The following is a 57,671-nucleotide window of genomic DNA, read 5'->3' as shown; positions in this document are numbered from 1 at the left end:
GCGCGAGAAGCCCTCACCGGCCGGCACCCGACCAAGCACCCCGAAGGGAACCGTAGGCTTCGGGGCGTGAGCGAAGACATCAGTTTCGGGCCCGCCACGGGCGTGGGGTCCATGCCCGGCGGGGACGCCCGAGAAGCCGCCAAGACCGTCACCGGCACCTTCGAGTGGCCGGAGACAGGCATGGCACACCTCCCCGAACTCCCCGCCCGGGGCCCCGGCGCCGACATGATCGGCAGAACCGCGGGGATGCTGGTCGAGCTGTACGCGCGCGTGGAACCCAGCGGCTGGCGACTCGGCGACCGCCCGGGCCGCGACACCCGGCGGGCCCGCTCGTGGCTGGGCGAGGACCTGGACGCCCTGGAGGAGTTCACCCAGGAGTACACCGGCCCGCTGAAGGTCCAGGCCGTCGGCCCCTGGACCCTCGCCGCCGCCCTGGAACTGAGGAACGGCGAGGTGGCCCTCTCCGACCCCGGCGCCTGCCGCGACCTCGCCGGCTCCCTCGCCGAGGGCCTGCGCCAGCACCTCGCCGAGCTGCGGCGACGCGCTCCGGGAGCCCAACTCGTCCTCCAGCTCGACGAACCCTCCCTGATCGCCGTCCTGCGCGGCCAGGTCAGGAGCGCCAGCGGCTACCGCACCCACCGTGCCGTCGACCGTCAACTCGTCGAGGCCACCCTGCGGAACGTCGTCGACGCCGCACAGGGCGCGGTGATCGTGCACTCGTGCGCCCCCGACGTCCCGTTCGCGCTCCTGCGCCGCGTGGGCGCCGCCGGGATCTCCTTCGACTTCACGCTGCTCACCGAGCGTGACGACGATGCGATCGGTGAAGCGGTCGAGGGCGGAACCAAGCTGCTGGCCGGTGTCGTGCCGACCACGGAGGGGGCATTGTCGGACCCTGCCGGTAGCGTCATGGGTGTCAGGACGCTGTGGCGCAGGCTGGGGCTGCATCCGGGGCTTCTCGCGGACGCGGTCACGCTCACTCCGACGTGCGGGCTCGCGGGGGTCTCCCCGGCGTACGCGCGCGCGGCGCTCGCGCAGTGCGTCAAGGCGGCGAGATCCCTCGCGGACAACCCAGAGTAACGGGAGGACGACACGGTGGCCGGCGACAAGGACGCACAGCCCACATCGGTGCCCGCCGAGGCGGCGGTGCCCGCCGAGGCACGCGAGAAGCACGCGCGGCTCGCCGAACAGATCGAGGAGCACCGCTTCCGGTACTACGTGAAGGACGCCCCCGTCGTCAGCGACGCGGAGTTCGACGAACTCCTGCGCACCCTGGAGGCGTTGGAGGACGAGTACGGCGAGCTGCGCACCCCGGACTCGCCGACGCAGAAGGTCGCCGTCGAGTACGAGACGGACCTCGCCGAGGTGGAGCACCGCGAGCGCATGCTCTCCCTCGACAACGTCTTCGACGACGAAGGGCTCGCGGCCTGGGCCGAGCGCGTCGCCAAGGACGTCGGCACCACCGACTACCACCTGTTGTGCGAGCTGAAGATCGACGGGCTCGCGGTGAACCTGACCTACGAGGACGGCAGGCTCACCCGGGCCGCCACCCGCGGCACCGGCCGGACCGGCGAGGACATCACGCCCAACGTCAGGACGATCGCGGAGATCCCGCACCGGCTGAAGGGCGACCGCGTCCCGCGGCTCGTCGAGATCCGCGGCGAGGTCTACTTCCCGATGGAGGCGTTCCAGGGTCTCAACGAACGCCGGGTGGCGGCGGGCGAGAAGCCGTACGCCAACCCCCGCAACTCCGCCTCGGGTTCGCTGCGCCAGAAGGACCCCAAGGTCACGGCCACTCTGCCGCTGCACATGGTGGTCCACGGCATCGGCGCCCTGGAGGGCTTCGACGGCGGCTTCACCCGCCTCTCCGAGGCCTACGACCTCCTCAGGTCCTGGGGCCTGCCCACCGCCGAGCACAACCGGGTCGTCGACGACCTCGACGGCGTACGGGAGTTCATCGCCTATTACGGCGAGAACCGTCACTCCGTGGCGCACGAGATCGACGGCGCGGTCGTCAAGCTGGACGAGATCCGGCTGCAGGGCCGGCTCGGCTCGACGGCGCGCGCTCCCCGCTGGGCCATCGCGTACAAGTACGCGCCGGAAGAGGTCAACACCAAGCTCATCGACATCAAGGTGGGCGTCGGCCGCACCGGCCGGGTCACGCCGTACGCCCAGGTCGAGCCGGTCACCGTGGCCGGCTCGGAGGTCGAGTTCGCCACCCTCCACAACCAGGAGGTCGTCAAGGCCAAGAACGTGCTCATCGGGGACACGGTCGTCATCCGCAAGGCCGGTGACGTCATCCCCGAGATCCTCGGCCCGGTCGTGGACCTGCGCGACGAGAACGAGACGCGCCCGTTCGTGATGCCGACAGAGTGTCCCGAGTGCGGGACGCCGCTGCGCCCGATGAAGGAGGGCGACATCGATCTGCGGTGCCCCAACGCCCGCAGCTGCCCCGCCCAGTTGAGAGAGCGCGTCTCGTATCTGGCGGGCCGGGAGTGCCTGGACATCGAGCACTTCGGCGGGGTGGCCGCCGCGGCCCTCACCCGGCCGCTGGAGCCCGCCGACCCGCCCCTGGTCGACGAGGGCGACCTCTTCGACCTCACGGTGGAGAAACTGCTCCCCATCAAGGCGTACGTCCTGGACGCGGACAGCGGTCTGCCCAAGCACGACCCGAAGACGGGCGAGCCGAAGGTCGTCACGGTCTTCGCCAACCAGAAGGGCGAGCCCAAGAAGAACACCCTCGCACTGCTGCAGAAGATCGAGGAGGCCAAGAGCCGTCCCCTCGCCCGCTTCCTCAACGGGCTCTCCATCCGTCACGTCGGACCGGTCGCCGCCCAGGCCCTGGCCCGCGAGTTCCGCTCGATCGACCGGATCGAGCAGGCCACGCAGGAGGAGCTCACGGCGGTCGACGGCGTGGGCGCCATCGTCGCGAAGGCCCTGGAGGAGTGGTTCGCCGAGGAATGGCACCGCGAGATCATCCGTAAGTGGAAGGCGGCCGGTGTCCCCCTGGAGGACAGGGGAGCCGGCGAGGACGAGGGACCCAGGCCCCTCGAAGGGCTGACGGTCGTGGTGACCGGCACACTCGAACACCACACACGCGACGGGGCCAAGGAGGCGCTGCAGAACCGGGGCGCCAAGGTGACCGGCTCGGTGTCGAAGAAGACCTCGTTCGTCGTGGTGGGCGAGAACCCGGGCTCCAAGCACGACAAGGCGATGCAGCTCAAGGTGCCCGTCCTGAACGAGGACGGCTTCGCCGTGCTGCTCGAACAGGGCCCGGACGCGGCGGCGGAAGTCGCGCTCCCGATCGAGGAGTAGGGGTTGAAGGCCACCCGTTCGGCGCATACCAGATGCATACGGGTGCCCGGTCGCATTCGGGCAACCGACGCCGACCGCTGCCCGTGAAAGCCTTGTGCGGCCTACTGTTGACGTGTGCGCCTGCCGTGCCCGGACGCGTGGCGGGTTTGTGGACGCGGTGCCGTTGAGGTCGTCGGGAGCAACGGGCCGCGTGGCGTGGGCACCGCCGGCTGTGAGAGGGACGGGTATGGAACCGACCGAGAGCGTCGCCCCGGACTCACGGCTGCGCCTGCGCCGGGTGTCCGGGGCCTGGCGACGGGGGCGCTTCCTGCTCACGGGGGGACGCCCGTCCGGGGGAAGCCGGGAGGACGCCTCCGGACGGACGGTGGTGGGGTCCGGGACCCGCACGGCATGGCCGCCGGGGCGTGCGGGCGCGAACGCACCCGGCTCCCTCGTCCCCGGTCCGGCCCAGCTCACCTCCGGCACCACCGCCGGCCCGGGCGGGGCACCCGTCGTCACCGGCGCGCTCGCCGGGGGCCGCGGACACGGACTGCCGGGCCACGACGCCGACCGGCACCTGACGTGGCCCGCGCTGCCCGCCGTGATCGTGGGCCTCGCCGGCGCCGTTCTCGGCGCCGGTTTCTACCGGGCGTTCGCCGGGCCGCACGCCCTCTTCCCGGCCGGCACGGTCGGCTGGTCCCTCGCCCTCCTGACCGGCATCATCGTCGGCCACCTCGTCGCCATGGGCCGCGCCCGCTGGTGGGGCGGCACCGGCTCCGGCGCCGCACTCACCCTCGCCGTCCTGCTGCTGTACGGCTGGGTGGCCGCCGGGATGGTCAGCCTCACCGTCGTCGTCCTCGTCGGCATCGCCCGCCGGGGCCGCTGGCGCCAGGGCGTCCTGCACGGCGCGGTCGACATCCTGGGCATCGGCGCCGGCGCGCTCGTCCTGCGGGTCTTCGGCCGCGTCCCGTCGGTGGAGCGGCCCTGGGACCCGGACAGCTGGAACCTCTACTCGGCGCCCCAGGTGGCCCTGGTCGCCGTCGCCTATCTCGTGGTCAGCCGTGTGCTGCTCTGGCACCTGGCCGCACCGCGCGGCGGACTGCCCACCGTCGCGCGGACGGCCCTGGTCAGACAGGGGCTCGTCGCCGTCGCGCTGCTGGGCATCGCGCCCCTCGTCTGTGTCGTCGCCCTGGCCAAGCCGCTGCTGCTGCCGCTCTTCGCCATTCCCCTCATCGCGCTCGACTCCACCCTGTGGATAGCGCGCGCCCGCGCCGAGGAACAGCTGCGCGACCCGCTCACCGGCCTGCCGAACCGGCAGTGGCTGCTGGAGCGGACCTGGACCGCGCTGGACGACGCCGAACGCATCGGGGCGCGGTCGGCGCTGATGCTGATCGACCTCGACCGCTTCCGGTCCGTCAACGACACGCTCGGGCATCTCGCGGGCGACCGGCTGCTGTTGCAGATAGCGGACCGGCTCCGGGCCGCCCTGCCCCGCGGAGCGGAGGCCGCGCGGCTCGGCGGCGACGAGTTCGCCGTCCTGCTGCCCGTCGCCGACTCCACGACGTCCGCGTCGCGGGTCGCCCGCAACCTCGTCGCCGCGCTCGGCTCACCGCTCGACCTCGACGGGCTCACCCTCGTCCTGGAGGCCAGTGCCGGGCTCGCCGTCTTCCCCGACCACGCGCTCGACGCGGAGGGGCTGCTGAGGCGGGCGGACGTGGCGATGTACCAGGCGAAGCGGGACCGTACGGGCGTCGAGGTCTACGAGTCCAAGCGGGACTCGAACACCCCGGACCGGCTCGGTCTGCTGGGCGACCTGCGACGCGCGCTCGACGCGCGCGAGGTCGAGCTGCACTACCAGCCGAAGGTCCGCTTCGACGGACAGGTCGCCGGCCTGGAGGCGCTGGTGCGGTGGGTGCATCCCGAGCGCGGCAAGGTGCCGCCGGACGAGTTCATAGCGATCGCCGAGTCCTCCGGGCTGATGCCGCATCTGACGGAGTACGTGCTGGAGACCGCGCTGGGGCAGGTGGCACGGTGGCGGGCGCAGGGGCTGCACGTACCGGTGGCGGTGAACGTGTCCCCGCGCGACGTCCACACCCCCGGCTTCGCCGGCGCGGTGGCCGCGCGGCTCGCCCGGCACGGGGTGCCCGCCGGGGCGTTGCAGCTGGAGATAACGGAACACGTGCTGCTGGAGGACCCCCAGCGTGCCGCGGACACCCTCGCCGGGCTGACCGGGCACGGGGTGAAGATGTCGCTGGACGACTTCGGCACCGGGTACTCGTCCCTGGTGCATCTGCGGCGGCTGCCGGTGAGCGAACTGAAGATCGACCGGTCGTTCGTGGCCCGGCTGGCGATCGACAACGAGGACGCGGAGATCGTGCGCTGCACGGTCGATCTGGCGCATTCGCTGGGGCTGCTCGTCGTCGCGGAGGGCGTCGAGGACGACGAGACGTGGGAGCGGCTGCGGGATCTCGGGTGCGACGCGGTCCAGGGGTGGCTGGTCGCCGCCGCGATGCCTCCGGAGGAGGCCACGGCCTGGCTGCGGGCGCGGGGGTCCCGGGGGTGGCAGCGGCCGGCCGCGGCGTTGCCTGCGGCAGCGGATGACGGCGCCTGACGGCTCGGGGGTGCGGGTGCGTGGGCGGCTGCCGGCCCGGTGGGGCTTCCCGCGCAGTTCCCCGCGCCCCTGAAAAGCCGGGGCTGCGCCCCGAGCTTTTCAGGCCCGCGGCCCCGTCGCCTCTCAGGCCCGCAGGGCCTGGTCTTCCAGGGGCGCGGGGAACTGCGCGAGAAGCCCCATGCACCCGCACTCGCCGACGCACGAGTACCCCCGAGCCACGAGGCGCCCGGCCCAGCGGCGCGGCAAGCGCCCCGCGCCCCCTAGGATTGGCGCCAAACCACACACACTCACCCCAGAGGATCGCTGCATGCCTGGCATTACGCGCGAGGAGGTCGCCCACCTCGCCCGGCTGGCGCGTCTGGAGCTGAAGCCCGAAGAGCTCGAACACTTCGCGGGTCAGCTGGACGACATCATCGGCGCGGTCGCCCGCGTCAGTGAGGTCGCCGACCAAGATGTACCACCGACCTCGCACCCGCTGCCGCTGACGAACGTCATGCGCGCGGACGAGGTCCGTCCGTCGCTCACCCCCGAGCAGGCGCTCGCCGCCGCCCCGGCCCAGGAGCAGCAGCGTTTCAAGGTGCCGCAGATCCTGGGGGAGGACTGATCACGTCATGACCGACAGCATCATCAAGCTCACCGCGGCGGAGATCGCCGCGAAGATCGCCGCCGGTGAACTCACCGCCGTGCAGGTCACCGAGGCCCACCTGGCCCGGATCGAGGCCGTCGACGAGAAGGTGCACGCCTTCCTGCACGTCGACCGCGAGGGCGCCCTCGCCCAGGCCCGCGCCGTCGACGAGAAGAAGGCCAGGGGCGAGAAGCTCGGCCCGCTCGCCGGTGTCCCGCTCGCGCTCAAGGACATCTTCACCACGGTCGGCATCCCGACCACCGTGGGCTCGAAGATCCTGGAGGGCTGGATCCCGCCGTACGACGCCACGCTCACCAAGCGGCTCAAGGACGCCGACGTCGTGATCCTCGGCAAGACCAACATGGACGAGTTCGCCATGGGGTCGTCGACGGAGAACAGCGCCTACGGCCCGACCGGCAACCCCTGGGACCTCACCCGCATCCCCGGCGGCTCCGGCGGCGGTTCCTCCGCCTCCCTCGCCTCCTACCAGGCACCCCTCGCCATCGGCACCGACACCGGCGGCTCCATCCGTCAGCCGGCCGCCGTCACCGGCACGGTCGGCGTCAAGCCGACGTACGGCGCGGTCTCCCGCTACGGCATGGTCGCCTTCTCCTCCTCCCTCGACCAGGGCGGACCCTGCGCCCGTACGGTCCTGGACGCGGCGCTGCTGCACGAGGTCATCGCCGGTCACGACCCGCTCGACTCCACGTCCATCGACGCCCCGGTCCCGCCGGTCGTCGAGGCCGCCCGCAACGGCAGTGTCGCCGGGATGCGCGTGGGTGTCGTCAAGCAGTTCCGCGGCGAGGGCTACCAGGCCGGTGTGGTGCAGCGGTTCGACGAGTCCGTCGAACTGCTGAAGGAGCTGGGCGCCGAGATCGTCGAGCTGGACTGCCCGTCGTTCGACCTGGCGCTGGCCGCGTACTACCTGATCGCGCCGAGCGAGTGTTCGAGCAACCTCGCCCGCTTCGACGGGCTGCGCTACGGCCTGCGGACCGGCGACGACGGCTCGAACTCCGCCGAGACGGTCACCTCCCTCACCCGCGAGGCGGGCTTCGGCCCCGAGGTCAAGCGCCGCATCATGCTCGGCACGTACGCGCTCAGCTCCGGCTACTACGACGCGTACTACGGCAGCGCCCAGAAGGTCCGTACGCTCATCACGCGGGACTTCGAGAAGTCGTTCGAGCAGGTCGACGTCATCGTCTCGCCGACCACGCCCACCACCGCCTTCCCGATCGGCGAGCGCGCCGACGACCCGATGGCGATGTACCTGGCCGACCTCTGCACCATCCCGACCAACCTCGCGGGCAACGCCGCGATGTCCCTGCCCTGCGGCCTCGCGCCGGAGGACGGGCTCCCGGTCGGGCTGCAGATCATCGCTCCGGCGCTGAAGGACGACCGTCTTTACAAGGTCGGCGCCGCCGTCGAGGCCGCCTTCGTGGAAAAGTGGGGGCACCCGCTTCTCGAGGAGGCTCCGTCGCTGTGAGCAAGACACTGTCCAAGGCCAAGGACTTCCAGAAGTCCAAGTCCGGTACGTACGTGTCCATCGCCACCACCGCCTTCGGCGCGTGGGGCATCGCCAAGCGGATCAGGAAGGCTCGCGCCGAGCAGGACACGCTGCGGCTGATCGACGCGTCCGTGGCCGCCATCGGCATCGTCACCGGCCTCGCCGTCCTCTACCGCGAACTGAAGCGGCTGGGCGACGACGACGTCCTGCTGGGCTGAGAGGGAAGTAAGACCGTGACCACCACGACCGACCTGGTGTCGTACGAGGACGCGCTGGCGTCGTACGACCCCGTCATGGGCCTCGAGGTCCATGTCGAACTCGGCACCAAGACGAAGATGTTCTGCGGCTGTTCGACCGAACTCGGTCAGGACGCCAACACGCAGACCTGCCCCACCTGCCTCGGCCTGCCCGGCGCGCTCCCGGTCGTCAACGCGATCGGCGTCGAGTCGGCGATCAAGATTGGTCTCGCGCTGAACTGCGAGATCGCCGAGTGGTGCCGTTTCGCCCGGAAGAACTACTTCTATCCGGACATGCCGAAGAACTTCCAGACCTCCCAGTACGACGAGCCGATCGCCTTCAACGGCTACCTCGACGTCCAGCTGGAGGACGGGGAGACCTTCCGTGTGGAGATCGAGCGCGCCCACATGGAGGAGGACACCGGCAAGTCGACGCACGTCGGCGGTGCTACGGGCCGTATCCACGGCGCCTCGCACTCGCTGCTCGACTACAACCGCGCCGGCATCCCGCTCATCGAGATCGTCACCAAGCCGATCGAGGGTGCGGGGGTGCGGGCTCCCGAGGTCGCCAAGGCGTACGTCCGTGAGCTGCGCGAGGTCATCAAGGCGCTCGGCGTCTCGGAGGCCCGCATGGAGATGGGCCAGATGCGCTGCGACGTGAACCTGTCGCTGCGCCCGCACGGCCGAGAGAAGTTCGGCACGCGTTCCGAGACGAAGAACGTGAACTCGCTGCGGTCCGTCGAGCGTGCCGCGCGCTTCGAGATCCAGCGGCACGCGGCCGTCCTGAACGACGGCGGGACGATCATCCAGGAGACCCGGCACTTCCACGAGGACACGGGGTCCACGACCTCGGGCCGCGTGAAGGAGGAGGCCGAGGACTACCGGTACTTCCCCGAGCCGGACCTCGTTCCGGTGGCCCCCTCGCGCGCGTGGGTCGAGGAGATCCGGGCCGGGCTGCCCGAGCTGCCGCTGGTCCGCCGCAGCCGGCTCCTCGCGGAGTGGGGCATCTCCGGCACCGAGATGCAGGCGATCCTCAACGCCGGCGCCCTGGACCTCATCGTCGCCACCATCGAGGCCGGGGCCGATGCCGCCTCCGCCCGCAAGTGGTGGATGGGCGAGCTGGCCCGCAGCGCCAACGAGTCCGGCAGCGCGCTGGACGAGCTGGCCATCACGCCGGAGCAGGTCGCCCGGGTCACCGAGCTGGTCACCAAGGGCGACCTGAACGACAAGCTGGCCCGGCAGGTCATCGAGGGCGTCCTCGCGGGCGAAGGCACCCCGGACGAGGTCGTCGACCAGCGCGGTCTGAAGGTCGTCTCCGACGAGGGCGCCCTGGGTGCCGCCGTCGACGAGGCCATCGCCGGCAACCCGGGCATCGCCGACAAGATCCGCTCCGGCAAGGTCGCCGCGGCCGGTGCCCTGGTGGGCGCGGTCATGAAGGCCACCCGCGGCCAGGCCGACGCGGCCCGCGTCAAGGAGCTGATCCTGGAGAAGCTGGGCGTCACCGAGGGCTGAACGCACGGCGGGTCCACCGCGTATCCCCGAGGGCGGCACATCACGGCGATGGGCCGCCCTCGGGCATGCGCACGACAGTGGCACGGGGTGACAGAGTGGCGCCGTCTGTCCTGTGAGGTGGCTCCCATCCGGTGTGAGGAGACCCTCAAAGGGGCCAAACGATCACATTGTGGTGCAACAGTTGCCGGGAATCGCTCATGCCTCCCCCTTCAGGAGCACGATCCGTGGCAGCCCTTGCGCGCTGGTGTGTCCGGCACCGTCTTGTCGCCGTCCTTCTGTGGCTTCTCGCCTTCGCGGGCACGGCCGCCGGAGCCGCCGTGGCGGGAGCCGCGTACTCCAACGACTACGGGACCCCCGGAACCGAGTCCAGCCGCGCCACCGACCTGCTGAACGAGGGCTTCCCCGGCGTCAGCGGCGACAGCGCCACCGTCGTCTGGCACACGGACAAGGGGTCCGTATGGGCCGCCGCCGTCGAGCAGACGATGACCCGGACCCTCGACCACATCGCCGTCCTGCCAGGCGTCGCCGCCGTCACCGACCCGTACGACGGCGCCGACGGCGGCCGGATCAGCGCGGACGGCCGTACGGCGTACGCCACCGTCACCTTCGACCGGCCGGCCGAGGACGTGGACAAGGCGCAGGCCGAGGCCGTCGTCGACGCCGCGAAGGCCGTGGACGGCGACGGGCTCCAGGTGGAGCTGGGCGGCACCTCGATCGGACTCACCGAGACCTCCGGCGGGCATCTCGCCGAGATCGTCGGGGTCCTCGTCGCCGCCGTGGTCCTCTTCCTGGCGTTCGGCTCGCCCGCCGCCAGCCTGCTGCCGATCGCGACCGCCCTGGTCAGCGTGGGCACCGCCTACGCGGGGATCACGCTGCTCGGGCACGCCATGACGGTCGCCGACTTCGCGCCCATGCTGGGCACCCTGATCGGCCTCGGCGTGGGCATCGACTACGCGCTGTTCATCGTGACCCGGCACCGCCGCGGTCTGAAACGGGGTCTGCCCGTCGAGGAGGCCGCGCGGAACGCGGTCGCGACCACCGGGCGGGCCGTCGTCTTCGCCGGTGCCACGGTCTGCATAGCCCTGCTGGGCATGCTCATCCTGCGGCTCGGCTTCCTCAACGGCGTGGCGATAGCCGCCTCGCTCACCGTGGTCCTCACCGTCGCCGCCTCCGTGACGCTGCTGCCGGCCCTGCTGTCGTTCATCGGCATGCGCGCGCTCAGCCGCCGCGAGCGCCGCCGCCTCGCCGAGCACGGCCCCGAGCCCGAACTGCCCACCGGCTTCGCCGCCCGCTGGTCCGCCTTCGTCGAACGGCACCCCAAGAAGCTCGGCGCGATCGCCCTGGTCGTCATGACCCTGCTCGCCCTGCCCACCCTCGGCCTGCGCCTCGGCACCTCCGACCAGGGCAACGACCCCGCCACGACGACCACCCGCCAGGCCTACGACCTCCTCGCCGAGGGCTTCGGCCCGGGCGTCAACGGCCCGCTCACCCTCGTCACCAAGGTCGACGGCGCCGCCGACAAGCTCGCGCTCGACAACCTCGACACCACGCTCCGGGCCACCGAGGGCGTCTCGGCCGTCACCCCGGTGACGTACAACACCGGCGGCGACACCGCGTACCTCACCGTCGTCCCCGACTCCTCCCCGCAGTCCGCGAAGACCAGTGCGCTGGTCGAACGGCTGCGCGACGAGGTACTGCCACGCGCCGAGACCGGCACCACGCTCGATCTGCACGTCGGCGGGGTGACCGCCGGGTACGACGACTTCGCGGACGTCATCGTCGGCAAGCTGCCGCTGTTCGTGGGCGTCGTCATCGGCCTCGGCTGTCTGCTGCTCCTGCTCGCCTTCCGGTCCATCGGGATACCGCTCAAGGCCGCCGCGATGAACGTGGCCGCCGTCGCCTCGGCGTTCGGCGTCGTCGTCGCGATCTTCCAGTGGGGCTGGGGCAGCGAACTGCTGGGCCTCGGCCGCGCCGGGCCGATCGAGCCCTTCCTCCCCGTGATCATGGTGTCGGTCCTCTTCGGGCTCTCCATGGACTACCAGGTCTTCCTGGTCAGCCGGATGTACGAGGAATGGCTGGAGACCGGCGACAACCGCCGCGCCGTCCGGGTGGGCCTCGCCGAGACCAGCCGGGTGATCAACTCCGCGGCGGTCATCATGATCTCCGTCTTCCTCGCCTTCGTCCTCAGCGGCGACCGGGTGATCGCGATGTTCGGCATCGCGCTGGCCGCCGCCGTCGCCCTGGACGCCTTCGTCCTGCGCACCCTCCTCGTCCCCGCCCTCATGCACCTGCTCGGCGGCGCCAACTGGTGGCTGCCCCGCTGGCTCGACCGGCGCATGCCCCGGATCAGCATCGAACCGCCCGAATCCCGTGCCGCCCATGAGAGGCTCGCGGACGTCGTGGTGGAAGAGCTGGAACGGGAACAGGAGCGGCCGAAGGATGTACGCGATATCCCTGGGTGACGACGGGGCCGCACTGCGGCCGCTGGAACCCTGGCACGCCGAGGAGTTCCTCACGCACCTGGAGCGGGGGCGGGACTTCATCAACACCTACGTCCCCTTCGGCCAGAGCGCCACGGACACCGACGGCGCGCGTGCCGTCCTCCAGCGGTACGCCGACATGCGCGCCGCCGACACCGGCTCCCTGCACGGCATCTGGCTCGACGGCACGCTCGTCGGCGGGGTCCTCTTCCTCAACTTCGACGCGGAGAACGCCAACTGCGAGGTCGGCTGCTGGCTGGAGCCCGCCGGCACCGGACGCGGGCTCGTCACCCGCGCGATGCGCGTCCTCATCGACTGGGCCGTCGACGTCCGCGCGATCCACCGCGTCGAGTGGATCGCCGCGTCGGGCAACACGCCGAGCCTGAACGTGGCACGGCGGCTCGGCATGGTCAGGGACGGTGTGCAGCGGGAGAGGTATCCCCATCGGGGGGTCCGGCACGACGTGGAGATATGGTCCGTCCTGGCGCCCGAATGGCGCGCGGCACGTGATCGCGAGGCTCACAGCGATCATTAAGAAAGCTCTCAGACAACATTCGTACGGTGCGAGGTATGGGAACCACAACAGTTGACGAGACCGGTGCCGGCACGGGCGCCGAGGCCACGAACGACGACGCGCCGGTGAAGACCGCCGACGTCACCGAGGACGACGCGGCGAAGGAGCAGGACCGCACGGCCGCGACGGACGCCGGCGACACGGTCGAGGCCGACGGCTCCGACGAGGCCGGAGAGTTCGACGACGCGTTCCCGCCGGCCGCCGCCAGGGCGACGCCGGGTGTGGGGCAGGGTGCCGCCGGCATCGTGTCCGTGGTGCTGGGCCTGGTGTCGCTGACCGGCGGCTGGGTCGGCACGGTCGCCTCCGCGCGCGAGGAGATCACCGGCCAGCTGGAGATGCAGGCCGCGTCGAACGCCACCGTCGCCACACAGCTCCAGGCGGTCTACGGAGACGCCTGGCACGCTTCCGCCCTGTGGGGCGGCGTGTTCGCGCTGGTCGCCTTGATCGTCGGCGTCGCCGTGCTGGTGCGTCCCGCGTTCGGGGACCCCGACCAGGTGCAGGCGCCGTGGATCAAGTCGGTGGCCTGGGCCGGTGTCTCGGTCGGCTTCATCGGGCTGGTGCTCGCCGCCCTGAAGTACTCCGACCTGCTGCTGGCGCTGCCGAGCACCTGACGCCCGCCGCGGCGGAACGGTTTCTGAGGGGCCTTAGGCCCGTCGTAGGCATCCCTATGACGGACCTAAGGCCCCTCGCGCGTCCAAGATGCGGAACTCTCCCGATGTGGCCGCCCCGCCTGGGAGACGAAGGTGGAGTCATCGCAGAAAGCGAGCCGAGACCGACTCTTCACCAGGGGTACGAGATGTTCGACTACGAACTCCAGCAGATCCGATCCGCCGAGCTGATCCGTGCGGCGGAGCACCACCGTCAGGTACGCGAGGCCCTCCGCGCCCGCCGCGAGGCCGCACACGACTCCAGGACGGCGGCGAGGCCCGCCGACGGGGAAGGGGACAAGGACGCCGAACGGTCGGACCTGGGAGAACGGGTACGCCGACTCCGCTTCCTCCGCACCGCGTGAGCGGGGGGCGGGGCCACGAGGGCGCCCACGCCGCCGACGAGGGCGCCGAAGCGGGGTACGCCGAAGGCGGCCGCGGGGAGGCCCGGCGTGGCGAGGCGGCGGCCGGGCGTGCGGAGGGCGAGCCGCCGCCGGCCGGCCGGGGCCTGCGGATAATCGGTGCCGGAGCGGTCGGCGGTCGTGCGATGCTCGGCGATGTGGAGACCAGGTCCGTCAGTCCCGTGTTCGTCGGTCGCGCCGCAGAACTGGAGGTGTTGCGCGAGGCATTGACCCGCGCAGGGGAACGCACCGCGCGCACGGCGGGAGGCGGCACGGACGGGGGCGGGCCGCAAGCGCTCCTCCTCGGCGGTGAGGCCGGGGTGGGCAAGACCCGTCTGGTCGAGGAATTCGCCGCCGAGGCCGCACGCGGAGGCGCGGTCGTCGCACCCGGCGGCTGCGTCGAGATCGGCGCCGACGGGCTGCCCTTCGCCCCCTTCTCCACCGCGCTGCGCGCCCTGCGCCGAGGGCTGCCCGGCGAACTCGCCGCCGCGGCCGCCGGGCAGGAACAGGAACTGGCCCGGCTCCTGCCCGAGTTGGGCGAGACCGCGCACACCCGGCACGACGAGGAGGGCACCGCCCGCCTCTTCGAACTCACCGCCCGCCTCCTGGAACGCCTCGCCGCCGACCGCACGATCGTCCTCGTCCTGGAGGACCTGCACTGGGCCGACGCCTCCACCCGCCACCTCCTCTCCTATCTCCTGCGGACCCTGCGCACCGGCCGCCTCGTCGTCCTCGCCACCTACCGCTCCGACGACATCCACCGCCGCCACCCGCTGCGCCCCCTCCTCGCCGAACTCGACCGCCTCCGCACGGTCCGCCGCGTCGAACTCCCCCGCTTCAACCGCGCCGAGGTCGGCCATCAGCTCGCCGGCATCCTCGCCGCCGAACCCGACCCTGACCGCGCCGACGAGATCTTCGAACGCTCCGACGGCAACGCCTTCTTCGTCGAGGAACTCGCCGTCGCCGCCCACGACGGCGGCTGCCCCGGCCTCACCGACACCCTGCGCGACCTGCTCCTCGTCCGCGTCGAACGTCTCTCGGAGGACGCCCAGCGGGTCGTCCGCATCGTCGCCGAGGGCGGCTCCACCGTGGAGTACGCCCTGCTCGCCGCCGTCGCCCGGCTCCCCGAGGACGAACTCATCGAGGCCCTGCGGGCCGCCGTCGGCGCCAACATCCTCATCGCCGCCCCCGGCGACGACGGCTACCGCTTCCGGCACTCCCTGGTCCGCGAGGCCGTCAGCGACGACCTGCTGCCGGGCGAACGCTCCCGCCTCAACCGCCACTACGCCGAGGCCCTGGAAGCCGACCCCTCCCTGGTCCCCGCCGCCGGCCGCGCCACCCGCCTGGCCAGCTACTGGTACCACGCCCACGACGCGGCCAAGGCCCTGCCCGCCGTCCTCGACGCCGCCGCCGAGGCCCGTTCCCGGCACGCCCACTCCGAGCAACTGCGCCTGCTGGAGCGGGCGATGGAGCTGTGGGACGCCGCCCCCGACGCCGTACGGGCCGCGCTGCGCCCCGTCGACTACACCGAGGTGTACCCGCCCTGCGGCTGCGCCCCGGGCACCCACCCCCTGCGCTACCTCGACCTGATGGCCGAGGCCGCCGTCGCCGGACGGCTGTGCGGAGAGCGCGAGCGGGCCCTGAGGATCACCCGGCGGGCCCTCGACCGGCTGGCGGACGGCAGCAGCCCCCTGCGTGCCGCCTGGTTCTGGGTGCAGCGCTCCGTGCTGACCGAGGGCCTGGCCCGGGGCGACGGCTGGAAGGAACTCGCCACCGCCCAGGAGCTGGTCCGCGGCCAGCCCCCGTCCGAGGTGCACGCCGAGGTCCTCTCCCGCGTCGCGTGCTGGTCCATGCTCCACGCGCCCGGACCCGACGCGCTCTCCGACGCCCAGCGCGCCGTCGAGTACGCGCGCATGGTCGGCGCCGAGGACATCGAACTCAACGCCCGCCTCACCCTCGGCGGCCTGATGGCCGACGCCGGCCACATCGAGACCGGCCTCGACGAGATGAAGGCCGTCCTCCGGCGCTCGCTCGAACGCGGTCCCGCCGCCGTCGTGGGCCGCGCCCATGTGAACCTCCCTTCCTGTCTGGAGGGCGTCGGCCGCTCACAGGAGGCGGCGCGACTGCTGCGCACCGGCCTCGACGTCACCCGGCGCATGGGCCTGCGCGACTCCGAGGCCTGGATCTGGGGCAACCTCTCCGAATCCCTCTTCTCCCTCGGCCACTGGGACGAGGCCACGGAAGCCGCCGTGCAGGCCGGGTGCGCCGGGAGCAGCACCAAGAGCCGCGGCGGCAGCTCCCTCTCCCTCGCCGCCCTCGCCCTCGCCCGAGGCGACACCGCCGAGGCCCGGCGCCAACTGGCCGTCGCCCACGGCTACTTCGGCACCCACAACCCCATGCCCCAGAACAACCTGCCGCTGTCCTGCCTCACCCTCGGCATCGCCGTGGCCGAGGGCCGCCTCCCCGACGCACGCGCCGAACTGACCCGCGTCCTCGACACCGGCTTCCCCGTCGGCACCCAGCGCTACGCCTGGCCCCTGCTGCTCACCGCCGCCACCGCCGAGGCCGACGCCCGCGCCCTGCCCACCGCCGGGGCGGGCCGCGCCGAGACACTCGACCGGATCGCCACCGTGGCCAGGAAGCTCACCACCGGGGCACCGGTCTGGCTCGCCCACGAACTCTGGGTCCGCGCCGAACTCCGGCGGGCCGAGGGCCTGTCGGACCCGGACACCTGGTCCGACGTCGTCACCGCCTTCGAGCCCCTGGAGCGGCCCTACGACCTCGCCCGCGTCCGGCACCGCCTCGCCGAGGCACTGCTGGCCCGGGGCACGGACGACGAGGCCCGCGACCGCGCGACGGAACTGCTGAGGCTCGCCGCCGCCGTCGCCGACCACCTCGGCGCCCGCCCGCTCGCCGACGCGGTCGCCCTCCTCGCCCGCCGGGCCCGCCTCACCCTGAGCCGCGCCCCCGAACCGGCCCTCGCACCGGCCGACCCCGTTGCCGCGCTCGGCCTCACCGGCCGCGAACACGACGTCCTGCGTCTGGTGGCCGTCGGCCGCACCAACCGCCAGATAGCCGAGGAACTCTTCATCTCCCCGAAGACCGCCAGCGTCCACGTCTCCAACATCCTCGCCAAGCTGGGCGTGTCCGGCCGCGGCGAGGCGGCGGCGGTGGCCCATCGGGTGGGGCTGTCCCCGGCGGAAGCGGGGGAGCGGCTGGCAGCGGGATGATGGAAGGGAGAGCGCCTCGGCTCCGCCGACCGTCACCGGGACCGAACCGCCCGCCGTCTCGCGGCCCTGGGGAGGGAGAACCGTGTTCAACGCCTTCGAAGAACTGTTCGCACCTGGCCGTAAGCACACGCAGGACGAGCAGAAGCGGCTGGAACTGACCCGGGAGGACGTCGGCGACAGCGATCCGGGACGCGGACCGATAGACCTGGAGTCCGGCAAGGTCGTCGTCCGGCCGCCCGCGCAGCCGGAGGACGAGGAGCAGGAGGCGGGCGGGCCGAGCGAGGAGTAGCAGGCTGTCTACGTCACCCGCAGCTCCAGGATCCGGTCGTCGGCGCCCTGCGGGGAGCCCCGGCCGTCCGTCTCGCTGGTCACCAGCCACAGCCTGTCGCCACCGGCGGAGACAACCGTGCGGAGCCGGCCGTAGTCACCCTCCAGGAAGGCCTGGGGGTCGGCGGCCGCCTTGGTGCCGTCGAGGGGGACGCGCCACAGACGCTGCCCCTTCAGCCCCGCCATCCAGACCGAGCCCTCCGCTATGGCGATGCCGCTCGGAGACGCCTCGTCCGTACGCCACACGGCCACCGGGTCGACATAACCGGACCTGTCGCTCTTGCCCTCCACCTCCGGCCAGCCGTAGTTCCCGCCGGGGCGGATCTGGTTCAGCTCGTCCCAGGTGTCCTGGCCGAACTCCGAGGCCCACAGGCGCTGTTTGCCGTCCCACGCCAGGCCCTGGACGTTGCGGTGGCCGTACGAGTACACGACGGAGTCGAAGGGGTTGCCCGGGGCCGGCTCGCCGTCCGGGGTCATGCGGAGGATCTTGCCGCCGAGGGAGTCCTTGTCCTGGGCCAGTGGACCCTCGTACCGCTCGCCCGTGCTCGCGTACAGCATCTGGTCGGGGCCGAAGGCGAGACGGCCTCCGTTGTGGTTCGTGCCCTTGGGGATGCCGCGGAGGATGGTGTCGGGGGCGCCGAGCTGCTCGCCCGCCGGCTTCTCGGGGTCGTAGAGCATCCGCACGATCCTGTTGTCGGACTCCGAGGTGAAGTACGCGTAGATCATGTGGTCCGAGGCGTACTCCGGGGAGATCGCGATGCCCAGGAGGCCGCCCTCCCCGGCCGCGGCCACGCCGGGGACCTCCCCGAGCACGGTCCTTCTGCCGGACTCCTCGTCGATCCTGCTGATCGTGGCCTCGTCGCGGGAGGACACGAGGAGCCCGCCCTCGGGCAGCGGCGCGAGACCCCAGGGGGTGTCGAGGTCCTCGGCGACGGTGCGGACCACCTTCACCGACCCCTTGGCGGGGGCCGCCGTGTCCGCCGCCCGCTCGGGTGGGGGCGACCCTGCACCGCTGCTGCTCGGGGGTGAGCTGCCGGTCGCGCCCTTCTCTCCGTCGTCGGAGGAGCAGCCGGCTGTCACCAGGAGCACGGCTGCGGCCAACACGGCCGTCACCACTCGACGTTGCACCATCACGATCCCTTCGGCGTGGAGCTTCTACCTGTCATACACCGCGAGTGCCCCACAGGTTCCGCCTCCGCCCGATCAAGCGGACTTTTCGCGTGCCACGCCCCACCACGCCCATGCCGCACCACCGGCGCCGCGCATCACGGGCACCACGCACCGCCCGGCCCCACAGACCACCGCCCCCACGCGCCGCGGACACCGACGCGCCCGCTCAGTCCCAGGACCCCCGGGCGGGAGGCAGGGCCGCCACTTCCGCCAGATCCGCGGCCGTGAGCCGCAGGGCGTGGGCGGCCGCGTTCTCGGCCGCCCACCGTGCCTGCTTGGTGCCCGGCACCGGCACCACGTGCGGGCCGAGGGACAGGATCCAGGCGAGGGCGACCTGGGCCGGGGTCACGTCCGCCCCGTGGCGGGCCGCGACGCGGCGCAGGCCGACGACCAGCTGCTGGTTGGCGGCCATCATGTCCGCGGTGAAACGGGGGTGCCGGGCCCGGAGGTCGTCCCGCTCGAAGCCCCCACCGGGTGTGAGGGTGCCGGTGAGGAAACCGTTCCCCAGCGGCATCGCGGCGAGGAAGCCGATGCCGCGGGCCACGCACCAGGGAAGAAGGGAGTGCAGCGCCTCCCGCGACCAGACCGACAGCTCCGCCTGCACCGCGCTCACCGGGAAGACCTGCTGGACCCGCCGGAGCTGGCGGATCGTGGCGTCGTGCACCCCGGCGCCCGGCCCGCGCCCCGCCCGCGCGCCCACCGCGCACAGGCCCAGCGCCCTGACCTTCCCGGCCTGCACCAGTTCCGCCATCGCGCCCCAGGTCTCCTCCACGGGGACCTCGGGGTCCGGCCGGTGGAGCTGGTAGAGGTCGATGACGTCGGTCTGCAGCCGGCGCAGCGAGGCGTCGCAGGCCCGCCGCACATAGCCGGGGCGGCCGTTGGCCACGATGTGCTGCTCACCCACCAGCAGGCCCACCTTGGTGGAGACGAAGGCCTCCGCGCGGCGCTCCTTCAGTACCCGGCCCACCAGCAGTTCGTTGGTGAAGGGGCCGTACATGTCGGCCGTGTCCAGCAGCGAGATGCCGAGATCGAGCGCCCGGTGCACCGTCCGCATCGACTCGTCGCCCCGTTGCCGCGACCCGGTGTACGCCCAGCTCATCGGCATGCACCCGAGTCCTACGGCCCCCACCTCGAGCGTCGCCGCGCCGATCGTCCTGCGCTCCACCTGGTCGTGACCCTCCCTCTCCCGAACCCCCAACCTAACCTCTGCCGTACCGGGTACCTGACATAGCCTCCGGAGCATGACTGCTGAGGCGACGGGCGACCCGACCGCGGGCGTGACCGGTGATGTGTGGCTCTCCATCCCGCCGGACGAGATCGAGGGGCTCCCGCCGGGTCCCGACTACCTCTTCTGGGACGGGGGCGACGACGGCACCCAGCCGTTCCCGGGCGATCCCGCGGACTGTGTCCTGTACGTGGTCCCCTACATGAAGCGCCGGGCGAGCATGGCGATCCCGCTGGAGTCCATGCGGAACCTGCGGGTCGTGCAGACGCTCACGGCGGGTGTCGACGACGTGCTGGCCCGGATGTCCGCGCTCCCGCCCGGCGTGCAGCTGTGCAACGCGCGCGGCGTGCACGAGGCCAGCACGGCCGAACTGGCGCTCACCCTGACCCTCGCCTCGCTGCGCGGCGTCCCCGACTTCGTCCGGGACCAGCAACAGGAGCGCTGGCAGGGCGACTTCCGGCCCGCACTCGCCGACCGGTCCGTCCTGATCGTCGGCTACGGAGCGATCGGCGCCGCCATCGAGGACCGGCTCGTGCCCTTCGAGGTGGCGCGGGTGGCGCGCGTCGCGCGCTCCGAGCGCGCCACGGCGCGCGGACCGGTGCATTCGTTCACCGAACTGCCCTCCCTACTGCCGCGGGCGGACGTCGTGATCCTGTCCACTCCGCTCACGGCACAGACGCGAGGCATGGTGGACGCCGACTTCCTGGCCCATATGAAGGACGGAGCCCTCCTGGTGAATGTTGCCCGCGGAGGCGTCGTCGACACCAAGGCGCTGCTCGCGGAACTGGACACCGGGCGCCTCACCGCGGCCCTCGACGTCACCGACCCCGAGCCGCTGCCGCCGGGGCACCCGCTCTGGCGCGCGCCCGGGGTGCTCATCAGCCCCCACGTCGGCGGCCCCACATCGGCCTTCCTGCCGCGCGCCAAAAGGTTGCTGGTGGACCAGTTGGGGCGATTCGTGAACCGGGAGCCCCTGCGCAACGTGGTCTTTACGACGGGCGAGACGGACGGCGCGTAGTCCACTTCGGGCACCCTCCGCGTTCCTTCGGAAGCGGACCGTGCTCGTGTTGCCAGAGGTGGTCACTGAGCGTAGAGGAACTATGTCCCTGAGTGACGATCCTGGTGTATCGTCCCGACAGGGGCTGCGCCGCGCACCGTTCGGCGCCGGGGACGGACTTGGGACAGCGAGGGGGGCGACGGGCGATGCACGGCCTATGGACGAACGATCCGACGCGGCGGAGCCGCCGACGGCGGCCCTGGCGAGCTGCGACGCGGAGGCACCCGCAGGGGAGTCACGGCGGCCACAGCGGTCAAGGTCATCACCGCAGGCACAGCAACCGCAGAAAGCACACCCCTCCCACGCACCGGGACCAGCGGGACAGGGGAGCGGCGCTCACCGGGGAGACCCCGTGAGTCCCCGCCAGTCCTCCGCCTCCACGCTGAGCCCCGCGCTCCGGGCGGCCGAGCCGCGACCCGGACCGCTGTCCGGCGGGCGGGCGCCCGACCGCGGTGGCGCGAGCCTGCGGGCCCAGATCGCCCTCGCCCTGCTCTGCGCGGCCTACGCCGTCGGCGCCGCGTTCGGTTGGGGCAACGAGCAAGTCGCCCTCGTCATGGGGGACTTCGGGCTCAGCGCCGCGGCCGCCGCGGCCGCCGTCTCCTGCTTCCGCTACGCGCGCAGCCGCCGCAGCCGCTTTCGACCCGCCTGGCTGCTGTTCGCCCTCTCCTCCGCGATGGCGGCCCTGGGCAACGGCGTCTGGGGGTGGTACGAGGTCGTCCTGGAGCGGCCCGTGCCCGAGCCGAGCTACGCGGACCTGTTCTTCCTCTGCTTCGCGCCCCCCGCCATCGTCGGACTGCTGGTCCTGGCCAAGCGGCCGGTGACCAAGGCCGGCTGGGTCTGTCTCGCGCTGGACTCCTGGCTCATCGGCGGCTCCCTGGTCACCCTCTCCTGGAGCCTCGCGCTCGCGCAGAACGCGCAGCTCGACGACTCCGACACCGCGCACACCGCGCTCTCGCTGGCCTACCCGCTGCTGGACATCGCCCTCGTCAGCATGGTGCTCGCGCTGCACTTCCGCCGCTCCTCGATGCACCGCTCCGCGGTGAACACCGCGATCGGCGCCCTCGCGCTGACCGTGATGTGCGACGCCCTGTTCACCTCGCCCCTGCTGCACACCAGCTACGAATCGGGCCAGCTCCTCGACGCCGGGTGGTTCGCGGGCTCCGTGCTCCTCGCCTACGCCCCCTGGGCCGGCCGACGCGACGGACAGGCGGACGAGGGCGGGCACGCACGCGTGGTGCACGAACACATCCCGGGCCAGCGCCACGACGTAGCCCCGGGCCGGCGCCACGACGTGCACACCGGGCACCGCCACGAGGTCCGTCCGGGGCACCGGCACGACGGCCCGCAGGCCGGGCAGGCGCACGTGCTCCTCCAGGGCGCGGGCAACGGCCGGAATCCGGCCACCCGCCCCATCGCCGGTTCCCTGGCCGCGCTCACTCCGTATCTGGCCGCCGCGGTCTGCACGCTGGGCATCCTCTACAACGTCCTCAACGGCCGCCGCGTCGACCGCGTGGTGCTCATCACCGCCTGCACGGTCGTGCTCGCCCTCGTGGTGCGCCAGGGCATCATGCTCCTCGACAACATCACCCTCACCCAGGAACTGGCCCAGAAGGAGAACCACTTCAGGTCCCTGGTGCAGGGCTCCAGCGACGTCATCATGATCGCCGCGCCGAACGGCATCCTCCGCTACGTCAGCCCGGCCGCCGCCGGGGTCTACGGACGCCCCGCGGAGGATCTCGTCGGCAAGGAGCTGGCCTCGATCATCCATCCCGAGGACCTCGGCTGCGTCGTCCACGAGGTGCGCCGCTTCCTCGCCGCCAGCCCCGCCGAGGAGCCCACCACCCGTATCGAGTGCCGCTTCAAGTCCGGTGGCGGGGGAGGCTGGCTGAACGTGGAGTCCACGATCAACCGCCACCACGGCGGCCTCATCCTCAACAGCCGGGACGTGACCGAGCGCGTGCGGCTGCAAGCCCAGCTGCAGCACAACGCCGAACACGACCCGCTCACCGACCTGCCCAACCGCGCCCTGTTCACCAAGCGCGTCCGGCAGGCGCTCTCCGGCCGCCGCTCCTCCGACCGCGGTGCCGCCCTGCGCAACACGGCGGTCCTCTTCATCGACCTCGACGGCTTCAAGGCCGTCAACGACACCATCGGCCACCAGGCCGGGGACGAACTGCTCGTCCAGGCCGCCCGCAGACTCCAGGACGCCGTCCGGCAGGGGGACACCGCCTCCCGCCTCGGCGGTGACGAGTTCGCCGCCCTCATCGTCGGGGACGGCTCGCACGACCGCGTCGACCGCGAACGGCACATCCTGGAGCTGGCGGACCGGCTGCGCATCGCCCTCTCGCAGCCGTACACCATCGACGGCAACGATGTCCGGGTCGCCGCCTCCATCGGCGTCTCCTTCGCCGAGCCCGGCCTCGGCGCGGGCGAGCTGCTGCGCAACGCCGACCTGGCCATGTACCGGGCCAAGGCGTCCGGCAAGGGCCGCGTCGAGCTGTACAAGCCGCAGATGCAGCAGGACGTCGTCCGCCGGGCCGAGCTGGCCACCCGCCTGCGGGCCGCGCTGCACGACGGCGAGTTCATGCTGCTCAACCAGCCCGTGGTGGAGCTGAGCACCGGCCGGATCTCCTCGGTCGCGACCGCCGCCCGCTGGCGCTCCTCCCAGGGGGTGCTGTTCACGCCCGCCGAGTTCCTGCGGGTCTCCGAGGACAGCGAGAAGACCGCCGAGCTGGGCCGCTGGATGCTCGAACAGGCCGTCGAGCAGGCAGCCGACCGCCTCACCAGCGGGCTGAACGTGCCGGTGTCCGTCCGGATGAGCGCCCGGCGTCTGCTGGACCGCTCGCTGCCCCCGGGCTCGGTGGAGACGCTCCTCACCCGCCACGGGCTGCCGGCCGGCTCCCTGGTCGTCGAGCTGTCCGACACCGAGCTGAAGGGCCCGCCGGACGAGCTGGAGCGGCGGCTGAACCACCTCCGCCGCCTCGGAGTCAGAATCGCCCTGGACGGCCTCGGCAGCGGACAGGCGGCCGTCACCGCACTGCGCCGGCTCCCCGTCGACGTCCTGAAGCTGGACCGCGGTCTCGTCGAGGGGATCGTGGAGTCCACCCGGCTGCAGAAGATCACGCGTGGGCTGCTGCGCATCGCCGACGACCTGGGGCTGGAGTCCGTGGCCGACGGGGTGGACCTGCCCGAGCAGGTCGTCGCCCTGCGCGCGATGGGCTGCACCCATGGCCAGGGCGCCGCGTTCTCCGGGCCGCTGGACGAGTACCGCCTGCGCCGGGCCCTGTCCCGCGGCCACTTCCCGATGCCCTCCGGACCGGCGGAACCCGTGTTCGCGGGCGGCGCGAGAGAGACGGAGGGGCGTGTCGTGGCCTCGGCGCCGACCCTGGCACCCCGGGGGTGAGTGAGCATTGACGGGCGCGTGGGTGTACACCAGTGGTGTCATCGCTGTCCCTGGAGGCGGACGTGCCCGTCGCTCACATGTTGAGACTCCCGTCCCACCCGCTTGACACGTGGTGCGCGCCGGAGAGAGGGTCATTGCCATGCGCACCCGAATCCTCGTACTTGGAAAGCGCGTCGGCTGAAGCTGGGACCCACCGGACGACGATCCGGAATCCCCGGCGACCGTACCCGACGCGCTCCCCTCGCTTGCCCTGTGGCAAGGAGGGGTTTTTTGTTGCACGGGCACCAGTCGGCGTGAGCCGCACACCGCACGAACCTCGCAAAACACCCTCAGCATCGAGAAGAGAATGCCGATGACCGAGCAGGCCACCGGGGCCCACCATCCGCAGCCGCGGCCCCGATCCGGAGGACCGTCCACCCCCGTCGAGCACGTCACGGGTGCGCAGTCCCTCATCCGCTCTCTCGAGGAGGTCGGGGCCGACACGGTGTTCGGCATTCCCGGGGGCACCATCCTGCCGGCGTACGACCCGATGATGGACTCCAAGCGGGTGCGGCACGTGCTGGTCCGCCACGAGCAGGGCGCCGGCCACGCGGCCACCGGCTACGCGCAGGCCACCGGCAAGGTCGGGGTGTGCATGGCCACGTCCGGGCCGGGTGCCACCAACCTGGTCACCCCGATCGCGGACGCGCACATGGACTCCGTGCCGCTCGTCGCGATCACCGGGCAGGTCGCGTCCAAGGCGATCGGTACGGACGCCTTCCAGGAGGCGGACATCGTCGGCATCACCATGCCGATCACCAAGCACAGCTTCCTGGTCACCAAGGCGGAGGACATCCCCCGGGCGATCGCCCAGGCGTTCCACATCGCCTCCACCGGCCGCCCGGGACCGGTCCTGGTCGACATCCCCAAGGACATCCTCCAGGCGAAGACCACCTTCAGCTGGCCGCCCGCCATGGACCTGCCCGGCTACCGGCCCGTCACCAAGCCGCACGCCAAGCAGATCCGCGAGGCCGCCAAGCTGATCACCGCCGCCCACCGGCCCGTCCTGTACGTCGGCGGCGGTGTCCACAAGGCGCATGCGACCGCCGAGCTGAAGGTGCTGGCCGAGCTGACCGGCGCGCCCGTCACCACCACCCTGATGGCGCTCGGCACGTTCCCCGACAGCCACCCGCAGCACCTGGGCATGCCCGGCATGCACGGCTCCGTGGCCGCCGTCACCGCGCTGCAGAAGGCCGACCTGATCGTCGCCCTCGGCGCCCGCTTCGACGACCGTGTCACCGGCAAGCTGGACAGCTTCGCGCCGTTCGCGAAGATCGTCCACGCGGACATCGACCCGGCCGAGATCGGCAAGAACCGCGCCGCCGACGTCCCGATCGTGGGCGACGCCCGCGAGGTCATCGCCGACCTCATCCAGGCGGTGCAGAAGGAGCACAGCGAGGCCGGACCGGAGGAGGCCGACGCCCCCCGGTACGCGGCCTGGTGGAAGGACCTCAACCGCTGGCGCGAGACCTACCCGCTCGGCTACGACCAGCCGGGCGACGGCTCGCTCTCCCCGCAGCACGTCATCGAGCGCATCGGACAGCTCGCTCCCGAGGGCACGATCTTCACGGCGGGCGTCGGCCAGCACCAGATGTGGGCCGCCCACTTCATCCAGTACGAGAAGCCCGCCACCTGGCTGAACTCCGGCGGTGCCGGAACCATGGGATACGCGGTCCCGGCCGCCATGGGTGCCAAGGCCGGAGCCCCGGACCGGACCGTCTGGGCGGTCGACGGCGACGGCTGCTTCCAGATGACCAACCAGGAACTCACCACCTGCGCGCTGAACAACATCCCGATCAAGGTCGCCGTCATCAACAACGGCGCCCTCGGGATGGTCCGCCAGTGGCAGACCCTGTTCTACAACCAGCGCTACTCCAACACCGTTCTGCACAGCGGCCCGGACGACGTCAACCCGAACGCCCGCGGCACCCGCGTCCCCGACTTCGTGAAGCTGTCCGAGGCGATGGGCTGCTACGCGATCCGCTGCGAGTCCCCGGACGACCTCGACAAGGTCATCGAGGAGGCGAACTCGATCAACGACCGCCCGGTCGTCGTCGACTTCGTCGTGCACGAGGACGCGATGGTGTGGCCGATGGTCGCCGCCGGCACCTCGAACGACACGATCATGGCCGCCCGGGACGTCCGCCCCGACTTCGGCGACAACGAAGACGACTGAGCGAGAGAGACCGAACGAGACATGTCCAAGCACACGCTCTCCGTCCTGGTGGAGAACACCCCCGGCATCCTGGCCCGGATCGCCGCGCTGTTCTCCCGTCGCGGCTTCAACATCGACTCGCTCGCGGTCGGTGTCACCGAGCACCCCGAGATCTCCCGGATCACCATCGTGGTGACGGTGGTCGAGGAACTGCCCCTGGAGCAGGTGACGAAGCAGCTCAACAAGCTCGTCAACGTCCTGAAGATCGTCGAACTGGAACCGGGCTCCGCCGTTCAGCGGGAACTCGTTCTGGTGAAGGTGCGCGCCGACAACGAGACGCGCTCCCAGATCGTCGAGATCGTCCAGCTGTTCCGCGCCAAGACCGTCGACGTCTCCCCGGAGGCCGTCACCATCGAGGCCACCGGGTCCAGCGACAAGCTGGCCGCCATGCTCAAGATGCTGGAGCCGTTCGGCATCAAGGAGCTGGTCCAGTCCGGCACGATCGCGATCGGCCGCGGCTCCCGTTCGATCACGGACCGCTCACTGCGCGCCCTGGACCGGTCGGCCTGACACACGACACGGGCGGCCGGCGACGCGCGGCCGCCCGTATGCCGAGACCCGCGGACTTTCATTCCGCCCGCCGTCATACGGTGGGACGCAACACCTGCACTCAAGGAGAGAACCCAAAGTGGCCGAGCTGTTCTACGACGCCGACGCCGACCTGTCCATCATCCAGGGCCGCAAGGTCGCGGTCATCGGTTACGGCAGCCAGGGCCACGCCCACGCGCTGTCCCTGCGCGACTCGGGTGCGGACGTCCGCGTCGGTCTGCACGAGGGCTCCAAGTCCAAGGCGAAGGCCGAGGAGCAGGGCCTGCGCGTGGTGACGCCGGCGGAGGCCGCCGCCGAGGCCGACGTCATCATGATCCTCGTCCCGGACCCGATCCAGGCCCAGGTCTACGAGGACCACATCAAGGACAACCTGAAGGACGGCGACGCGCTGTTCTTCGGCCACGGCCTGAACATCCGCTTCGGCTTCATCAAGCCCCCGGCCGGCGTCGACGTCTGCATGGTCGCCCCCAAGGGCCCCGGCCACCTCGTCCGCCGCCAGTACGAGGAGGGCCGCGGCGTTCCGTGCATCGCCGCCGTCGAGCAGGACGCGACCGGCAACGCCTTCGCGCTCGCCCTCTCGTACGCCAAGGGCATCGGCGGCACCCGCGCGGGTGTCATCAAGACGACCTTCACCGAGGAGACCGAGACCGACCTCTTCGGCGAGCAGGCCGTTCTCTGCGGTGGTACGGCCGCCCTGGTCAAGGCCGGTTTCGAGACGCTGACCGAGGCCGGCTACCAGCCCGAGATCGCGTACTTCGAGTGCCTGCACGAGCTGAAGCTGATCGTCGACCTCATGTACGAGGGCGGCCTGGAGAAGATGCGCTGGTCGATCTCCGAGACCGCCGAGTGGGGCGACTACGTCACCGGCCCCCGGATCATCACGGACGCCACCAAGGCCGAGATGAAGAAGGTCCTCGCCGAGATCCAGGACGGTACCTTCGCCCAGCAGTGGATGGACGAATACCACGGCGGTCTGAAGAAGTACAACGAGTACAAGACCCAGGACTCCGAGCACCTGCTGGAGACCACCGGCAAGGAGCTGCGCAAGCTCATGTCGTGGGTCAACGACGAAGAGGCCTGATCCTGTGAGGCCGGTCGTGGCGGGGTTCACCCGGTGCCACGGCCGGCCTTGTTTCACGTCCGGGTGATCCTTCCGCGGTGGCGTGAGGCGATGCCCCCGACGCCACTACACTGCAGCACTACATACGCGTCGGGCCCACAGCGTCGTGCGTCTTCCACGCGGACACCACCCTCCACCGCCTGCGGCCGTCGGGACGGCCGTCCGCAGCATTGGACTTGTGAGGACTCACGTGAGCTCGAAACCAGTCGTACTGATCGCTGAAGAGCTGTCGCCCGCCACCGTCGACGCGTTGGGCCCGGACTTCGAGATCCGGAACGTCAACGGAGCGGACCGAGCCGAACTGCTCCCGGCCATCGCCGACGTCGACGCCATCCTGATCCGCTCGGCCACCAAGGTCGACGCCGAGGCGATCGCCGCCGCGAAGAGGCTGAAGGTCGTCGCGCGCGCCGGCGTCGGCCTGGACAACGTGGACGTCTCCGCCGCCACCAAGGCCGGCGTGATGGTCGTCAACGCCCCCACCTCGAACATCGTGACCGCCGCCGAGCTGGCCTGCGGCCTGCTGCTGGCCACCGCCCGCCACATCCCGCAGGCGAACACCGCGCTGAAGAACGGCGAGTGGAAGCGCAGCAAGTACACGGGCGTGGAGCTGGCCGAGAAGACCCTCGGTGTCGTCGGCCTCGGCCGCATCGGCGCCCTGGTGGCGCAGCGCATGTCCGCCTTCGGCATGAAGGTCGTCGCCTACGACCCCTACGTGCAGCCCGCGCGGGCCGCGCAGATGGGCGTCAAGGTCCTGACGCTGGACGAGCTGCTCGAGGTCTCCGACTTCATCACCGTCCACCTGCCGAAGACCCCCGAGACGGTCGGCCTGATCGGCGCCGAGGCGCTGCAGAAGGTCAAGCCCTCGGTGCGCATCGTCAACGCCGCGCGCGGCGGGATCGTCGACGAGGCCGCGCTGTACTCGGCGCTCAAGGAGGGCCGGGTCGCGGGCGCGGGCCTCGACGTGTACGCCAAGGAGCCCTGCACCGACTCGCCGCTGTTCGAGCTGGACGAGGTCGTCTGCACCCCGCACCTCGGCGCCTCCACCGACGAGGCGCAGGAGAAGGCGGGCATCGCGGTGGCGCGCTCCGTGCGCCTGGCCCTCGCCGGTGAGCTGGTCCCGGACGCGGTGAACGTCCAGGGCGGTGTCATCGCCGAGGACGTCAAGCCGGGTCTGCCGCTCGCCGAGCGTCTCGGCCGGATCTTCACCGCGCTGGCCGGCGAGGTCGCGGTCCGCCTCGACGTCGAGGTCTACGGCGAGATCACCCAGCACGACGTGAAGGTGCTGGAGCTGTCCGCCCTCAAGGGTGTCTTCGAGGACGTCGTCGACGAGACGGTGTCGTACGTCAACGCCCCGCTGTTCGCGCAGGAGCGTGGCGTCGAGGTGCGGCTGACCACCAGCTCCGAGTCGCCCGACCACCGCAACGTCGTCACCGTGCGCGGCACGCTCGGCAGCGGCGAGGAGGTGTCGGTCTCCGGCACGCTCGCGGGTCCGAAGCACCACCAGAAGATCGTCGCGGTGGGCGAGTACGACGTGGACCTCGCGCTCGCCGACCACATGGTCGTCCTGAGCTACGTCGACCGGCCCGGTGTCGTCGGCACGGTGGGTCGTGTCTTCGGTGAGGCCGGTATCAACATCGCCGGCATGCAGGTCGCCCGCTCCACGGCGGGTGGCGAGGCGCTCGCGGTGCTGACGGTGGACGACACGGTGCCGCCCGCGGTGCTCGCGGAGGTCGAGGCGGAGATCGGCGCGACGTCGGCGCGCTCGGTGAACCTGGTCTGAGGGTCTGCTCTTTCGACGGGGCCCGGTCACCTGGGGGTGACCGGGCCCCGTTCTTTGTGGGTGCGGGGTCGGGTGGGCTGTCGGGTGCGGGTGCGTGGGGCTTCTCGCGCAGTTCCCCGCGCCCCTGAAAGACACGGGCCCCTGCGGGCCTGAAAAGCACGGGGCGCAGCCCCTGCTTTTTCAGGGGCGCGGGGAACTGCGCGACCAGCCCCCACCCACCCGCACCCGACCACACACCCCGACGGCGTGGTGACGGGGCGTGCCAGGATGGCCGCGTGGCTCAGAGCATCGTCCACGCGCCGTTCGTCGGCCGGGACTCCGAGATGGCCCGATTGAGGGACGTGCTGGACCGGGCCGGCCGCGGGGAACCCCGCGCCGTCCTGGTCGCGGGTGACGCCGGGGTCGGCAAGAGCCGCACCCTGGCGGAGGCCGCGGCGTACGCGGCGGAACACGACACCCTCGTGCTCACCGGACACTGCGTGGACCTCGGCGACGTCGGTCTGCCCTATCTCCCGTTCACCGAGATCCTCGGTGCCCTGGCCGCGGACGAGCGGTTCGCGCCGCTCCTGCGGGCGCACCCGGCGACGGGCCGGCTCCTCGGCGGCGGCGCGGACGGCGGCGACCGGCTGCAGCTCTTCGAGGGCGTCGCCGCGCTGCTGAGCGACCTCTCCGGCACGACCCCCGTCCTGCTGGTGCTGGAGGACCTGCACTGGGCCGACCAGTCCTCGCGCGACCTGCTGCGTTTCCTGCTCAGCCGGGCCGTTCTCCAACGCCCCGCCCCCGGCACCCCGGCCCACCGCCTCGCCGTCTTCGGTTCGTACCGCGCGGACGATCTGCACCGCCGCCACCCGCTGCGCCCGCTGCTCGCCGAGCTGGTGCGGCTGCCGGCCGTGGAGCGGCTGGAGCTCAGGCCCATGCCGGACCCGGAGGTCGCGCGGCTGGTGCGGTCGCTGCGCGCCGGGCCGCTGTCCGACGCCACCGTCGGCCGGATCGTCGAACGGGCGGAGGGCAACGCCTTCTACGCGGAGGAGCTGCTGGCCGCGACGGAGGAGGAGCCGGGGGCGGTGCTGCCGAGCCAGCTGGCCGACCTGCTGCTGATCCGGATCGAGCAACTGCCCGGCGCCGCCCAGCAGGTGCTGCGCACGGCGGCGGTGGCGGGCCGCAGGGTCGGGCACGACCTGTTGCGGGACGCCGTTCAACTTCCCGAGGACGAGCTGGAGTCGGCGTTGCGGGAGGCGGTGGGCCGGCAACTGCTGCTGCCGCACGGGGGATCGACGTACGAGTTCCGGCACGCCCTCACCCGGGAGGCGGTCTACGCGGATCTGCTGCCGGGGGAACGGGTGCGGCTGCACGGGGTGTTCGCCGGACTGCTGGCCCGCCGGGGGCGCGCCGCGGAGAGCGCCGAGCGGGCCCACCACTCGCGGGAGAGCCACGATCTCGCCGACGCGCTGACGGCGTCCGTCGAGGCGGCCGACCACGCGCGCGGGATCGGGGCACCCGCCGAGGAGCTGCGGCATCTGGAGGGCGCCCTCGACCTGTGGCGGTCCGTGGACGCCGGGGCCCGTCCGCGGGACCTCGACACGGTCACGCTCACCCTGCGCGCCTCGTCCGCCGCCGCGCGGGCCGGGGAGAACCACCGGGCGGTCTCGCTCACCCGCGCGGCGCTCGCCGGAGCCGGCCCGGACGCGGACTCCGAACTGGCCGCCCGGGTGCGCTACACCCTCGCCGGTGACCTGATGCGCGTCGACAGCCTGAAGGCCGCGTTCCGGTACAGCAGCGAGGCGCTGGAGATGATCCCCGCCGAGCCCCCGTCCCGGACCTGGGTGTGGGCGGCGGCCACGCATGTGATGGCGGCGCGGTACGTGGGGGAGGACGAGGAGGCCGCGCGGGTCGCGGGCGGGGCGCTGGCCGTCGCCGAGCGGCTCGGACTCGACGACGCCCGGGCCGACCTGATCGTCTCCGTGGTCGGCCTGGATCCCCGGGGCAACCGGCGGACCGGGGCGGGCCGGGCACGGCTGCGGGACGCCCGGGAGCTGGCCCGGCGCGCGGGCAACCTGCCCGTGGAGATGCGCGCGCTGTTCAACCTCGCGTCGGGCTGCTTCGAATCGGGAGACCTGGAGGGGTGCCTCGACTGGCTCTCCGACGGCCTGGACCGCGCGGGCCGCACCGGCCTGCTCTCCTCCCCGTACCCGGTGGAGATGCGCTACCTCCACTCGCTGTGCCTGTACACCCTGGGCCGCTGGGACGAGTGCGCCCGCTCGGCCGCCGACGCCGACCGGCTGCCCGCCACGGCCGCCCACGCCGCCGGACCCGCGCTGTACGTCGCCCTCGCCCGCGGTGACGACAGTGCCGTGGAGCGGGCCGAAGCGCTGCTGGAGGGGCCGTACGACTGGACCGCCGGGCTCGTCGCGGGCATCACGCTCACCGAGGCGGCCGTGCTGCGGCGCGATCCCGAGGCGGCGGTCGCGCGGTTCCGTACGACGGTCGCCGCCCTCTCCGACGAGTCGGGCAACCGGCCCAACGCGACCGTCCGGCTCGCCGCGCTGGCCCTCGGGGCGGTCGCGGACGCGGCGGCCGACCGGCGGGCGGCGGGGGACGAGGAGGCGGCGCGGGACTGGGCCGTCCCGGCGCAGGAGCTGGTGGAGGCCGCGCGGGACACCGCGACCGAGGGGGAGGACGGCGCGGAGCAGGGGCCGGAGGGGATGGCCTGGCTGGCCCGGGCCGAGGCGGAGTGGGCCCGGGTGCGCGGCGGGCCCGATGTGACGGTCTGGCGGGCGGCGGTGGACGCCTTCGCGTTCGCCGACCCCTACGAGAGGGCCCGGTGCCGGCTGCGGCTGGCGGAGGCGCTGCTCGTGGCCGGGGAACGGGAGGAGGCCGCGGCCGAGGCCCGGGCGGTGGCGGAGACCGCCGACCGGTTGGGCGCCGTGACGCTGCGCGCGGCCCTGGACGCGCTGGTCCGCCGGGGGCGGCTGGCCGAGACCTCCACGGCCGGGAACGTACCCGCGCTCACCGCCCGCGAGAGCGATGTCCTGCGGCTGCTCGCGCTGGGGCGCACCAACCGGCAGATCGGCGACGAACTGTTCATCACCGGGAAGACGGCGAGCGTCCATGTGTCCAACATCCTGGCCAAGCTGGGGGCGGCGAGCCGTACGGAGGCGGTGGCGATCGCCTACCGCGAGGGGCTGATCACGGTGGGCTGATCACGACGGCTGCCTCGTGAGGGCGGGGGCTACTTCGCCCGCCAGACCGTCATGTCGCCGGTCACGAAGCTCGCCCCGCTGTCCGGCAGGGCGGTGGACTTCACCTGGACCACGTACAGGGCGATGTCCCCGTCGGGGGTCTTGAAGCAGAACTCGCTGCCGGCCGCCGCCGCGGACAGGGTGAACCGGTGGCTCGTGGCCCCGGTGAGGGCGACGCGGCACGTCTCCAGGCCGGCGCCCGGCTCGCCGAAGATCATGGTGATCACGGTGCTGTCGCTCTCCAGTGCGCAGTTGCCCCGCGCGCAGGTGAAGCGGATGTCGCCCTTGCGGTCCTCGCGGACGTTCTCGTACTGCGGTGCCCTGATGTCGAGGGAGTTCTTCTCGTTCAGGAACTGCAGGGGATAGGCGATGGCCCGTGGCTGTGCGGGCTCGCTCGGGGAGGGGGTGGACGCCTCCGGTGTCCCGCCGTCCGTGCCCTTCGCTCCCTTGGATCCCCGCGCCTTTTCCCGGCCCTCGCCGTCGGCCCCCTCGGCTCCCGCGTTCCCGGACGTTCCCTTGCCGGATGCCGACGAGGACGACGTCGTCGTCACCCGTTCGCGGAACCGGTCCACCCCTTCCGTGACCGTCCAGACCAGGCCCGACAGCAACAGGGCGCCGCCGGTCACGGCCACGGCCGCGATCAGTGCCGTAGGCCGCCGCCGGGCCCGCTGCCGGCCGGGCCCCGCCGGCCTCGTCGGCCCGTACGGACCCGTCGTGCCCATCGGTCCGTTCAGGACCATCGGCCCGCCGGGCCCCAGCGGGTGCGTCGGTGACGGCGACGGCCGTGCGTGGGCGACGGTGGGCAGGTCGGCCGCCGCCGGCGGCGGGACCGTGACCTCCGGCCCCGTGACCTCCCGCCATACGGCGGGACCGCCGCCCGTGTCGGCGTCCCGGCCCAGTCGGCCGCGGGACCACGCGACGACCTCCGCCGGGGTGGGCCGCTCCGCCGGGTCGACGGCGAGACACCGGGCCATCATCGGGCGGAGCCGCTCCGGCAGCACGGACAGGTCGGGCCGCTCGTGCACGATCCGGTACAGCACGCTCACCGAGGGCCCGTCCCCGTACAGGGGCTCGCCCAGAGCCGCGAACGCGGCCGTCTGGCCCAGCGCGAAGACATCGGTCGCCGCCGTGACCTCGCCCCCGGTCGCCTGCTCGGGGGCCATGAACTGGGGTGTGCCGACCGCGGTGCCGGTGGCCGTGTTCGACGTGAGGTCGGCGGCCAGTGAGACACCGAAGTCGATCACCCGGGGACCGTCGGCGGCCAGCAGCACGTTCGACGGCTTCAGATCGCGGTGCACGATGCCCTCGTCGTGGATGGCCTGCAGCGCCTCGGCCACCCCCGCCATCAGCCACAGCACGGCGGGCACGGGGAGCGGTCCGCGCCGGCCGACGGCCTCCGCCAGGGACGGGCCGGGCACGTAGAGGGTGGCGAGCCAGGGCGGTACGCCGTCCGCGTCGGCGTCGATCAGCTCGGCGGTGTACGCGCCCCGGACCCGTCGCGCCGCCTTGATCTCCCGGCCGAACCGCCGCCGGAAGGCCGGGTCGTCGGCCAGCTCCGGCCGGACCACCTTGATCGCCACCGGTCTGCCGCCCTGGGTGTGCGACAGATAGACCCGGCCCATACCGCCCGCCCCGAGCCGCGCGGCGAGACGGAAGCCCGCCACCTGTGCCGGGTCGTCCGCCTGGAGCGGCTGGAACACCTCGGTCGTGTTGTTCAACGGTGTACGTCCCCCTGAGCCCTGATCCCCCATGCGTCGGTCCGATGATCAGACCGACGGGAGCAGCCTAAAGGTTGTTGTGTGCATGCGGTTCGGAGTTGGCGCGTCACGGCACGAGCGACCGCCGCCCCGGCGTCACAGCCGGGCCCCCTTCAGTGCCATGTGCAGCAGCAGCCGGTCCTCGCCGTCGGTCAGACTGAGGCCCGTGAGCTTCTCGACGCGGGAGAGCCGGTAGTAGAGGGTCTGGCGGTGGATGCCCAGCTCGGCGGCGGTGCGGCCCGCCTGGCCCGCGTGATCGAGGAACACCTCGGCGGTGTGGGCGAGTTCGCGGTGGGCGGGGGTGAGGAGCGGGCGCACGGCGGGGTCCCCGGGGGCGCCGGGCGGGAGGGCGGTCAGCAGCCGGTACGGGCCGATGGAGCGCCACTCGGCGACCGGGCCGAGCCGCGGCTCCGCGAGCGCGGCCCGGGCCGCCGCCGCGGCCTCCCGCCAGTCGGTGCCCAGCTCGGCGAGGCCCGCGCGGGCGCCCGAGACACCCGCCGCCGCGTGCGCGCCCGCGCGCTCCAGGAGCCGGGCGGCGGCCGTGAGCGCCGGGGCCGGCACGTCCGCCGAGCGCAGCCGTACCAGCAGGGCCAGGCCCCGGCCGGCCGCCCCCCACGGCACCGTGCACAGCGCGGCCGCCCCCGGCACCGTACGGAAGGAGGGGGCGTCGTCCTCGCCGGCGGACGGCCAGGGGGCCACGCACACCATCGCGTGGACCCCGTCGCCGCGCGGGCCGAGCGCGCTGCGCAGCTCCGCCACCGCCATGTCGCGCTCCCAGTCGCGCCCGGCGGTCAGGACCGCGCGCAGCTCCCGGGTGAGGTCGGCGCCCGCCTGGGCCTCGTCGGCGAGGAGGGCGCCGATCCGCGCGGCGACCGCCATCGCGGCGGAGAGCTGGGCGTCGGTGGGGCCAGGGTCGCCGTCCAGGAGCCAGACGTAGCCGAGCACGACACTCCGATGGCGTACGGGCAGGCAGACACGGCCCCGGAGGACCCCCGCGGCCGGGGTCGGCGGGATGCGGACCGGTGCCGTCGCCCGGGTGATGCCGAAGCCCTCGAACCACTCCCGCACCGCCGTCGTCGAGCGGCGGGTCAGGATCGAGCGGGTGCGGACCGGGTCCAGGGCCGAGGGATCGAGATCGCCCTCGCTGTCGTACGCGCCGAAGGCGATCAGCTCGAAGTCGCGGTTCTCCAGCGTCGCCGGGGCGCCGAGCAGCTCGGAGATCTCGTCGACGAGGTCCTGGTAGTCACCCACCGGGTGGGGCGTTGCGGGTTCCGGCGTCACAGGGGCATTCTCCCGTACGCGCCCGGACCCTTCATACATCTGTCTGAGATCTGCGGCACGGATGCGTGACAGCTGTCGATGGCCGGGGATCGGCGGGATCCTTAGGTTTCACGGTGGTTCTGTCTGCTGGTCTGTGGAGGTGCCCCGTGCTGGGTCCCGTGATTCTCGCCGCGTCGCGCAGCGACCGGATTCGACGTCTGGTCTCCGCGGCGCCCGTGACCAGGCAGGTCGTCGACCGGTTCATCCCCGGTGAGCGGGTCGACGACATCGTCCCGGTCGTCCTGGACCTCACCGGCAAGGGCCTCGACGTGACCCTGGACGTCGTCGGCGAGGACATCACCCGTCCGGAGCAGGCGTTCGCGGCCCGCGACGCCTATCTGGAGCTGATCGGCCGGCTGGAGGAGCTGGGGCTCGGCGAGCGCGCCGAGATGTCCGTCAAGCTCTCCCTCTTCGGCCAGGCCCTGCCCGGCGGACACGAGCTGGCCCTCGCGGGCATCCGGCCGGTCGTCGAGGCCGCCGCCGCGATCGGCACCACGGTCACCCTGGACGCCGAGGACCACACCACCCTCGACTCGATGTTCGCCATCCACGACGAACTGCGCCGGGACTTCCCGCGGACCGGCTGCGTCATCCAGGCGTACCTCTTCCGCACCGAGGCCGACGCCCGCCGTCTCGCCGCGAACGGCAGCCGGGTGCGGCTGGTGAAGGGCGCCTACAAGGAGCCCGCCGAGGTCGCCTTCCAGCAGAAGGCCGAGATCGACAAGGCGTACGTACGCGTCCTGAAGATCCTCATGGAGGGGAAGGGGTACCCGATGATCGGGTCCCACGACCCCCGCCTGATCTCCATCGCCCAGGAACTCGCCCACCGCGCCGGACGCAAGCTCGACGAGTACGAGTTCCAGATGCTGTACGGCATCCGCGGCGACGAACATCTCCGGCTCGCCGCCGAAGGACACCGGATGCGCGTCTACACCGCCTACGGCACCGACTGGTACGGCTATTTCATGCGGCGCCTCGCGGAGAAGCCGGCGAACCTGCGCTTCTTCGTCCGCTCGATGGTCAGCAAGGGCTGAGCCGGCACGACGGCTCGCCACACACCGCTCAGTTAAGGAGTTACGGAACCCATGGACGCTGTGACCCAGGTCCCCGCCCCCGTCAACGAGCCGGTGCACGGCTATGCCCCCGGCTCACCCGAACGGGCCCGGCTGGAGGTCAGGCTGAAGGAGCTGGCCGAGAACCCGGTCGACCTGCCGATGACCATCGGCGGGGAGAAGCGGATGGGCGGCGGCGACCGCTTCGACGTCGTCCAGCCGCACCACCACAAGGCCCGCCTCGGCACCTATGCCAACGCGACCCGGCAGGACGCCCAGGACGCGATCGACGCCGCCCTCGCCGCCGCGCCCGCCTGGCGCGCGATGTCCTTCGACGACCGCGCCGCGATCATCCTGCGCGCCGCCGAGCTGCTCGCCGGCCCCTGGCGCGAGACGCTGGCCGCCTCCACCATGCTCGGCCAGTCGAAGACCGCCCAGCAGGCCGAGATCGACTGCCCCTGCGAGCTGGTCGACTTCTGGCGCTTCAACGTCAAGTACGCCCGTGACCTGCTCGCCGAGCAGCCCCCGGCCAACTCCCCGGGCGTCTGGAACCGGCTCGACCACCGCCCGCTCGAAGGCTTCGTCTACGCGATCACCCCCTTCAACTTCACCGCCATCGCGGGCAACCTGCCGACCGCCCCGGCCCTCATGGGCAACGTGGTGGTCTGGAAGCCGAGCCCCACGCAGACCCACGCCGCCGTGCTGCTCATGCGGCTGCTGGAGGAGGCGGGCCTGCCCAAGGGCGTCATCAACCTTGTGACCGGCGACGGCATCGAGGTGTCCGAGGTCGCGCTGGAGCACCGCGACCTGGCCGGCATCCACTTCACCGGCTCGACGAAGACCTTCCAGTACCTGTGGAAGACGGTCGGCGCGAACATCGAGAAGTACCGCTCGTACCCGCGGCTGGTCGGCGAGACCGGCGGCAAGGACTTCGTGGTCGCCCACCCGTCCGCCGACCGCGCGATCCTGAAGACCGCCCTCACCCGGGGCGCCTTCGAGTACCAGGGCCAGAAGTGCAGCGCGACCTCGCGGGCGTACATCCCGGCGTCGATCTGGAACTCCGGCTTCAAGGAGGAGTTCGCCGCCGAGGTCGACTCCCTGACCATGGGCGACGTCACCGACCTGTCCCACTTCATCGGCGCCGTCATCGACGAACGCTCCTTCGCCAAGAACAAGGCCGCCATCGACCGCGCCCAGGCCGACCCGGCCTGCACGATCGTCGCCGGCGGCACCTACGACGACTCGGTCGGCTACTTCGTGCGCCCGACCGTCGTCGAGTGCACCGACCCCGCCAACGAGGTCTTCACCACTGAGTACTTCGGCCCCTTCCTCGCCGTGCACGTGTACGAGGACGACCGGTACGAGGAGATGCTGACCCAGATGGAGTCGGTGTCCGCCTACGCCCTGACGGGTTCGGTGATCTCGGGCGACCGCGCGGCCGCCGCGTACACGATGGAGAAGCTGCGCTACGCGGCCGGCAACTTCTACATCAACGACAAGTCCACCGGCGCCGTCGTCGGCCAGCAGCCCTTCGGCGGCGGCCGCGCCTCGGGGACCAACGACAAGGCCGGGGCCCCGCAGAACCTGATGCGCTGGACCCTGACCCGCGCCATCAAGGAGACCCTGGTCCCGCCGACCGACTACACCTACCCGCACATGGGCTGACCCGTACGCCCGGCCCGGCGCCGTCCGACGCCCCCGATCCCGTCACCCGGGACCGGGGGCGTCGCCATGTGACGGAAGTGAAAAGGCCAGGTCAACCGCGTGTGACCCAATCCACCGTCTCAGATAGTAGGAAGTCCGACTAACTGTGGAGACAGATGCGCCTACCTCACCTAGCTTTGTAGGAGCCGAACGTCTCGCTCGATCCAGCGAATGGCGGTCGTGAGCCGGAGCCCTAGGCAGGCAACCCCTGCGGCCCCGCTCCCCGCCCCTTCCGGCGTCTCGTACACCGCCCGTTTCCGAACTCCGGATTGCCTCGAAGGAGTCGATTCCCCATGGCCGAGACGACCGTCCGCCGCCGAGTCCGCCACGTTTCCCGGACCACCGAGTCCGACCGCAAGAACGCCGCCGCCGCCCTCCAGCGCGCCCTCGACCGCCGGGACAACGGCGGTTCGACGGGGCACTGAGCCCCCTCCCGGCCGGGAGCCGCACCCGTGTCGGGGTGCGGTGCGGCCGTGAGCGGGACGGCTCACGCGCCGCGCCGCACCTCGAAGTGGTCGATCCGCTCGCCGTCCTGGGCCAGCGCCGACACCTTCAGGGCCGGCCGCGAACCGCTCTCGGCCTCCACCGAGAGCAGGGAGAAGCCCCGGTAGCGCACCCGTGACCACTCCACCGTCTCCGCCTTCGACCGGCGGGACTTCGTCCACTCGAAGGTCTCGACGGCGTCGTGGCGGGTGACGTGCCCCTCGTAGCTCTCCTTCACACCGGACGGGAAGCCGTACAGATCCCGCCCGCCCCCGCCCGCCGTGACGTACACGATGCCGTCCCGGGTCGGGTCGGTCGTCGCCCCGATCGGCACCTCCCTGCCGACCGCTCCGCCCTTGACGGCGTCGGTCCGCTCGTAGACGTGGTTGTGGCCGTTGATCACCAGGTCCACCTGGTGCTTCGCGAACAGCGGCAGCCAGCTCCTCCGGACGCCTCCGTCGGAGGCGTGCGAGGACGTGGAGTAGGCGCAGTGGTGGAAGAAGACGACGATGAAGTCGACGCCCTTCGCCGCCCGCAGCTCCCCGAGCTTCCGGTCCAGCCACGCGGTCTGCCGGCCGCCGGAGTGGCCGAGGTTGGCCGGGATCTCGTACGAGACGTCGTTCGCGTCCAGCGCCACGAAGCCGACGTTGCCGTAGGTGAACGCGTACACCCCCGGCGCCGAACGGGGATCGAAGCCGGTGTCCGGGAGGGACCAGCGGGCGAGCTGGCCGCCGTAGCCGTCCGGTGAGTACCAGGCCTCCATGTCGTGGTTGCCGGTCGTCACCATCCACGGCACGGACCGGGCCACCTGCTCGTTCTGCTTGAGGAACAGGTCCCAGAACCCGGGGTCGTAGCCGTCCGACTCCACCCCCTTGCCGTTGCCGTCCGCGTAGCAGATGTCTCCGGCGTGCAGGTGGAAGGCGGGCTTCTGGCGGACGATCAGGTGGTCGTTGGCGGCCGCCGCCTTGCCGACGCCCTGGTCGCCGAACGCGGTGAACACGAATTTTTCCGGCGTGGCGGGAGCCGTGCGGAAGGTGCCGATCGTCGAGCGGTGGGCCGGGGCCGCCGGGTCGAAGCCCTCGTGACCGACGCCGTAGTAGTACGTCGTGCCGGGGCGCAGGCCGTCCAGGGCCGCGTGCAGGTAGTACTGCTCCAGCTCCAGGCGGACGCCCTCCACCCCCGGTGTGTGCAGGTCGCGGACCTCGGCGTCGATCTTCCGGCTCAGCTCCTCGGGCCGCAGGCCCACCCGCACGTACGGCTTGCGCACCGCGAGCGGCACCTGCCAGGAGATCCGCATCTGCGTCCGGGGGTCGCCGCCGAAGGCCAGATGTCGGCCGAAGGGGACGACGGCCGAGCCCGGTGCCCGGGAGGTGGCGGGCGAGGCGGCGGAGGTCGTCGAGGGCGTCGACTCCGGCGAACCGGAGCCGCCGCAGCCGGTGAGCAGTCCGCCCGCCGCCAGCGAGCCCGCCGTGACCAGCGTGCGGCGCCGCGTCAGCTTCGTACGCAGGTACTCGTGCTGCTCGGCCATGCTCATGCGGCGCGCGAGCTGCGGCGGGATGCCGAAGTCGGGTATATCCATGAGAACGAAGTTCCCAGCGAATCCCAACGCCCGCCCCGCATACGGGTGAACGCGTGGTGACGTGTGAGCAGCGCCACCGTGCCCCTCGTCCGTATCGCGGACACCCCATGTCATCCCCTGGGACAAGGAGTACGGTGCCGTCATGTCTCGCAGCCTCAATCTCGCAGTGATCCCCGGTGACGGCATCGGCAGGGAAGTCGTGGCCCAGGGGCTCAAGGTCCTCTCCGCCGTCCTTCCGCAGGACGTGAAGCTGGAGACCAAGGAGTACGACTTCGGCGCCCAGCGCTATCACGCCACCGGTGAGACCCTCACCGAGGCCGACCTCGACGCGCTGAAGCAGCACGACGCGATCCTGCTGGGCGCGATCGGCGACCCGAGCGTCCCCTCCGGGGTCCTGGAGCGCGGCTTCCTGCTCAAGCTCCGCTTCGCCTTCGACCACCATGTGAACCTGCGTCCCTCGAAGCTGCTCCCGGGTGTCGCCACCCCGCTGGCCGGCCAGCCCGAGATCGACTTCGTCGTGGTCCGCGAGGGCACCGAGGGCCCGTACACCGGCAACGGCGGCACGATCCGCAAGGGCACCGAGCACGAGGTCGCCACCGAGGTCTCCGTGAACACGGCCTTCGGTGTCGAGCGCGTGGTCCGAGACGCCTTCGCCCGCGCCCAGGCCCGCCCGCGCAAGAAGCTCACCCTCGTCCACAAGAACAACGTGCTGACCTTCGCCGGTCATCTGTGGACGAACATCTTCACCAAGGTGGCCGAGGAGTTCCCCGAGGTCACCACCGACTACATCCACGTGGACGCGGCGACGATCTACCTCGTCACCGACCCCGCCCGCTTCGACGTGATCGTCACCGACAACCTCTTCGGCGACATCATCACCGACCTCGCCGCGGCCGTCTCCGGCGGCATCGGCGTCGCGGCCTCCGGCAACATCAACCCCTCGGGCGAGTTCCCGTCCATGTTCGAGCCCGTGCACGGCTCGGCCCCGGACATCGCCGGCCAGGGCAAGGCCGACCCCTCCGCCACGGTCCTGTCCGTCGCCCTGCTCCTGCGCCACCTCGGCCACGAGGCCGAGGCCGCGCGGATCGAGGAGGCCGTCTCCGCCGACCTCGCGGAGCGCGTCGGCAAGCCCGCCCGTTCGACGGACGAGATCGGCGACGCCCTCGCCGTACGAGTAGCCGGCTGACCCGCGCCACTCGAAATCTTTCGAAGCCGCCGGGTCGCACCAGCACCCGGCGGCTTCCGTATGGCTTCCCCAAGGTCCCGCCGGGTGTCACCATCAACCCTGGGTCGCATTCACGCCGTTTTCTTCCGCCGACTCCGCTTGCGATAATCGAACGCGGAGCCGCCGAATGAGGCAATGCTCGGACGTCCAAGCAGTCGCCGTCGGCAGTGCGGACGTGAGCGCGGCCCGTCACACACAACCGGTGAAGGACAACCACTCATGACGACGCCCACGATCGAGCTCAAGCCCTCGGCCTCGCCACTCTCCGACGCGCAGCGCGAGGCGATCCTGGCCGACCCCGGCTTCGGCCGCCACTTCACCGACCACATGGTCGTCATCAAGTGGACGGAGGGCCGCGGCTGGCACGACGGCCAGCTCGTTCCGTACGCGCCGCTCTCCCTCGACCCGGCCACCATGGTCCTGCACTACGCGCAGGAGATCTTCGAGGGTCTGAAGGCCTACCGGCAGCCGGACGGATCCGTCGCCACCTTCCGGCCCGAGAAGAACGCCCAGCGCTTCCGCTCCTCCGCCCGGCGGCTCGGCATGCCGGAACTGCCGGTCGAGACGTTCATCGAGGCCTGTGACGCACTGGTGCGCCAGGACCAGGCGTGGGTCCCGGCCCACGGCGGCGAGGAGTCCCTCTACCTGCGCCCCTTCATGATCGCCACCGAGGTCGGCCTGGGCGTCAAGCCCGCCAACGAGTACCTCTTCCTGGTCATCGCCTCCCCGGCCGGCGCCTACTTCCCCGGAGGTGTGCGGCCCGTCTCCATCTGGGTCTCCGAGGACCACGTCCGCGCCGTCCCCGGCGGCATGGGCGACGCCAAGACCGGCGGCAACTACGCCGCCTCCCTGCTCGCCCAGGCCGAGGCCGCCGCCGAGGGCTGCGCCCAGGTCTGCTACCTCGACGCGGTCGAACGCACGTGGGTCGAGGAGCTGGGCGGCATGAACCTGTACTTCGTGTACGGCGACCGCATCGTCACGCCCACCCTCACCGGGTCGATCCTGGAGGGAGTCACCCGTGACTCGCTCCTCACCGTCGCCGCCGACCTCGGCTACGCCGCCGAGGAGGGCCGGATCTCCATCGACCAGTGGCAGGCCGACTCCGAGAGCGGTGCCCTCACCGAGGTCTTCGCCTGCGGTACGGCCGCCGTCATCACCCCCGTCGGTACGGTCAAGCGCACCGGCGCCAGCTGGCAGCAGTCCGCCGGCGAGCCCGGCCCCGTCACCCTCAAGCTCCGTGAGGCGCTGCTGAACATCCAGCGCGGCACGGTGGAGGACAAGCACGGCTGGATGCACGAGCTGGGCTGAGCACGCCGCGGCCGACCGGGCCGGTCCGCCCGGTCGGCCGCCGCTCCTCGCGCCCGTTCGGCGGCGTGGTCCCTCACGCCCCCTCCGCTCGCACCCGTTCCACCAGCCCCAGGGTCAGCTCCTGCGCCACGTCCTCCAGGTTCCACTCGCCCGCCCGGGACGCCTGGTTGCTGATCCAGAAGACGAGGACACCGTCGGCCGGGGAGCGGCCGAGGAGGCCCAGGGACCAGTCGTTGCCGCCGTCGTGCCAGGCGAAGGGGCCGTCCGGGGTGTCGGTCACGCTCCAGCCGTAGCCGTACGAACTCGTCGAGCCGGGCTCCCGGACACGCGGCTCGAACAGCTTGTCCCGGGCCCGCGCCGGCAGGACCTCCTCGCCCAGCAGCGCGCGGTGCCAGCGGAACACGTCCTCGGCGGTCGAGAGCATCCCGCCGTTGCCCCGCAGGTTCCAGTACGGCCCGTCGGCGGCCCAGGGATGGTCGAAGGGCCTGCCCCGGCTGCGCCCCCGGTCGTCGTACTCCACCGCGACGAGCCGCCGCGGCCACCGGGGCAGCACGTACCCGGTCCGCCTCATCCCGGCCGGCGCGAACAGGTGCCGGGCCAGGAACGCCTCGTAGCCCTCTCCCGACGCCTTCTCCACGATCGCGGCGAGCAGGCTGTAGCCGGTGTTGGAGTAGTGGAACTCCGCGCCCGGCGCGGAGCGGAGCTTCGAGGCCAGCGCCCCGCGCACCAGCTCCTCGCGCGAGACGGGGTCGTAGTCGTCGCCGAGCCCCTCGACGAGGCCGGAGGTGTGGGTGAGCAGATGCTCGACCGTGATCCCGCGCTTGTCCCGCGGTACCGGTCCCAGGTGCCGGCCGATCCGGTCGGTCACCCGCAGCCGGCCCATCACCTCCAGCTTCAGGATCGCCGCCGCCGTGAACTGCTTGGTCATCGACATGACGTCGTAGACCGTGCGGCAGCTCGCCGCGATGCCGGCCGCGCGGTCCGCCGTGCCGAAGCCCGCGCAGTACGCCAGTTCGTCGCCGCGCGCGGCGAGCACGGTGCCGCCGCCGTCCCGCGGCAGTGTGCGCCGGACGAAGCCGGCGATCGACGTGTCGCCGCCGGGCGGCCCGGCATGGGCCGCCGGCCCGCCGACGGGGAGGGGAGCGTGCAGGGGAGCGAGCACGCCGAGTGCCAGTGCCGCCGCGAACAGTGCGGCACTTCTGGCCCTCGTACGGGGCTCGGGCGAACGGCGGGGCGAGCGGCGGGGCGAACGGTGGGGCGGACCCATATGACCTCCCGGTGGTCTCGGCACGGGGCGACGCGCACCGAGGTTGACCGCCGATCTCCCGCCTCCTCAAGCTGTGGAGGTGTTCGAGCTTGTACGAGTCCGTGTATGTCCAGCTCACCGAGGGGGAATCCGATGACCACCGCACCTCCCACACCGCCCGACACCGACCCCGCCGCCTTCGTCGCGGGCCTCAGGCGCCTCAAGGCCTGGTCCGGTCTGAGCTACCGACGGCTGGAGCGCCGGGCCGCCGAAGCGGGCCACGTCCTGCCCCACTCCACGGCGGCGACCATGCTCGGCCGGGAACGCCTGCCCCGGGAGGAGCCGGTGGCCGCGTTCGTCGCGGCCTGTGGACTCAGGGGGGCCGAGGCCGAGGCGTGGACGGACGCCCGACGCCGGATCGCGTGCGGCCCGGAGGAGGTCCGGGAGGTGGCCCGGGGAGAGGCCCCGGCCGTGAGCGGCGTGAGCGGCGTGAGCGCCGCGCGTCCGCGTCCGTTCCGGCCCCGGCGCCGGGCCCTCCTCGCCGTCGCGGCGGTCTCGCTCACCGCGCTTCTGGGCGGGGCCCTGACCTCGGGCGCGCTCACCGAGGACGAGGAGGTCCGTCAGCCGCCGACGGTGTACGGCATCTCGCACGGTCAATAGAGCGCTGCTCGAACAGGTCAGGCTTCGTCGAGGGCTGATTCTTCAGGCAAAACCTCCCTGCCCTTCCCCTTCCTGTGTTCCGTGTTTAGAGTGACGCTCTAAACCCTGGACCGCAAGGAGGTGTCGCCGCATGCGACTGACCCCCACCGAACGCGACCGCCTGCTCCTCTTCGGCGCCGCCGAGCTGGCCCGGGCCCGTCGTGCGCGCGGCCTGCGGCTGAACGTGCCCGAGACGACCGCCCTCGTCGCCGACGCCGTGTGCGAGGCGGCGCGGGACGGGCTGCGGCTCGCCGAGGCGATCGACCGGGCGCGGAGCCTGCTCGGCCCCGACGACGTGCTGCCGGGCGTCGCGGACGTCGTCAGGGAGGTGCACGTCGAGGCGGTGTTCGAGGACGGGTCACGGCTCGCCGTGGTCCCCGACCCGGTCGGCGGCGCACCGGGGGACCAGGGCCCCGGCGGGCTCCTGCCGGGCGCGGCGCACGCGGATCCCGGTGCCGTCGTGCGGCTGACGGTCACCAACACCGCCGGCGTGCCCGTCTCGGTCACCTCCCACTTCCACTTCTTCGAGGCCAACCCGCGGCTCGACTTCGCTCGGGCGGCGGCGTACGGGATGCGGCTCGCGGTCCCCGCCGGGTCCTCGGTGCGGTTCGGGCCGGGGGAGCGGGTCGAGGTCGGGCTCGTGCCGATCGGGGGCGACCGCGTCGCGATCGGGTTCGCCGGTCTCGTCGACGGGGAGCTGGACGCGCCGGGCGCCAGGGAGGAGGCCCTGCACCGGGCCGCCGCCTGCGGATACCTGGGGGCGGACCGATGAGCGTCGATCCGTACGCGTACGCCGCCACCCACGGCCCCCGGGCCGGCGACCGGATCCGGCTCGGCGACTCGGGGCTCGTGATCCGGATCGAGTCGGACTCCCAGCGGTACGGCGACGAGTTCCTGGCCGGCTTCGGGAAGACCGCGCGGGACGGGCTGCACCTCAAGGCGGCCGCCGTCCGGGAGACCTGCGACGTCGTGATCAGCAACGTCGTGGTGATCGACGCGGTGCAGGGCATCCGCAAGGTGTCGATCGGCATCCGGGAGGGCCGGATCAGCGCGATCGGGCGGGCCGGGAACCCCGACACCCTCGACGGGGTCGACGTGGTCGTCGGGACGGGCACGTCCATCGTGTCCGGCGAGGGGCTGATCGCCACCGCCGGTGCCGTCGACACCCATGTCCACCTCCTTTCGCCGCGGATCATGGAGGCGTCGCTCGCCTCCGGCGTGACGACGATCATCGGGCAGGAGTTCGGGCCCGTCTGGGGCGTCGGGGTCAACTCGCCCTGGGCGCTGCGCCACGCCTTCAACGCCTTCGACGCCTGGCCGGTCAACATCGGCTTCCTCGCCCGGGGTTCCTCCTCCGGCGACGCCCCGCTGGTGGAGGCGCTCGCCGAGGGCGGGGCCAGTGGTTTCAAGGTGCACGAGGACATGGGCGCCCACACCCGGGCGCTGGACACGGCGCTGCGCGTCGCCGAGGAGCACGACGTCCAGGTCGCCCTGCACAGCGACGGGCTGAACGAGTGCCTGTCGGTCGAGGACACCCTGCGGGTGCTGGAGGGGCGTACGGTCCACGCCTTCCACATCGAGGGCTGCGGCGGCGGGCACGTGCCGAACGTCCTGAAGATGGCCGGCGTCCCGAACGTCATCGGCTCCTCCACCAACCCCACCCTGCCCTTCGGCCGGGACGCCGTCGCCGAGCACTACGGGATGATCGTCGCCGCCCACGGACTGAAGACCGACCTGCCCGGCGACGCGGCCCTGGCCCGCGACCGCATCCGCGCGGGGACCATGGGGGCCGAGGACGTCCTGCACGACCTGGGCGCCATCGGCATCACCTCCTCGGACGCGCAGGGCATGGGCCGCGCGGGGGAGACCGTCCGCCGGACCTTCGCGATGGCCGCGAAGATGAAGGCCGAGCGGGGCGCCCCGGACGAGGGCCACGACAACGAGCGCGTCCTGCGCTACATCGCCAAGCTGACCGTCAACCCCGCCATCGCCCACGGCCTCGCGCACGAGATCGGCTCGATCGAGGTCGGCAAGCTGGCGGACCTCGTGCTGTGGCGGCCGGAGTACTTCGGGGCCAAGCCCCAGCTCGTGCTCAAGTCCGGCTTCCCGGCGTACGGCGTCGTCGGTGACCCGAACGCGGCCACCGACACCTGCGAACCCCTCGTGCTGGGGCCGCAGTTCGGGGCGCACGGCGCCACCCCGGCCGACCTCTCCGTCGCTTTCGTCGCCCGGGCCGCCCTCGACCAGGGGGGCGACTCGATGCCCACCCGGCGACGCAGGGTCGCCGTGCGCGGCACGCGCGGGATCGGCCCGGCCGACCTGCGGCTCAACTCCCGCACCGGATCCGTCGACGTGGACCAGCGCACCGGCCTGGTCACCCTCGACGGCGAGCCGCTGCACTCCGAGCCCGCCGAGTCGGTCTCCCTCAACCGCCTGTACTTCCTCTGAGGAGCCGCCCCCATGACCACACCCGCCGCCGACGGTTTCCGCATGCCGCCCGAGTGGGCTCCGCACGAGCGCACCTGGATGGCGTGGCCCGGACCGAACCCGACCTTCGAGGACCCCGTGGACCTCGCGGAGGCCCGGCTCGCCTGGGCGACGGTCGCCCGTGCCGTCCGCCGCTTCGAACCCGTGACCGTGGTGTGCGGGCCGGGGCAGTCGCGGCAGGCGCGCGCACTGCTCGGCGAGGACGTCGACACCGTCGAACGCCCGCTGGACGACGCCTGGATGCGGGACATCGGGCCGACCTTCCTCACGAACGGGCGCGAACTCGCCGCCGTCGACTGGACGTTCAACGGCTGGGGAGCCCAGCCCTGGGCCCGCTGGGAGCACGACGCCGAGATCGCCGGGCAGGTCGCGGACCTCGCGGGCGCGCGGACGTACACCTCGAAGCTCGTCAACGAGGGCGGGGCGATCCATGTCGACGGCGAGGGCACCGTGCTGCTCACCGAGACCGTGCAGCTCGGCCCGGAGCGCAACCCCGGCTGGACCCGTGAGGAGGCCGAGGCGGAGATCCACGCCCACCTCGGCACCAGCAGGGCGATCTGGCTGCCGCGCGGCCTCACCGGCGACTATCCCCCGGACGGCTTCGGCACGCTCGGCCATGTCGACATCGTGGCGGCCTTCGCGCGCCCCGGCGTGGTCGTCGCCCACTCCCAGCCGGACCCCGCCCACCCCGACCACGAGATCACCCGGGAGATCATCGGGCTGCTCCGGGCCGCGACCGACGCGCGCGGGCGGCGCCTGGAGGTGGTGGAGGTCCCGGCCCCGACCGTGCTGGAGGCCGACGGCCGCTGGGCGGACTACTCCTACATCAACCACTACCTCTGCAACGGCGGAGTCGTCCTGTGCGGCTTCGACGATCCGCGCGACGAGACCGCCGCCGGCATCTTCCGCCGGCTGTTCCCGGAGCGGACGGTCACGCTCGTCGACGCCCGCACGCTCTTCGCGGGCGGCGGAGGCATCCACTGCGTCACCCAGCAGCAGCCGAGGACGGCCATCGGGTAGAAACGTCACGATGACCACGCCACCACCGCCCCCGCCACGGAACCTGTCGCCGGACGCGATCCCGGACACCGCCCCGGACGCGTCCGCACACCCGTCACCGGACCTGCCGCAGGCTCCGCCGGACCGCCGGGGCGGCGCCCGTCGACGCGGCAGCGCCCCGCCCCGCGAGGACGTGCTCGAAGCGGCCATGGGAATGATCGCCGAGCGGGGGCTGGAGAAGCTCACCATGGCGGCGCTCGGCCGGGAGGTCGGGATGAGCAGCGGCCATCTCCTCTACTACTTCCGCTCCAAGGACGAGCTGCTGCTGCGGACCCTGGAGTGGAGCGAGGGCCGGCTCGGCGCGGAGCGCGCCCGGCTGCTCACCCGCCCGGGGACCGTCCGCGAGCGGCTGGCGGCGTACGTCGACCTGTACGTGCCCGACGGCCACCGCGACCCCCACTGGACCCTCTGGCTGGAGGTCTGGAACCGGTCGCAGAACGCCGACGACGACGCCCGCGACCGCCAGGCCGCCATCGAGGGCGCCTGGCACCGCGACCTGGTGGCCCTGCTCGCGGAAGGCGTGTCGAAGGGGGAGTTCCGCGCGGTCGACCCGGACCGGTTCGCCGCGCGGCTGCGGGCCCTGCTCGACGGCTTCTCCATCCATGTGGCCATCGGACTGCGCGGGACGGACCGCGCCCGGATCCTGGCGCACGTGCGGGAGTTCCTCGACGAGTCCCTGGGCTGAGCCGGGCCGCGCCCCCAGCGCGCCCCGGGTCCGGCGGCCAGGACCCGGTCCCGGCGGGTGATCAGCACGCTGTTCGCATCCTGAGACGGACGGTGAGCGCGGGACCGGTGTGTGCCAGACTGCCCCCGTGCTCTCGTTCGCCATGATTATTGGCAGCAGGCGCGCCGGTCCGCAGTGACCGCCACGTACGACCAGGTACGGGCGGACACCGTCGTTCTCGACCCGCGCGCAGACCTCTCGCACCCGCGAGGGGTTTTTCGCTTTTCTGGCCCACCTTCAGCCGGGAGCGCAGCGCGAGGGATCATTGGGGACGGTGGAGCCGGTCATTCCGGTACAGACCGAGATCCAGCGGGATCCAACAGCAGGAGCCTTGACACCATGACGGAAACCAGCGAACTCGACGACTCGTTCCACGTCTTCGACACCACCCTGCGCGACGGCGCCCAGCGTGAGGGCATCAACCTCACGGTCGCGGACAAGCTGGCCATCGCACGGCACCTGGACGACTTCGGCGTCGGCTTCATCGAGGGCGGCTGGCCCGGTGCGAACCCGCGCGACACCGAGTTCTTCGCCCGCGCCCAGAAGGAGATCGACTTCCGGCACGCCCAGCTGGTCGCGTTCGGCGCCACCCGCCGCGCTGGTGGCAGGGCGAGCGAGGACCCGCAGGTCAAGGCCCTGCTCGACTCCGGCGCGCCGGTGATCACCCTGGTCGCCAAGTCCCACGACCGTCATGTGGAACTGGCCCTGCGCACCACCCTCGACGAGAACCTGGAGATGGTCCGCGACACCGTCTCCCACCTGCGCGCGCAGGGCCGCCGGGTCTTCGTCGACTGCGAGCACTTCTTCGACGGCTACCGCGCCAACCCCGAGTACGCCAAGGCCGTCGTCCGCACCGCCTCCGAGGCCGGCGCCGACGTCGTGATCCTCTGCGACACCAACGGCGGCATGCTGCCGGCCCAGGTCCAGGCCGTCGTCGCCACCGTCCTCGCCGACACGGGCGCCCGCCTCGGCATCCACGCCCAGGACGACACCGGCTGCGCGGTCGCCAACACCCTGGCCGCCGTCGACGCCGGCGCCACCCACGTCCAGTGCACCGCCAACGGCTACGGCGAGCGCGTCGGCAACGCCAACCTCTTCCCGGTCGTCGCCGCCCTGGAACTGAAGTACGGCAAGAAGGTCCTCCCCGACGGCCGCCTGCGCGACATGACCCGCATCTCGCACGCCATCGCCGAGGTCGTCAACCTCACCCCCTCCACCCACCAGCCGTACGTCGGTGTCTCCGCCTTCGCGCACAAGGCCGGCCTGCACGCCTCCGCGATCAAGGTCGACCCGGACCTGTACCAGCACATCGACCCCGAGCAGGTCGGCAACACCATGCGGATGCTCGTCTCCGACATGGCGGGCCGCGCCTCCATCGAGCTCAAGGGCAAGGAGCTGGGCGTCGACCTCGGCGACGACCGCGAGCTGGTGGGCCGGGTCGTCGAGCGGGTCAAGGAGCGCGAACTCAAGGGCTACACCTACGAGGCCGCCGACGCGAGCTTCGAGATCCTGCTGCGCGACGAGGTCGCGGGCAAGCCGCAGCGGTACTTCCGCACCGAGTCATGGCGGGCCATCGTCGAGGACCGCCCCGACGGCAGCCACGCCAACGAGGCCACCGTCAAGCTGTGGTCCAGGAGCGAGCGCATCGTCGCCACGGCCGAGGGCAACGGCCCGGTCAACGCCCTCGACCGCGCCCTGCGGGTCGCCCTGGAGAAGATCTACCCCCAGCTCGCCAAGCTGGAGCTGGTCGACTACAAGGTGCGCATCCTGGAGGGCAAGCACGGCACCAACTCCACGACCCGCGTCCTCATCTCCACGACGGACGGCACGGGCGAGTGGTCCACGGTCGGGGTCGCCGACAACGTGATCGCCGCGTCGTGGCAGGCGCTGGAGGACGCCTACACGTACGGGCTGCTGCGGGCGGGTGTGGAACCGGCGGAGTGACCGACGGGCACCCCGGACGGACGCGGCGAAGGTCCGTCCGGGGTGCCGCCGGGGAGGTCACCGGGGCCGTCGCCGGGGAGGCGCCCGCGGCCCGGAGCCGTCAGCAGGCCCGCTCGGTGCGCTCCTCGAACTCCTTCGCGCTCATGACCCGGTCGTCGGCCCACACGCGTCCCGGCTTCAGCCTCGCGAGGTCGGAGCCGGTGAAGGTCACGGCACCGTTCACCTGGTCGTCGGTGTGGCCGTAGAACGTGAACGCGTAGGTGTGGCCCGGGAGCAGCCGCTGCTCGCCCCGGGTCTCGGCGTCCCACGCGGCCGGCGGTGAGAAGAGCGGGAAATCCGCGTCCCCCGACCACTCGCCGTCCGTCTCCCAGACCGTGGTGTCCGTCTCGTCCGCGCCGGGCTCGTCCTCCCAGGAGCCGGCCCAGCCCGTGAGCGCCGGCGCCGTGTAGCCGGCGTCCCCGCACGGCCGGACCAGGATCCGGGGCGATCCGGCGTCGTCCACCGTCACGCCGGCCAGCGGCAGGACCTCGGGTCCGCAGCCGCTCAACAGCACCGCTCCGCCCACCGCGCCCATGATCGCGAGAACTCTCCGCAGCATCGCGCCCCCCGTACTTCCGTCGTCCCGAGTGCGTGCGCCGCACCCGTCTCGAACGGTTGTACAGCCGTCCGGGCGCCCGCCCAAGTCGACGGACGGCTCCCATCGGGTCACGGACCGGGATCGTCCGTTCGCGCGCCGATCGAGGTAGCTTCGAAGGTATGAAAGGCGCACCGGTCCGACGTCTGTTCCGCCTCCTCATGATGCCGTTCGCCGCCATGGCGCTCGCCGCCCTCGCGGTGCTGACGGTCGCCGCGCCGGGCGCGCACGCGGCCACCGATCTCTCCACCGTGGCCGCGGCCCTGCGCGAGAGCCCCGTCTACGTCGACCCGGCCGCCTCCGGCCTGCTCTCCCGGGCGGACGCCGACGCCCTCGCCGACAAGATCCAGGACGCCGACGAGCCGGTCCTCGTGGCGGTGCTCCCGGCCGGCTACCCGACCCAGGACCTCTTCCGCAACCTCCGCACCGCGACCGGAGTGACCGGCCTGTACGCCGTCCGCCTCGGCGACCGCTTCGACGCCCGAGCCGACAGCAGTGTGCTGAGCCGGCAGACCGTGGCGAACCTGGTCTCCGCGGTCCAGGGCGTCGACGAGCCGAAGGCCCAGCTCAACGACTTCGTGGACGACGCCCTGCGCAGCAACCCCGGCGGCACGGCCCCGGTGAGCTGGAGCGGTGGCGACCAGGGCGTGGACACGGGCGCGCTGGCGGTGGCGGGCGCGGTCGTCGCGGCGGGCGGCGTGGGCGCGTACGCGCTGGTGCGCCGCAACCGCCGCCGCAAGGAGGAGGAACGCCGCGAGGCACTGGCCCGGCTCGCCGTCGTGGTGGACGAGGACATCACGGCCTTCGGCGAGGAACTGGACCGCCTGGACTTCCATCCGGCCGAACGGGGCGCGGACGACGCGATGCGCGCCGACTACGAACGGGCCCTGGACGCGTACGAGCAGGCCAAGTCCCTGATGGCGGCGGCCGTCCGGCCCGAGGACGTCCGCGCCGTCACCAGGACCCTGGAGGACGGCCGCTTCTGTCTCGCCCAGCTCGCCGCCCGCCGGGAGGGCCGCCCCCTCCCCGAACGCCGGGCTCCTTGCTTCTTCGACCCCCGCCACGGCCCGTCCGTCGCGGACGTCCCGTGGACCCCCGGCCTCGGCGCCGAACGTGAGGTCCCGGTGTGCGCCGCCGATCAGGCACGTCTCTCCGACGGCCGGGATCCCATGATCCGCGAGGTGGACACGGCCGGCGGCGGGCGTCGCCCCTACTGGGACGCGGGCCCGGCCTACGGCCCCTGGGCGGGCGGCTACTACGGCGGCGGTCTCCTCCCCGGCCTCCTCGTCGGCACGATGCTCGGCAGCATGATGGCCACCCCGTCCTACGCGGCCATGTACGGCTCCGGTTACGGCGACTTCGGCGCGGCCTCCGGCTACGGCGGTGGCGACGTCTCGGGCGCCGACTTCGACGTGGACGACTTCGGCGGCGGCTTCGGAGGCGGCGACTTCGGCGGCGGTGGGGACTTCGGGGGAGGCGGGGACTTCGGCGGCGGATTCTGAGAACCCGCCTCCGACGGACCCGGACCCGGACCCGGACGCGTCCTCGCACCCGATTCCGGACCCGGACACACGGGCACGGGCCCGGCGCTGGGGAGCAGCCGGACCCGTGGACGTCGTGGATGAGCTGGTGCGGGACTCCGCTCAGAGCGTGGCCGCACCCGCCGCGATCTGGGACGCGAAGGTGGACACCTCGCTGTAGACACCGGGGGCGTTGCGCTGGGCGCAGCCGTCGCCCCAGCTGACGATGCCGACCTGGATCCAGGCACCGGCGTTGTCCCGGCGGAACATCGGGCCGCCGGAGTCGCCCTGGCAGGTGTCGACGCCGCCCGCGGCGTAGCCGGCGCAGATCTCCTCGCTCGGGACGAGGCCGCTGTACAGGCCGCCGAAGGCCCGGCAGGTGGAGTCACTGATGAACGGCACCGTGGCCTTCAGCATGTACCGCTGCTGGGCACCGCCCTCGACGGCCGCGCCCCAGCCGGCGACGGTGAAGTCACCGGTGTTGTACTGCGTGGTGGTCGCGATCTTCAGCGTCGGCAGGTTGATCGGCTGGGCGAGCTTGATGAGGGCCCAGTCCTTGCCCGTGCCGTTGTAGCCGGGGGCCCGGTACACCTTGGTCGAGCGGACCTGGACCCGGCCGCTGGTGCTCTGCAGGTCCACGACGCCCGCCGTGGCCGTGATGCTGGTGTTGTTGCCGGTCGCGCCCACGCAGTGCGCGGCGGTGAGCACGATCTGCTGGGTGTAGAGCGCGCCGCCACAGCCCATGGACAGGCGGACCATGAAGGGGAACTCGCCCTGCGCGGCGCGCGTTCCGCCGACGACCGGCGCCGGCGCGGCGGTCGCCGCGGACACGGGCTGCAGGCTGGCGATGGCGAGGGCGGCGGCGCCGACGACCGCACATCTCTTCAGGGCGGTGATGAGTCGCTTCAACGTGATGCCTTCCGTGGGGGGTGACAGGCGATGACTCGTACGACTGCAGGCGCAGATATGGCGTGAGCATGCCAAGCAGGCGACAGGAAAGCGCTCCTACTGGCATGCCCAGGTCAATTTCTGTTGCAGGATTATGAGAACGCCGTAAGCCCTCGCACAAGAGTCGTGAACCAGTCAGTCACCACCGGCGGTTTTCCGCCGCGAGGGCGGAAAAACCGCGTGCGCGTGCGCCACGGGGGCGCGCAGACTGACCCGGTGATCGACATCACCGCCCACCTCGTACGCGCCCTGATCTCGACACAGTTCCCGGCCTGGAGCGAGCTGCCCGTCCGGCCCGTGGACCGGCAGGGCTGGGACAACCGCACCTTCAGACTGGGCGAGGAACTGACCGTCCGGCTGCCGAGCGCACAGGGTTACGCCGCCGCCGTGACGAAGGAGGACCGCTGTCTGCCCGGACTCGCCCGGCACGTGCCCCTGCCCGTGCCGGAACCGGTGGCCGTCGGCGCGCCGGGGGCGGGATACCCGTACGCGTGGTCGGTGCGCCGGTGGCTCCCGGGGGACACGGTCGAGGTCGCGCCGGGCGTCGACCGGACGCGTCTGGCCCGTGACCTCGGTGACTTCCTGCGCGATCTGCGCGGGGCCCCGCCGGGCCGGGGCCCGGCGGCCGGGCGGCACTCGTACTACCGCGGGTGCCACCCCAGCGTGTACGGCGACGAGGTCGAGCAGGCCCTGGACCGGCTGGCGGACGCGGTCGACGTGGCCGCCTGCCGGGCCGTCTGGGCGCAGGCGCTGACGTCCGCCTGGCCGTCGGCGCCGACGGCCAGGCGCACGGCAACGTGGCCGTCGGGAACCTCCTCTCCCGGAACGGCACCCTCTCGGCCGTCATCGACTTCGGTTCCTCCGGCGTCGGCGACCCCGCCTGTGACCTCGTCATGGCCTGGACGTACTTCACCGGCGAGGAACGGAAGATCTTCCGTGAGGCGGCCGGTCTCCCCGACGACACCTGGCACCGGGCCCGTGGCTGGGCGCTGTGGAAGGCCCTGGTGACCACGGCGGGCCTCTCCGGACCCGACCCGGAAGGACGGCAGCGCCGGGTGATCGGCCAGGTGCTGGACGACCCGGTCGTATAGGTCAGGATCTGTCCTGCTGCGCGCCTACCGTGCGGTCCATGACCACTCCCGCGGACACGGAAGCCCTGGCGTTCCCCGACGCCGGCCACCTCGACGCCTGGCTGACCGCCCATCCCGCCCCAGGCACGCGCCGGCTCTGGGTCAAGGTCGCGAAGAAGGGGTCCGGCATCCGTTCCGTCGGCGCCGGGGAGGCCAATGACGTGGCCCTCTGCCACGGCTGGATCACCGGCGTCCGGCGCCGCCTGGACGAGGCGTACTTCCTGCAGCGGATCACCCCGCGGCGGCCGGGCGGCGACTGGTCGCTGGTGAACGTCCGACGGGTGGCCGAACTGACCGCCGCCGGCCGTATGCGTGCCGGCGGCCTCGCGGAGGTTGCCACGGCCCGGGCGGACGGGCGCTGGGCGGCGGCGTACGCGTCGCAGAAGGAGGCGGCCGTCCCCGACGATCTGGCAGTCGCCCTCGCCGGGCGTCCCGCCGCCCGCGACGCCTTCGCACGCCTGGGCAGGACGGACAGGTATCTCATCGTGCTGACGCTCCTCAGAGCGCGCACTCCCCGTACCCGGGAGACCCGGCTGCGGTCGGCACTCGCCGCCCTGGAGACGCAGGGCCCGGACGGGGCCTGACGGGGAACGGGTGGTGGGCGGCGCCCCTCGGCTCCGCCCCGCGCCCTGCCCGGGGGCGGTTTCGTGCACGGCGAGGACGGCGGCGGTCTCCACGGCGACGACGTCCCGCTCCGCCGCGTCCTCACGCTTCGTCGAACCCGAGTCCCCGACAGGTCTCAGCCCGCGGAGCGGATCGCCGAGATGTCGAAGGTCAGCTTGATCTTGTCGGACACCAGCACGCCGCCCGTCTCCAGGGCCGCGTTCCAGGTGAGGCCCCACTCGGAGCGCAGGATCTCCGCCTTGCCCTCGAAGCCGACGCGCTCGTTGCCGAAGGGGTCCTTGGCGGCGCCGTTGAACTCCAGGTCGATGGTGAGCGGCTTGGTCGTGCCGAGGATCGAGAGGTCACCGGTGATGCGGTAGTCGTCGCCCCCGAGGGCGACCGCCTCGGTGGAGCGGAAGGTCATCGTCGGGAACTCGTCCGTCCTGAAGAAGTCCGCGCTCTTCAGGTGACCGTCACGGTCGGCGTTGCCGGTGTCGATGCTGTCCATCTTGACGTCGATGGAGGCGGTGGACCGGGACGGGTCCGAGCCGTCCAGGTGCAGGCTGCCGGAGAAGTCCAGGAACCCGCCCTTGACGTTGGTGACCATGGCGTGGCGGGCGGTGAAGCCGATCGTGGTGTGCGACGCGTCGATCGTGTAGTCACCGGTCAGCGCGGCGAGGTCGGGGTTCACCGCGGAGGTGGTCGCCGTGGCGGTGGCGGTCTCGGTGGTCGTGTTGGTGCGGCCGAAGATGCCCATGACGTGACTCCTTGAGTGATGTCGTTCAATGTTCAACGAACTGAACACGTCCCACCGTAGACCTATTCCGTTCAAGTTTCAACCTTATCGCCACGGTGATCGTCGCGTCACTCACTGTTGATCCCCGCCGGGCGAGATGGTAGACGGCATGGGCATGACCCCCACGCGCCGTACCGTCCTGCTGCTCACCGCCGCCCTGGCGGCCGCGCCACCGCCCGCCGCGCACGCCGCCGACCGGACCGCCCCGGGCGACGACG

Annotated in this window: 44 protein-coding genes and 1 pseudogene (1 of these 45 only partly in view); 36 read left to right on the top strand and 9 right to left on the bottom strand. The window is 72.3% G+C overall.

Annotation, left to right across the window (positions count from 1 at the left end):
- The first annotated feature begins 66 nt into the window (after positions 1–66).
- The 13 genes from SCAB_RS12925 (at position 67) to SCAB_RS12865 (ending at position 17,400) form a co-directional block, all read left to right on the top strand.
- Positions 67–1,077: a methionine synthase gene (locus SCAB_RS12925; RefSeq protein ID WP_013000510.1), complete on the top strand. Its 1,011-nt coding sequence runs from the start codon at positions 67–69 to the stop codon at positions 1,075–1,077.
- A 15-nt stretch (positions 1,078–1,092) separates the two neighbouring features.
- Positions 1,093–3,312, top strand: a complete 2,220-nt coding sequence (ligA, locus tag SCAB_RS12920; protein ID WP_013000509.1) for an NAD-dependent DNA ligase LigA — start codon at positions 1,093–1,095, stop codon at positions 3,310–3,312.
- 226 nt (positions 3,313–3,538) lie between these two features.
- The gene (locus tag SCAB_RS12915; protein WP_013000508.1) at positions 3,539–5,902 is read left to right on the top strand and encodes a putative bifunctional diguanylate cyclase/phosphodiesterase; all 2,364 of its coding nucleotides are present in this window, start codon (positions 3,539–3,541) and stop codon (positions 5,900–5,902) included.
- 307 nt (positions 5,903–6,209) lie between these two features.
- Positions 6,210–6,506, top strand: coding sequence for an Asp-tRNA(Asn)/Glu-tRNA(Gln) amidotransferase subunit GatC (gene gatC / locus SCAB_RS12910; RefSeq protein ID WP_013000507.1), 297 nt, complete (start codon positions 6,210–6,212; stop codon positions 6,504–6,506).
- Between the two features lie 7 nt (positions 6,507–6,513).
- Complete coding sequence (gatA, locus tag SCAB_RS12905; RefSeq protein ID WP_013000506.1) at positions 6,514–8,010, top strand: Asp-tRNA(Asn)/Glu-tRNA(Gln) amidotransferase subunit GatA; 1,497 nt, start codon at positions 6,514–6,516, stop codon at positions 8,008–8,010.
- Entirely contained in the window at positions 8,007–8,249 is a 243-nt protein-coding gene (locus SCAB_RS12900; RefSeq protein ID WP_013000505.1) for a hypothetical protein, read from the top strand. Before gatA ends, SCAB_RS12900 begins: the two co-directional genes overlap by 4 nt.
- A 15-nt stretch (positions 8,250–8,264) precedes the next feature.
- Complete coding sequence (gatB, locus tag SCAB_RS12895) at positions 8,265–9,779, top strand: Asp-tRNA(Asn)/Glu-tRNA(Gln) amidotransferase subunit GatB (RefSeq protein WP_013000504.1); 1,515 nt, start codon at positions 8,265–8,267, stop codon at positions 9,777–9,779.
- Between the two features lie 224 nt (positions 9,780–10,003).
- Entirely contained in the window at positions 10,004–12,241 is a 2,238-nt protein-coding gene (locus SCAB_RS12890) for an MMPL family transporter (RefSeq protein WP_037724745.1), read from the top strand.
- Positions 12,219–12,794: a GNAT family N-acetyltransferase gene (locus SCAB_RS12885; protein WP_013000502.1), complete on the top strand. Its 576-nt coding sequence runs from the start codon at positions 12,219–12,221 to the stop codon at positions 12,792–12,794. The genes SCAB_RS12890 and SCAB_RS12885 overlap by 23 nt, the downstream gene beginning before the upstream one ends.
- Before the next feature lie 35 nt (positions 12,795–12,829).
- Positions 12,830–13,444 carry a hypothetical protein gene (locus SCAB_RS12880; RefSeq protein ID WP_013000501.1) on the top strand — a complete coding sequence of 205 codons (615 nt, stop codon included), beginning with the start codon at positions 12,830–12,832 and terminating at the stop codon, positions 13,442–13,444.
- Positions 13,445–13,629: 185 nt separating this feature from the next.
- Positions 13,630–13,845, top strand: coding sequence for a hypothetical protein (locus SCAB_RS12875; RefSeq protein WP_013000500.1), 216 nt, complete (start codon positions 13,630–13,632; stop codon positions 13,843–13,845).
- Between the two features lie 182 nt (positions 13,846–14,027).
- On the top strand, positions 14,028–17,111 hold the full coding sequence (locus SCAB_RS12870) for a helix-turn-helix transcriptional regulator (protein ID WP_037724768.1): 3,084 nt from the start codon (positions 14,028–14,030) through the stop codon (positions 17,109–17,111).
- Positions 17,112–17,193: 82 nt separating this feature from the next.
- Positions 17,194–17,400 carry a DUF6191 domain-containing protein gene (locus SCAB_RS12865; protein WP_013000498.1) on the top strand — a complete coding sequence of 69 codons (207 nt, stop codon included), beginning with the start codon at positions 17,194–17,196 and terminating at the stop codon, positions 17,398–17,400.
- Positions 17,401–17,408: 8 nt separating this feature from the next.
- Here SCAB_RS12865 and SCAB_RS12860 read toward each other — a convergent pair whose 3' ends face one another.
- The gene (locus SCAB_RS12860) at positions 17,409–18,569 is read right to left on the bottom strand and encodes a PQQ-dependent sugar dehydrogenase (protein ID WP_037724743.1); all 1,161 of its coding nucleotides are present in this window, start codon (positions 18,567–18,569) and stop codon (positions 17,409–17,411) included.
- Between the two features lie 205 nt (positions 18,570–18,774).
- The gene (locus tag SCAB_RS12855; RefSeq protein WP_037724742.1) at positions 18,775–19,773 is read right to left on the bottom strand and encodes an aldo/keto reductase; all 999 of its coding nucleotides are present in this window, start codon (positions 19,771–19,773) and stop codon (positions 18,775–18,777) included.
- 76 nt (positions 19,774–19,849) lie between these two features.
- Here SCAB_RS12855 and SCAB_RS12850 point away from each other — a divergent pair, with 76 nt between their 5' ends.
- From SCAB_RS12850 to SCAB_RS12820, 7 genes are all read left to right on the top strand, one after another.
- Complete coding sequence (locus SCAB_RS12850) at positions 19,850–20,851, top strand: 2-hydroxyacid dehydrogenase (protein ID WP_013000495.1); 1,002 nt, start codon at positions 19,850–19,852, stop codon at positions 20,849–20,851.
- Between the two features lie 391 nt (positions 20,852–21,242).
- Positions 21,243–24,293 (top strand): putative bifunctional diguanylate cyclase/phosphodiesterase, encoded by a 3,051-nt coding sequence (locus SCAB_RS12845; protein ID WP_013000494.1) that lies wholly within the window; start codon positions 21,243–21,245, stop codon positions 24,291–24,293.
- A 352-nt stretch (positions 24,294–24,645) separates the two neighbouring features.
- A complete protein-coding gene (locus SCAB_RS12840; RefSeq protein ID WP_086022940.1) occupies positions 24,646–26,508 on the top strand; it encodes an acetolactate synthase large subunit in 1,863 nt (620 codons plus the stop codon).
- Between the two features lie 21 nt (positions 26,509–26,529).
- Complete coding sequence (gene ilvN, locus SCAB_RS12835; protein WP_013000492.1) at positions 26,530–27,057, top strand: acetolactate synthase small subunit; 528 nt, start codon at positions 26,530–26,532, stop codon at positions 27,055–27,057.
- A 118-nt stretch (positions 27,058–27,175) separates the two neighbouring features.
- The gene (ilvC, locus tag SCAB_RS12830) at positions 27,176–28,177 is read left to right on the top strand and encodes a ketol-acid reductoisomerase (protein ID WP_013000491.1); all 1,002 of its coding nucleotides are present in this window, start codon (positions 27,176–27,178) and stop codon (positions 28,175–28,177) included.
- Between the two features lie 229 nt (positions 28,178–28,406).
- Positions 28,407–29,996, top strand: a complete 1,590-nt coding sequence (gene serA, locus SCAB_RS12825) for a phosphoglycerate dehydrogenase (protein ID WP_013000490.1) — start codon at positions 28,407–28,409, stop codon at positions 29,994–29,996.
- Between the two features lie 275 nt (positions 29,997–30,271).
- On the top strand, positions 30,272–33,196 hold the full coding sequence (locus SCAB_RS12820) for a helix-turn-helix transcriptional regulator (RefSeq protein ID WP_013000488.1): 2,925 nt from the start codon (positions 30,272–30,274) through the stop codon (positions 33,194–33,196).
- Positions 33,197–33,225: 29 nt separating this feature from the next.
- Here the strand turns inward: SCAB_RS12820 and SCAB_RS12815 are convergent, their stop codons facing one another.
- Together SCAB_RS12815 and SCAB_RS12810 are read right to left on the bottom strand one after the other, a co-directional pair.
- Positions 33,226–34,953, bottom strand: coding sequence for a serine/threonine-protein kinase (locus SCAB_RS12815; RefSeq protein ID WP_013000487.1), 1,728 nt, complete (start codon positions 34,951–34,953; stop codon positions 33,226–33,228).
- Positions 34,954–35,088: 135 nt separating this feature from the next.
- Positions 35,089–36,312: a PucR family transcriptional regulator gene (locus SCAB_RS12810; protein ID WP_078580103.1), complete on the bottom strand. Its 1,224-nt coding sequence runs from the start codon at positions 36,310–36,312 to the stop codon at positions 35,089–35,091.
- Positions 36,313–36,419: 107 nt separating this feature from the next.
- Here SCAB_RS12810 and SCAB_RS12805 point away from each other — a divergent pair, with 107 nt between their 5' ends.
- From SCAB_RS12805 to SCAB_RS49030, 3 genes are all read left to right on the top strand, one after another.
- The gene (locus tag SCAB_RS12805) at positions 36,420–37,346 is read left to right on the top strand and encodes a proline dehydrogenase family protein (RefSeq protein ID WP_013000485.1); all 927 of its coding nucleotides are present in this window, start codon (positions 36,420–36,422) and stop codon (positions 37,344–37,346) included.
- 51 nt (positions 37,347–37,397) lie between these two features.
- Positions 37,398–39,029 (top strand): L-glutamate gamma-semialdehyde dehydrogenase, encoded by a 1,632-nt coding sequence (gene pruA, locus SCAB_RS12800; protein ID WP_013000484.1) that lies wholly within the window; start codon positions 37,398–37,400, stop codon positions 39,027–39,029.
- Between the two features lie 332 nt (positions 39,030–39,361).
- Positions 39,362–39,493 (top strand): hypothetical protein, encoded by a 132-nt coding sequence (locus tag SCAB_RS49030; RefSeq protein WP_005479955.1) that lies wholly within the window; start codon positions 39,362–39,364, stop codon positions 39,491–39,493.
- A 62-nt stretch (positions 39,494–39,555) separates the two neighbouring features.
- On the opposite strand, the gene SCAB_RS12795 is transcribed toward SCAB_RS49030, so the two are convergent.
- On the bottom strand, positions 39,556–41,130 hold the full coding sequence (locus SCAB_RS12795; RefSeq protein ID WP_013000482.1) for a purple acid phosphatase family protein: 1,575 nt from the start codon (positions 41,128–41,130) through the stop codon (positions 39,556–39,558).
- A gap of 142 nt (positions 41,131–41,272) precedes the next feature.
- On the opposite strand from SCAB_RS12795, the gene SCAB_RS12790 reads away from it, so the two are divergent.
- Together SCAB_RS12790 and SCAB_RS12785 are read left to right on the top strand one after the other, a co-directional pair.
- Positions 41,273–42,316 (top strand): 3-isopropylmalate dehydrogenase, encoded by a 1,044-nt coding sequence (locus tag SCAB_RS12790; protein ID WP_037724733.1) that lies wholly within the window; start codon positions 41,273–41,275, stop codon positions 42,314–42,316.
- A 258-nt stretch (positions 42,317–42,574) separates the two neighbouring features.
- Entirely contained in the window at positions 42,575–43,663 is a 1,089-nt protein-coding gene (locus SCAB_RS12785) for a branched-chain amino acid aminotransferase (protein WP_013000480.1), read from the top strand.
- 73 nt (positions 43,664–43,736) lie between these two features.
- Here the strand turns inward: SCAB_RS12785 and SCAB_RS12780 are convergent, their stop codons facing one another.
- On the bottom strand, positions 43,737–44,930 hold the full coding sequence (locus SCAB_RS12780) for a serine hydrolase domain-containing protein (protein WP_231884987.1): 1,194 nt from the start codon (positions 44,928–44,930) through the stop codon (positions 43,737–43,739).
- Positions 44,931–45,062: 132 nt separating this feature from the next.
- Here SCAB_RS12780 and SCAB_RS12775 point away from each other — a divergent pair, with 132 nt between their 5' ends.
- The 6 genes from SCAB_RS12775 to cimA all read left to right on the top strand — a co-directional run bounded on the left by SCAB_RS12775 (position 45,063) and on the right by cimA (position 51,822).
- Positions 45,063–45,569: a hypothetical protein gene (locus tag SCAB_RS12775; protein ID WP_013000478.1), complete on the top strand. Its 507-nt coding sequence runs from the start codon at positions 45,063–45,065 to the stop codon at positions 45,567–45,569.
- Between the two features lie 130 nt (positions 45,570–45,699).
- A complete protein-coding gene (ureA, locus tag SCAB_RS12770) occupies positions 45,700–46,380 on the top strand; it encodes an urease subunit gamma (protein WP_013000477.1) in 681 nt (226 codons plus the stop codon).
- The gene (locus tag SCAB_RS12765; protein WP_013000476.1) at positions 46,377–48,056 is read left to right on the top strand and encodes an urease subunit alpha; all 1,680 of its coding nucleotides are present in this window, start codon (positions 46,377–46,379) and stop codon (positions 48,054–48,056) included. The genes ureA and SCAB_RS12765 overlap by 4 nt, the downstream gene beginning before the upstream one ends.
- A gap of 12 nt (positions 48,057–48,068) precedes the next feature.
- Positions 48,069–49,115: an agmatine deiminase family protein gene (locus SCAB_RS12760; RefSeq protein WP_013000475.1), complete on the top strand. Its 1,047-nt coding sequence runs from the start codon at positions 48,069–48,071 to the stop codon at positions 49,113–49,115.
- Positions 49,116–49,302: 187 nt separating this feature from the next.
- Positions 49,303–49,839, top strand: coding sequence for a TetR/AcrR family transcriptional regulator (locus SCAB_RS12755; RefSeq protein ID WP_231885236.1), 537 nt, complete (start codon positions 49,303–49,305; stop codon positions 49,837–49,839).
- Between the two features lie 378 nt (positions 49,840–50,217).
- Positions 50,218–51,822: a citramalate synthase gene (gene cimA / locus SCAB_RS12750; RefSeq protein ID WP_013000473.1), complete on the top strand. Its 1,605-nt coding sequence runs from the start codon at positions 50,218–50,220 to the stop codon at positions 51,820–51,822.
- 100 nt (positions 51,823–51,922) lie between these two features.
- On the opposite strand, the gene SCAB_RS12745 is transcribed toward cimA, so the two are convergent.
- Positions 51,923–52,420, bottom strand: coding sequence for a hypothetical protein (locus SCAB_RS12745; protein ID WP_013000472.1), 498 nt, complete (start codon positions 52,418–52,420; stop codon positions 51,923–51,925).
- 158 nt (positions 52,421–52,578) lie between these two features.
- Here SCAB_RS12745 and SCAB_RS12740 point away from each other — a divergent pair, with 158 nt between their 5' ends.
- Positions 52,579–53,958, top strand: coding sequence for a hypothetical protein (locus SCAB_RS12740; protein ID WP_037724730.1), 1,380 nt, complete (start codon positions 52,579–52,581; stop codon positions 53,956–53,958).
- Between the two features lie 141 nt (positions 53,959–54,099).
- Here the strand turns inward: SCAB_RS12740 and SCAB_RS12735 are convergent, their stop codons facing one another.
- Positions 54,100–54,885: a S1 family peptidase gene (locus SCAB_RS12735; RefSeq protein ID WP_013000470.1), complete on the bottom strand. Its 786-nt coding sequence runs from the start codon at positions 54,883–54,885 to the stop codon at positions 54,100–54,102.
- Between the two features lie 165 nt (positions 54,886–55,050).
- On the opposite strand from SCAB_RS12735, the pseudogene SCAB_RS49025 reads away from it, so the two are divergent.
- The 3 genes and pseudogenes from SCAB_RS49025 to SCAB_RS12725 all read left to right on the top strand — a co-directional run.
- Positions 55,051–55,635 (top strand): annotated as a pseudogene (locus tag SCAB_RS49025) (phosphotransferase); the annotation flags it as partial.
- A gap of 86 nt (positions 55,636–55,721) precedes the next feature.
- A complete protein-coding gene (locus SCAB_RS49020) occupies positions 55,722–56,015 on the top strand; it encodes a phosphotransferase (RefSeq protein WP_267893214.1) in 294 nt (97 codons plus the stop codon).
- A gap of 38 nt (positions 56,016–56,053) precedes the next feature.
- A complete protein-coding gene (locus tag SCAB_RS12725) occupies positions 56,054–56,638 on the top strand; it encodes a YdeI/OmpD-associated family protein (RefSeq protein ID WP_041669138.1) in 585 nt (194 codons plus the stop codon).
- A 155-nt stretch (positions 56,639–56,793) separates the two neighbouring features.
- On the opposite strand, the gene SCAB_RS12720 is transcribed toward SCAB_RS12725, so the two are convergent.
- Entirely contained in the window at positions 56,794–57,414 is a 621-nt protein-coding gene (locus SCAB_RS12720) for a YceI family protein (protein WP_037724728.1), read from the bottom strand.
- A 148-nt stretch (positions 57,415–57,562) separates the two neighbouring features.
- Here SCAB_RS12720 and SCAB_RS12715 point away from each other — a divergent pair, with 148 nt between their 5' ends.
- Positions 57,563–57,671 carry the 5' portion of a polysaccharide lyase 8 family protein gene (locus SCAB_RS12715; RefSeq protein ID WP_013000466.1) on the top strand. It continues 2,267 nt past the right edge of the window, so the window shows 109 of its 2,376 coding nt (coding positions 1–109); it begins with the start codon at positions 57,563–57,565; the stop codon falls past the right edge of the window.

It is taken from the genome of Streptomyces scabiei 87.22, from assembly GCF_000091305.1.
In the GTDB taxonomy this organism is placed as follows: domain Bacteria; phylum Actinomycetota; class Actinomycetes; order Streptomycetales; family Streptomycetaceae; genus Streptomyces; species Streptomyces scabiei.
This window is presented reverse-complemented; position numbering and strand designations above follow the sequence as displayed.

What these genes read in the sequence shown, in the direction of transcription:
- SCAB_RS12915 (WP_013000508.1), top strand. Translation starts at nt 3,539, where the DNA reads ATGGAACCGACCGAGAGCGTCGCCCCGGACTCACGGCTGCGCCTGCGC.
- gatC (WP_013000507.1), top strand. Translation starts at nt 6,210, where the DNA reads ATGCCTGGCATTACGCGCGAGGAGGTCGCCCACCTCGCCCGGCTGGCG.
- gatA (WP_013000506.1), top strand. Translation starts at nt 6,514, where the DNA reads ATGACCGACAGCATCATCAAGCTCACCGCGGCGGAGATCGCCGCGAAG.
- SCAB_RS12885 (WP_013000502.1), top strand. Translation starts at nt 12,219, where the DNA reads ATGTACGCGATATCCCTGGGTGACGACGGGGCCGCACTGCGGCCGCTG.
- SCAB_RS12880 (WP_013000501.1), top strand. Translation starts at nt 12,830, where the DNA reads ATGGGAACCACAACAGTTGACGAGACCGGTGCCGGCACGGGCGCCGAG.
- SCAB_RS12875 (WP_013000500.1), top strand. Translation starts at nt 13,630, where the DNA reads ATGTTCGACTACGAACTCCAGCAGATCCGATCCGCCGAGCTGATCCGT.
- SCAB_RS12870 (WP_037724768.1), top strand. Translation starts at nt 14,028, where the DNA reads ATGCTCGGCGATGTGGAGACCAGGTCCGTCAGTCCCGTGTTCGTCGGT.
- SCAB_RS12860 (WP_037724743.1), bottom strand. Translation starts at nt 18,569, where the DNA reads ATGGTGCAACGTCGAGTGGTGACGGCCGTGTTGGCCGCAGCCGTGCTC.
- SCAB_RS12850 (WP_013000495.1), top strand. Translation starts at nt 19,850, where the DNA reads ATGACTGCTGAGGCGACGGGCGACCCGACCGCGGGCGTGACCGGTGAT.
- SCAB_RS12840 (WP_086022940.1), top strand. Translation starts at nt 24,646, where the DNA reads ATGACCGAGCAGGCCACCGGGGCCCACCATCCGCAGCCGCGGCCCCGA.
- ilvN (WP_013000492.1), top strand. Translation starts at nt 26,530, where the DNA reads ATGTCCAAGCACACGCTCTCCGTCCTGGTGGAGAACACCCCCGGCATC.
- SCAB_RS12810 (WP_078580103.1), bottom strand. Translation starts at nt 36,312, where the DNA reads ATGTATGAAGGGTCCGGGCGCGTACGGGAGAATGCCCCTGTGACGCCG.
- pruA (WP_013000484.1), top strand. Translation starts at nt 37,398, where the DNA reads ATGGACGCTGTGACCCAGGTCCCCGCCCCCGTCAACGAGCCGGTGCAC.
- SCAB_RS49030 (WP_005479955.1), top strand. Translation starts at nt 39,362, where the DNA reads ATGGCCGAGACGACCGTCCGCCGCCGAGTCCGCCACGTTTCCCGGACC.
- SCAB_RS12795 (WP_013000482.1), bottom strand. Translation starts at nt 41,130, where the DNA reads ATGGATATACCCGACTTCGGCATCCCGCCGCAGCTCGCGCGCCGCATG.
- SCAB_RS12790 (WP_037724733.1), top strand. Translation starts at nt 41,273, where the DNA reads ATGTCTCGCAGCCTCAATCTCGCAGTGATCCCCGGTGACGGCATCGGC.
- SCAB_RS12785 (WP_013000480.1), top strand. Translation starts at nt 42,575, where the DNA reads ATGACGACGCCCACGATCGAGCTCAAGCCCTCGGCCTCGCCACTCTCC.
- SCAB_RS12780 (WP_231884987.1), bottom strand. Translation starts at nt 44,930, where the DNA reads ATGGGTCCGCCCCACCGTTCGCCCCGCCGCTCGCCCCGCCGTTCGCCC.
- SCAB_RS12775 (WP_013000478.1), top strand. Translation starts at nt 45,063, where the DNA reads ATGACCACCGCACCTCCCACACCGCCCGACACCGACCCCGCCGCCTTC.
- ureA (WP_013000477.1), top strand. Translation starts at nt 45,700, where the DNA reads ATGCGACTGACCCCCACCGAACGCGACCGCCTGCTCCTCTTCGGCGCC.
- SCAB_RS12765 (WP_013000476.1), top strand. Translation starts at nt 46,377, where the DNA reads ATGAGCGTCGATCCGTACGCGTACGCCGCCACCCACGGCCCCCGGGCC.
- SCAB_RS12760 (WP_013000475.1), top strand. Translation starts at nt 48,069, where the DNA reads ATGACCACACCCGCCGCCGACGGTTTCCGCATGCCGCCCGAGTGGGCT.
- SCAB_RS12755 (WP_231885236.1), top strand. Translation starts at nt 49,303, where the DNA reads ATGGGAATGATCGCCGAGCGGGGGCTGGAGAAGCTCACCATGGCGGCG.
- cimA (WP_013000473.1), top strand. Translation starts at nt 50,218, where the DNA reads ATGACGGAAACCAGCGAACTCGACGACTCGTTCCACGTCTTCGACACC.
- SCAB_RS12745 (WP_013000472.1), bottom strand. Translation starts at nt 52,420, where the DNA reads ATGCTGCGGAGAGTTCTCGCGATCATGGGCGCGGTGGGCGGAGCGGTG.
- SCAB_RS12740 (WP_037724730.1), top strand. Translation starts at nt 52,579, where the DNA reads ATGAAAGGCGCACCGGTCCGACGTCTGTTCCGCCTCCTCATGATGCCG.
- SCAB_RS12725 (WP_041669138.1), top strand. Translation starts at nt 56,054, where the DNA reads ATGACCACTCCCGCGGACACGGAAGCCCTGGCGTTCCCCGACGCCGGC.
- SCAB_RS12720 (WP_037724728.1), bottom strand. Translation starts at nt 57,414, where the DNA reads ATGGGCATCTTCGGCCGCACCAACACGACCACCGAGACCGCCACCGCC.